At 51.5% G+C, this 57,671-nt stretch carries 44 protein-coding genes (1 of these 44 running past the window's edge); 36 read left to right on the top strand and 8 right to left on the bottom strand.

What is annotated here, in order from left to right; translation table 11 throughout:
- The 14 genes from OHJ21_RS30450 to argH all read left to right on the top strand — a co-directional run.
- On the top strand, positions 1-386 hold a 386-nt coding region (locus OHJ21_RS30450), incomplete at its 5' end, for a fibronectin type III domain-containing protein (protein ID WP_486022081.1).
- 361 nt (positions 387-747) lie between these two features.
- Entirely contained in the window at positions 748-945 is a 198-nt protein-coding gene (locus OHJ21_RS30455; protein WP_009594275.1) for a cold shock domain-containing protein, read from the top strand.
- A gap of 198 nt (positions 946-1,143) precedes the next feature.
- Positions 1,144-1,707 (top strand): ribosome hibernation-promoting factor, HPF/YfiA family, encoded by a 564-nt coding sequence (gene hpf, locus OHJ21_RS30460; protein ID WP_100540918.1) that lies wholly within the window; start codon positions 1,144-1,146, stop codon positions 1,705-1,707.
- Between the two features lie 715 nt (positions 1,708-2,422).
- Positions 2,423-4,936 carry a preprotein translocase subunit SecA gene (gene secA, locus OHJ21_RS30465; RefSeq protein WP_100540917.1) on the top strand — a complete coding sequence of 838 codons (2,514 nt, stop codon included), beginning with the start codon at positions 2,423-2,425 and terminating at the stop codon, positions 4,934-4,936.
- Positions 4,937-5,316: 380 nt separating this feature from the next.
- Positions 5,317-6,430, top strand: a protein-coding gene (prfB, locus tag OHJ21_RS30470) for a peptide chain release factor 2 (protein WP_486022084.1) whose coding sequence is annotated in 2 segments (ribosomal slippage) — positions 5,317-5,388 and positions 5,390-6,430 — 1,113 coding nt in all. Because the reading frame shifts where the segments join, the coding sequence is not laid out codon by codon here.
- A gap of 26 nt (positions 6,431-6,456) precedes the next feature.
- Positions 6,457-7,362 carry a YitT family protein gene (locus tag OHJ21_RS30475; RefSeq protein ID WP_100540915.1) on the top strand — a complete coding sequence of 302 codons (906 nt, stop codon included), beginning with the start codon at positions 6,457-6,459 and terminating at the stop codon, positions 7,360-7,362.
- Positions 7,363-7,638: 276 nt separating this feature from the next.
- Positions 7,639-8,208, top strand: coding sequence for a GNAT family N-acetyltransferase (locus tag OHJ21_RS30480; protein ID WP_486022086.1), 570 nt, complete (start codon positions 7,639-7,641; stop codon positions 8,206-8,208).
- A gap of 390 nt (positions 8,209-8,598) precedes the next feature.
- The gene (argC, locus tag OHJ21_RS30485; protein WP_326114728.1) at positions 8,599-9,654 is read left to right on the top strand and encodes an N-acetyl-gamma-glutamyl-phosphate reductase; all 1,056 of its coding nucleotides are present in this window, start codon (positions 8,599-8,601) and stop codon (positions 9,652-9,654) included.
- Between the two features lie 18 nt (positions 9,655-9,672).
- Positions 9,673-10,899, top strand: a complete 1,227-nt coding sequence (gene argJ, locus OHJ21_RS30490; RefSeq protein WP_486022088.1) for a bifunctional glutamate N-acetyltransferase/amino-acid acetyltransferase ArgJ — start codon at positions 9,673-9,675, stop codon at positions 10,897-10,899.
- Positions 10,900-10,930: 31 nt separating this feature from the next.
- Positions 10,931-11,767, top strand: a complete 837-nt coding sequence (gene argB / locus OHJ21_RS30495; RefSeq protein WP_394059633.1) for an acetylglutamate kinase — start codon at positions 10,931-10,933, stop codon at positions 11,765-11,767.
- 237 nt (positions 11,768-12,004) lie between these two features.
- Positions 12,005-13,225 carry an acetylornithine transaminase gene (gene argD / locus OHJ21_RS30500; protein WP_486022091.1) on the top strand — a complete coding sequence of 407 codons (1,221 nt, stop codon included), beginning with the start codon at positions 12,005-12,007 and terminating at the stop codon, positions 13,223-13,225.
- Between the two features lie 58 nt (positions 13,226-13,283).
- A complete protein-coding gene (gene argF, locus OHJ21_RS30505) occupies positions 13,284-14,240 on the top strand; it encodes an ornithine carbamoyltransferase (RefSeq protein WP_100540910.1) in 957 nt (318 codons plus the stop codon).
- A 107-nt stretch (positions 14,241-14,347) separates the two neighbouring features.
- Positions 14,348-15,580 (top strand): argininosuccinate synthase, encoded by a 1,233-nt coding sequence (locus OHJ21_RS30510; RefSeq protein ID WP_100540909.1) that lies wholly within the window; start codon positions 14,348-14,350, stop codon positions 15,578-15,580.
- Positions 15,581-15,711: 131 nt separating this feature from the next.
- Entirely contained in the window at positions 15,712-17,127 is a 1,416-nt protein-coding gene (gene argH / locus OHJ21_RS30515) for an argininosuccinate lyase (RefSeq protein WP_100540908.1), read from the top strand.
- 203 nt (positions 17,128-17,330) lie between these two features.
- Here argH and OHJ21_RS30520 read toward each other — a convergent pair whose 3' ends face one another.
- The gene (locus tag OHJ21_RS30520) at positions 17,331-18,104 is read right to left on the bottom strand and encodes an alpha/beta hydrolase (RefSeq protein WP_100540907.1); all 774 of its coding nucleotides are present in this window, start codon (positions 18,102-18,104) and stop codon (positions 17,331-17,333) included.
- 414 nt (positions 18,105-18,518) lie between these two features.
- Between OHJ21_RS30520 and OHJ21_RS30525 the strand changes: the two genes are divergently transcribed.
- Both OHJ21_RS30525 and OHJ21_RS30530 read left to right on the top strand, forming a co-directional pair.
- Positions 18,519-19,247, top strand: coding sequence for a polymer-forming cytoskeletal protein (locus tag OHJ21_RS30525; RefSeq protein WP_100540905.1), 729 nt, complete (start codon positions 18,519-18,521; stop codon positions 19,245-19,247).
- Positions 19,248-19,306: 59 nt separating this feature from the next.
- Positions 19,307-20,047, top strand: a complete 741-nt coding sequence (locus OHJ21_RS30530) for a hypothetical protein (protein ID WP_486022094.1) — start codon at positions 19,307-19,309, stop codon at positions 20,045-20,047.
- A gap of 74 nt (positions 20,048-20,121) precedes the next feature.
- On the opposite strand, the gene OHJ21_RS30535 is transcribed toward OHJ21_RS30530, so the two are convergent.
- Positions 20,122-21,558, bottom strand: coding sequence for a VanW family protein (locus OHJ21_RS30535; protein ID WP_486022095.1), 1,437 nt, complete (start codon positions 21,556-21,558; stop codon positions 20,122-20,124).
- A gap of 206 nt (positions 21,559-21,764) precedes the next feature.
- Between OHJ21_RS30535 and ftsE the strand changes: the two genes are divergently transcribed.
- The 5 genes from ftsE to OHJ21_RS30560 all read left to right on the top strand — a co-directional run bounded on the left by ftsE (position 21,765) and on the right by OHJ21_RS30560 (position 27,660).
- Positions 21,765-22,451 carry a cell division ATP-binding protein FtsE gene (gene ftsE, locus OHJ21_RS30540; protein ID WP_071219774.1) on the top strand — a complete coding sequence of 229 codons (687 nt, stop codon included), beginning with the start codon at positions 21,765-21,767 and terminating at the stop codon, positions 22,449-22,451.
- Positions 22,441-23,349: a permease-like cell division protein FtsX gene (ftsX, locus tag OHJ21_RS30545; RefSeq protein ID WP_100540903.1), complete on the top strand. Its 909-nt coding sequence runs from the start codon at positions 22,441-22,443 to the stop codon at positions 23,347-23,349. Before ftsE ends, ftsX begins: the two co-directional genes overlap by 11 nt.
- Positions 23,350-23,376: 27 nt before the next feature.
- A complete protein-coding gene (locus tag OHJ21_RS30550) occupies positions 23,377-24,645 on the top strand; it encodes a murein hydrolase activator EnvC family protein (RefSeq protein WP_394059640.1) in 1,269 nt (422 codons plus the stop codon).
- Positions 24,646-24,776: 131 nt separating this feature from the next.
- Positions 24,777-26,246 (top strand): S41 family peptidase, encoded by a 1,470-nt coding sequence (locus tag OHJ21_RS30555; RefSeq protein WP_100540901.1) that lies wholly within the window; start codon positions 24,777-24,779, stop codon positions 26,244-26,246.
- A 91-nt stretch (positions 26,247-26,337) separates the two neighbouring features.
- Positions 26,338-27,660 carry a PDZ domain-containing protein gene (locus tag OHJ21_RS30560; RefSeq protein WP_486022098.1) on the top strand — a complete coding sequence of 441 codons (1,323 nt, stop codon included), beginning with the start codon at positions 26,338-26,340 and terminating at the stop codon, positions 27,658-27,660.
- 80 nt (positions 27,661-27,740) lie between these two features.
- Here the strand turns inward: OHJ21_RS30560 and OHJ21_RS30565 are convergent, their stop codons facing one another.
- Positions 27,741-28,391 (bottom strand): response regulator, encoded by a 651-nt coding sequence (locus OHJ21_RS30565; protein WP_100540899.1) that lies wholly within the window; start codon positions 28,389-28,391, stop codon positions 27,741-27,743.
- Positions 28,392-28,444: 53 nt separating this feature from the next.
- A complete protein-coding gene (locus OHJ21_RS30570) occupies positions 28,445-29,605 on the bottom strand; it encodes a sensor histidine kinase (RefSeq protein WP_486022100.1) in 1,161 nt (386 codons plus the stop codon).
- Positions 29,606-29,781: 176 nt separating this feature from the next.
- Between OHJ21_RS30570 and OHJ21_RS30575 the strand changes: the two genes are divergently transcribed.
- Genes OHJ21_RS30575 through OHJ21_RS30585 form a run of 3 tightly spaced genes read left to right on the top strand, consistent with a single transcriptional unit; the run spans position 29,782 to position 33,125 of the window.
- Positions 29,782-30,741, top strand: a complete 960-nt coding sequence (locus tag OHJ21_RS30575) for an ABC transporter ATP-binding protein (RefSeq protein WP_486022102.1) — start codon at positions 29,782-29,784, stop codon at positions 30,739-30,741.
- A 46-nt stretch (positions 30,742-30,787) separates the two neighbouring features.
- Positions 30,788-31,969, top strand: coding sequence for an ABC transporter permease (locus OHJ21_RS30580; RefSeq protein ID WP_486022104.1), 1,182 nt, complete (start codon positions 30,788-30,790; stop codon positions 31,967-31,969).
- Positions 31,962-33,125 carry an ABC transporter permease gene (locus OHJ21_RS30585; RefSeq protein ID WP_100540896.1) on the top strand — a complete coding sequence of 388 codons (1,164 nt, stop codon included), beginning with the start codon at positions 31,962-31,964 and terminating at the stop codon, positions 33,123-33,125. Before OHJ21_RS30580 ends, OHJ21_RS30585 begins: the two co-directional genes overlap by 8 nt.
- 201 nt (positions 33,126-33,326) lie before the next feature.
- Here OHJ21_RS30585 and OHJ21_RS30590 read toward each other — a convergent pair whose 3' ends face one another.
- Together OHJ21_RS30590 and OHJ21_RS30595 are read right to left on the bottom strand one after the other, a co-directional pair.
- Positions 33,327-34,142: a flagellar motor protein MotB gene (locus OHJ21_RS30590; RefSeq protein ID WP_326120405.1), complete on the bottom strand. Its 816-nt coding sequence runs from the start codon at positions 34,140-34,142 to the stop codon at positions 33,327-33,329.
- Entirely contained in the window at positions 34,126-34,920 is a 795-nt protein-coding gene (locus OHJ21_RS30595; protein ID WP_100540894.1) for a flagellar motor protein, read from the bottom strand. Before OHJ21_RS30595 ends, OHJ21_RS30590 begins: the two co-directional genes overlap by 17 nt.
- A 303-nt stretch (positions 34,921-35,223) precedes the next feature.
- Here OHJ21_RS30595 and uvrB point away from each other — a divergent pair, with 303 nt between their 5' ends.
- The 7 genes from uvrB to OHJ21_RS30630 all read left to right on the top strand — a co-directional run bounded on the left by uvrB (position 35,224) and on the right by OHJ21_RS30630 (position 47,862).
- On the top strand, positions 35,224-37,215 hold the full coding sequence (gene uvrB / locus OHJ21_RS30600; protein ID WP_100540893.1) for an excinuclease ABC subunit UvrB: 1,992 nt from the start codon (positions 35,224-35,226) through the stop codon (positions 37,213-37,215).
- A 102-nt stretch (positions 37,216-37,317) separates the two neighbouring features.
- Positions 37,318-40,185 (top strand): excinuclease ABC subunit UvrA, encoded by a 2,868-nt coding sequence (gene uvrA, locus OHJ21_RS30605; protein ID WP_194539885.1) that lies wholly within the window; start codon positions 37,318-37,320, stop codon positions 40,183-40,185.
- A 260-nt stretch (positions 40,186-40,445) separates the two neighbouring features.
- Positions 40,446-41,942 carry an S-layer homology domain-containing protein gene (locus tag OHJ21_RS30610; protein ID WP_486022108.1) on the top strand — a complete coding sequence of 499 codons (1,497 nt, stop codon included), beginning with the start codon at positions 40,446-40,448 and terminating at the stop codon, positions 41,940-41,942.
- A gap of 254 nt (positions 41,943-42,196) precedes the next feature.
- The gene (locus tag OHJ21_RS30615; protein ID WP_071219760.1) at positions 42,197-42,406 is read left to right on the top strand and encodes a hypothetical protein; all 210 of its coding nucleotides are present in this window, start codon (positions 42,197-42,199) and stop codon (positions 42,404-42,406) included.
- Between the two features lie 246 nt (positions 42,407-42,652).
- A complete protein-coding gene (locus OHJ21_RS30620; RefSeq protein ID WP_486022110.1) occupies positions 42,653-43,729 on the top strand; it encodes a S1C family serine protease in 1,077 nt (358 codons plus the stop codon).
- On the top strand, positions 43,729-45,657 hold the full coding sequence (locus tag OHJ21_RS30625; RefSeq protein WP_486022112.1) for a copper amine oxidase N-terminal domain-containing protein: 1,929 nt from the start codon (positions 43,729-43,731) through the stop codon (positions 45,655-45,657). The genes OHJ21_RS30620 and OHJ21_RS30625 overlap by 1 nt, the downstream gene beginning before the upstream one ends.
- A gap of 246 nt (positions 45,658-45,903) precedes the next feature.
- On the top strand, positions 45,904-47,862 hold the full coding sequence (locus tag OHJ21_RS30630) for a GTP-binding protein (protein WP_486022114.1): 1,959 nt from the start codon (positions 45,904-45,906) through the stop codon (positions 47,860-47,862).
- A gap of 339 nt (positions 47,863-48,201) precedes the next feature.
- Here the strand turns inward: OHJ21_RS30630 and OHJ21_RS30635 are convergent, their stop codons facing one another.
- Positions 48,202-49,410 carry an MFS transporter gene (locus OHJ21_RS30635; RefSeq protein ID WP_127594778.1) on the bottom strand — a complete coding sequence of 403 codons (1,209 nt, stop codon included), beginning with the start codon at positions 49,408-49,410 and terminating at the stop codon, positions 48,202-48,204.
- Positions 49,411-50,020: 610 nt separating this feature from the next.
- Between OHJ21_RS30635 and OHJ21_RS30640 the strand changes: the two genes are divergently transcribed.
- From OHJ21_RS30640 to galU, 5 genes are all read left to right on the top strand, one after another.
- Positions 50,021-51,118, top strand: a complete 1,098-nt coding sequence (locus tag OHJ21_RS30640; protein ID WP_100540886.1) for a DNA alkylation repair protein — start codon at positions 50,021-50,023, stop codon at positions 51,116-51,118.
- Positions 51,119-51,752: 634 nt separating this feature from the next.
- Positions 51,753-54,266 carry a U32 family peptidase gene (locus OHJ21_RS30645; RefSeq protein ID WP_100540885.1) on the top strand — a complete coding sequence of 838 codons (2,514 nt, stop codon included), beginning with the start codon at positions 51,753-51,755 and terminating at the stop codon, positions 54,264-54,266.
- A gap of 221 nt (positions 54,267-54,487) precedes the next feature.
- Positions 54,488-55,525, top strand: a complete 1,038-nt coding sequence (locus tag OHJ21_RS30650; protein WP_100540884.1) for an acyltransferase family protein — start codon at positions 54,488-54,490, stop codon at positions 55,523-55,525.
- Between the two features lie 403 nt (positions 55,526-55,928).
- Entirely contained in the window at positions 55,929-56,069 is a 141-nt protein-coding gene (locus OHJ21_RS30655) for a hypothetical protein (RefSeq protein ID WP_165789774.1), read from the top strand.
- Positions 56,070-56,139: 70 nt separating this feature from the next.
- A complete protein-coding gene (gene galU / locus OHJ21_RS30660; protein WP_100540883.1) occupies positions 56,140-57,012 on the top strand; it encodes a UTP--glucose-1-phosphate uridylyltransferase GalU in 873 nt (290 codons plus the stop codon).
- A gap of 76 nt (positions 57,013-57,088) precedes the next feature.
- Here galU and OHJ21_RS30665 read toward each other — a convergent pair whose 3' ends face one another.
- Positions 57,089-57,671, bottom strand: the final stretch of a protein-coding gene (locus OHJ21_RS30665; RefSeq protein WP_486022118.1) for an O-antigen ligase family protein. The gene runs 1,877 nt beyond the window's last position; 583 of the gene's 2,460 nt are visible here — the last part of the coding sequence; its start codon lies beyond the right edge, outside the window; it ends in the stop codon at positions 57,089-57,091.

The following is a 57,671-nucleotide window of genomic DNA, read 5'->3' on the forward strand; positions in this document are numbered from 1 at the left end:
ACGGAACGATTGTGACGTCACCAACAACGGCGACAGCTACACTGAGTTCCCTTCAACCGGATCAAGATTATACCATTCGTGTTCGTGGGAAGAATGCAGGTGGGGATGGCGTCTGGAGTGATCCGTTTACTTTTAGGACTACTTTAAGTGCCCCAACTATTACTGTTACTTCTGGAGTTGGCGAGAATACGATCACCTGGAGTGCAATAGGAAATGCAAGCGAGTACGAACTTGATATCAATGGTCATTCTTTTTATGTTGGTGATCAACAAACGTATATTCATACAGGTCTAGTAAAAGGTGTTAGACAGACCTATCGTATTCGTGCGATTAATGGGGTTAATTTAGGTGATTGGTCCAGTTACGTAACAAAAGCGGCTTTGTAACCTTTAAGACCCAATTTAGTAGAGAAGGATCTTCATCATCTCGAATATGAGGATCCTTTCTCTTCTATTAAAGCTCTGATATATAGAAATGCGTTCGTTTTATAGAAAAAACAAAAAATAGCCTTTGCAAAATTCTGTGGTTCACCCCCTTCCTCACCGGGTAAATAACCCTAAACCTATTTTGTCCGCAAACTATTTTCGCCCGCCAACTCAGGCCTGAAGCCAAGTCGACATTTTTCCGGTTTTTTTGCAAAAGAAAACCTTTTCCTTGGTAATTGACACTGGATAAGTCGGGTGCTATAGTCGGAAATGTGGACAATTAGTGTCACACTTTATTTGACAATGAAGGGAATGTTAGTGCATGCAAGGTAAAGTGAAATGGTTCAACGCAGAGAAAGGTTATGGCTTCATCGAGACTGAGGACGGCGGCGACGTATTCGTACATTTCTCCGCGATCCAATCCGAGGGCTTCAAGACTCTGGAAGAAGGACAATCCGTAGAATTCGAGATCGTTGAAGGCGCTCGTGGCCCGCAAGCAGCTAACGTAATCAAATTATAATCATCCCGGCACAGCCGACCTACATAAACGGTATAGATGGTTAACAATTCGAGATTCGCTAGCCCAAGACTCCGGTTCGTCCGGAGTCTTTTTTCTGTGCGCAATCCCCTTGAATATATTGTGCTAAAATTCACAATTCTGACTTTTTACATAGCCTTAACAAAATGCTATAATGAAGGTGCAAAGGAGGAGTGCCCAATGCAATTCACTATCCGAGGTCAACAAATTGAAGTGACCGATGCTTTGAAAGACTATGTTGACAAGAAACTCAGCAGGCTAGATAAGTATTTTGATGCACCCCCCACCTCCGAAGGATATGTCACACTAAATGTCATTCGAGGATTGCACACAGTGGAAGTAACCATTCCGCTCACAGGCGTGGTACTGCGTGCGGAAGACCGAAGCGACGATATGTACGCTTCCATTGACGCTGTTGTGGACAAGTTGGAACGTCAGATTCGCAAGCACAAAACCAAGCTGAACCGTAAGATCAAGCAAGAGGGCGGATTGAAGACGCTCATTGCGGCGAACGGAGCAGCAACCAGTCAGATGGAGGCAGAGCAAGTCGAGTATGACGAGGACAATTACGAAGTTGTCCGTACGAAACGTTTTACCATGAAGCCAATGGACGTGGAAGAAGCGATCCTGCAGATGAACATGGTAGGCCATAATTTCTTTGTATTTTCCAACATTGACACACAAGAAGTAAATGTCGTTTACAAGCGTGATGACGGCAAGTACGGATTGATCGAGCGGGACTAAGCTTTAGTAATATTCCAAGCGGAATGCAGAAGCAGCTGGACCTGATTCGAATTTTAAAACGGTAAATGAAATTGAAATGTAAGATGAGCCTTCATCCGTGTAAGCGGGTGGGGCTCTTTATTTGGATATATACGTTTTCGACGCGGTAGGCATCGTAAAGACGCTGGCATTTGATGGTAAGCCCATCGAAGTGTGCTGAATAGTGCAACCATTATTTTAATGACATGGCTCATAGGGGACTTCGGGAACGTTTCTTAAACAGCTTCAGGTACAACGTCTTGAGGACTTCCTATATAAGAAGATTAACGTTCGGTTAGCCACGATTCAGCGATAGTTCCGGGGCGAAGTTCTTTATTATTTTCGGACAATGAGACATGATTATTTGGCACCCATTTAGATGTAGAGTTTCATTCGCGAAATGAATATACTTCCATTGATTATGACTGGGTAAATGCTCCACGCAACTTTTTTGAGCCTTTCCGCGTCTCATAGAGTAAGGCTTCGCGTAACAGACACCTCTTGTAATAGCACATATTGTTGCGGCATCCCTTACAAACTGTTACAATTTATGCAAACCCTCATTTTATGGGACGGGCTTTTTAGCCTGCATGAAATGGGACCATCATAAGGAATCAATGAATCGATTTCATCATTTAACCCTTTGGCATTTAATGAAGTTGATTCTATCACTTGTTTTGCACGAAAGGGGTTAACCATGCTAGGACTTGTCAAAAAGATTTTCGGCGACACCAACGAGCGTGATGTCAAACGTCTCATGAAGACGGTCGATGTAATCAACAAACTGGAACCGGATTTTGAGAAGCTCTCCGATGAGCAGCTGCAAGCCAAAACCGAAGAGTTCCGTGCGCGGATCGAGAAGGGGGAGACGCTGGAGGAATTGCTGCCTGAAGCGTTTGCGACCGTTCGTGAGGCTTCCAGACGGACACTTGGCAAGCGTCACTATGACGTGCAGTTAATCGGGGGTATGGCCCTCCACGAAGGCAGAATTGCAGAGATGAAGACCGGAGAAGGTAAGACCCTTGTAGGTACGCTGCCGGTTTACTTAAATGCCCTGCTTGGCAAAGGTGTTCACGTGGTAACCGTCAATGATTATTTGGCACAGCGTGACAGCCAAGAGATGGCGCAAATATATAACTTCCTGGGAATGACGGTCGGGGTTAACCTGAGCGGTATGGAACACCCGGATAAACAGCAGGCGTATGCTTGCGATATTACGTACGGGACGAACAATGAGTTCGGCTTTGATTATCTGCGGGACAACATGGTCCTCTACAAAGAGCAGATGGTTCAGCGTCCGCTTTATTTCTGTATCATTGACGAAGTGGACTCCATCCTGGTTGACGAAGCGCGTACGCCGCTCATCATTTCGGGACAAGCTCAGAAATCGACCGAGCTGTATTTTGCAGCTGACCGCTTCGTGAAGCGTCTTACTCCGGAAGAGGATTATACGGTAGACATTAAGGTCAAATCCGTGGCCTTAACCGAAAAAGGCGTGGCGCTAGCGGAGCGTTCCTTCGGGATCGACAACCTGTATGACCATAACCACGTAACCTTGAACCACCACATTGTACAAGCGCTGAAAGCGAACGTCATCATGCGCCGCGATGTGGATTATGTCGTTACCGATGACGAAGTGGTCATCGTTGACGAATTTACGGGTCGTCTGATGGCTGGACGCCGCTATAGCGACGGTCTCCACCAGGCGATCGAAGCGAAGGAAGGCATTGAGGTTCAGAACGAGAGCATGACTCTTGCAACGATTACCTTCCAGAACTACTTCCGGATGTATCGCAAGCTGGCGGGCATGACCGGTACGGCGAAGACGGAGGAAGAAGAATTCAAGAAGATTTACGGTCTTGAAGTGCTGCAAATTCCTACGAACAAACCGAATCAGCGTATTGACATGCCGGATGTGGTTTACAAGAGCGAAGAAGGCAAGTTTAAGGCGGTAGTAGCCGAGATCGTTGAGCGCCATAAAAAGAACCAACCGATTCTGGTGGGTACGGTGTCCATCGAGAACTCCGAGCGATTGTCTGAAATGCTGAAGCGCAAAGGCGTCCAGCATAAAGTTCTGAACGCGAAGTATCATGCGGAGGAAGCGGAAATCATCTCGCGCGCCGGACAGCCGGGATCGGTAACGATCGCGACGAACATGGCGGGACGCGGTACGGATATTTTGCTTGGTGAAGGCGTACAGGATATTGGCGGACTTCACATTATCGGTACGGAGCGTCACGAATCACGCCGGATCGATAACCAGCTGCGCGGCCGTGCCGGTCGTCAGGGTGACCCGGGATCAACTCAGTTCTATCTGTCCCTTGGCGATGAGCTGATGAAACGTTTTGGTACGGACAACGTGCTGAATATGATGGAGCGTCTTGGATTTGAAGAAGATCAGCCGATCGAGAGCAAAATGATTACCCGTGCGGTTGAATCCGCGCAGAAGCGGGTAGAAGGCAACAACTTCGATATGCGTAAAGTCGTTCTTCAATACGATGACGTCATGAACCAGCAGCGTGAGATCATCTACAAGCAGCGCCGTGAGATTTTGGAGTCCCAAGACATTAAGCAAATCGTTGTAGAGATGATCAAGCCGGTCATTGATCGTGTGGTGCAGGCTCACTGCAGCGATGACATTCCGGAGAACTGGGAACTGCAGGAAGTGGCAGACTACGTGAACAGCAAACTGCTGGACGAGGGTGCCGTTACCCGCGAAGATCTGTGGGGTAAAGAAGCCGAAGAGCTTACGGAGTACATCTTCGATCGCGTCATGAAGAAGTACGAAGAGCGTGAGCAAGCCATCGGCGAAGAAATGGTACGCGAGTTCGAAAAAGTTATCGTCCTGCGTGCGGTGGACAGCAAGTGGATGGATCATATTGATGCAATGGATCAGCTGCGTCAAGGTATCCACCTCCGCGCTTACGGCGGTACCGATCCGCTTCGCGAATACCAATTCGAAGGCTTCGAGATGTTTAATGCCATGATCGCGACGATCCAGGAAGAAGTTGCGACCTACATCATGAAGGCCCAAATCGCGACGAATCAGGAGCGCCAAGCGGTTGTGGACGAGAATAAAGTCTCCACGAACAGCAGCAGCGAACCTGCAGAGAAGCGTCCGGTCCAAGTGGCTGAACAGATCGGCCGGAACGACGCATGCCCTTGCGGCAGCGGCAAGAAGTATAAGCACTGCCATGGACAGAACGCTTAAGCGATCCAGCCTAATGGTGATGAATATAAGAAAAGCATCCATTGACGTGCCTTTTTAGAGTAAGACCGCGTTTAGAGGATATTTTTCTTGCGATGATCGAATTTGTTCAGCATCACAACAAACTTCGATAATCCTTATATAGCCCGTCCAGGTTATGGGCGACTTTTCAACTCCCTTAAGAGCGGCAGATGAACCGGGTGATTGTGGTCTATTCCACCGTGATCCGAATTCACTGCTGCGCTTAAGGGAGTTTATCTGAATAAACAGCGAAACATGTTGTGAAGCGATGTGACGTGGATTTTCTCCTAAAATGGAACGTTTTCCATGCTGGAGAGGGTATACTGAAATTATTACGTGTAGATAAGAAAGGACGAGGAAACATGATCGATCCAAGTGTGAAGCAGGACCTGCGTGAAATCAGCAAGAAACTAACCAATCTTAGGGGGTCTCTTTGACTTAAGTTTAAAGCAGGAGATGATTGAGAACTTTGAAGAGAAGATGGCAGCCCCGGATTTCTGGGACGACAATGAGAAAGCTCAGGCGCTTATTACCGAGATGAATGCCGTGAAGTCATCCGTGGATCAATATCAGAAGCTGCAAGCGGATTACGATGATGCCGTCGTGATGATTGAGCTGGCGGATGAAGAAGGCGATGACTCGCTTGCAGGAGAAATCGGAGAGACCATCAAGGATCTGGTTGGGCGTGTGGAAGAGTTTGAACTCCAACTGCTGTTGAACCAGCCTTACGATAAAATGAATGCCATCCTTGAGCTGCATCCGGGCGCGGGAGGTACCGAGTCGCAGGACTGGGGCCAAATGCTGCATCGCATGTACACGCGCTGGGCGGAGAAACGCGGCTTTAAGGTGGAGACGCTGGATTACTTGCCTGGGGATGAAGCGGGAATCAAGAGCGTGACGCTGCTCATTAAGGGCTACAATGCATATGGGTATTTGAAGGCTGAAAAAGGGGTGCATCGCCTGGTTCGGATCTCTCCGTTCGATTCTTCGGGCCGTCGCCATACCTCATTTGTGTCCTGTGACGTCGTTCCGGAGATTAACGATGAGATTGAACTGGACATCCGCACGGAGGACCTGAAGATTGATACGTACCGTGCGAGCGGTGCCGGTGGTCAGCATATCAATACGACGGACTCGGCCGTACGGATCACTCACTTGCCAACGGGTGTGGTCGTAACCTGTCAGAATGAACGGTCCCAGATCAAGAACCGTGAGCGTGCAATGACCATGCTTCGTTCCAAGCTCTATGAGCGCAAGATCGAAGAGCAGCAGAAGGAATTGGCGGAAATCCGCGGCGAGCAGTCCGACATCGCATGGGGCAGCCAGATCCGTTCGTATGTATTCCATCCGTACAGCATGGTGAAAGACCATCGTACACAGGTGGAGACCGGCAATATAGGAGCCGTCATGGACGGGGATCTGGATGCTTTTATCGATGGATACTTGCGCAGTCAGATCAAGCAGAAAGTCGAGTAGGACGTTGAGGAGAGATTTGAAGAACTATGGCGCAATCCGCTGGTAATCCATCGATTAACAAAAGAAAAAGAGAACCCCTGATTCCGATCAACGGTCCGCTTCGGCAAACGGTGGACGCCGTTTTTATTATCATCGGCTCCTTTATTATGGCGCTGTCATTTAATCTGTTTTTCCTGCCCAACCACATCGCCTCAGGCGGCGTGTCCGGATTGTCTGTTCTTGCGCAAGCGTGGCTCGGGATTGAACCGGCCTTCACACAGTGGGCGCTGAATATCCCTTTGTTTGTGCTTGGCTTTTGGCTGCTTGGACGCGATTACGGCATCCGTTCCCTGCTGGGAAGCGTGATTCTGCCGCTGTTCGTCTTTTTGACCAAGGACTGGCCGATTCCAACCTCCAATCCGCTCCTGGCTTCCATTTATGGCGGGATCGGCGTCGGTATCGGGATGGGGCTTGTCTATCGCGGCAGGGGATCAACCGGTGGATTGACCATCGTGGCCCAGCTCCTGCAAAAATACAGCGGGCTCAGCTTCTCCCTCTGTGTCGTGCTCTTGGATGCGATTGTGATCTCTTCGGCAGCCCTTGTGCTGTCGCTGGAGCAGGCGTTGTACGCACTCATTGGATTGTACGTGACAGGCAAAGTGATTGATGCGATTGAGCTGGGCTTTAGCTTCACGAAGGTAGCTTACATTATATCCGATCATACGGAGCCGATCACCAAGGCGATTCTCGAGGATCTCGACCGTGGACTAACCAAGCTGACTGCAGAGGGAGGCTATACGGGCGAACACCGGACGGTTCTGATGGTTGTCGTCGGGCAGAGTGAAATTCCCCGTCTGAAAACGGTGGTACAATCGGTGGACCCGAATGCGTTTGTCATCATTAGCAATGCCCATGAGGTATTGGGTGAAGGTTTCCGTAATATCAAGGCGTAACCCAATAAAAGCGGTGTCGAGAGGTTCTCGGCACTTGAAGAGACGGTGTATATCACCGTCTCTTTTTTTGTGGAACTGTAGAATCGATAAGGTTTCAGCGAAGCTAACCATTCGATAATCGCAAGCAAAACGTCCTCTAAACGCGGTCTGTCATCTGTGAAGTGCGTCGATCGTCGACTTTTAAGTAGGGGGCTGATCGATGACCTTGAATTTTTCTTTATTTTTCTAGTAAAGAGCATATAATGGTATCTAATATTGTTCAGGGGGTAGGAGATTATGGAAATCGAACAGATCTACGCTAATTTGCCGGTATTGGAAACCGAGCGTCTGCGGCTTCGCAGAATATCGATGCAGGATGCGGAACATATGAATGCCTATGCCTCTGATGAGGAGGTTGCCAAGTACGTAACATGGGATACCCACCGCTCCATCAACGACAGCAAGAAATTCATCCAGTTTATACTGGTCCAGTATGCCAAGCATGATATTGCCCCTTGGGGGATCGAGCTGAAGGAGAACGGGCGTCTGGTCGGGACGGTGGATTTTGTATGGTGGAAGCCCGAACAGCAGAGTGCCGAGATCGGTTATGTACTCGCGCGGGATTGTTGGGGACAAGGGCTCATGACGGAAACGGCCTCCGCTTTACTGAAACTCGGATTTGGCGAAATGGATCTTGTGCGCATCCAAGCTCGTTGCATAGAAGGGAACATCGGCTCTCAGCGTGTCATGGAGAAGATCGGTATGACTTATGAGGGAACATTGAGGAAGGGGATCAAGATCAAAGGTCAGCATTGGGACCTTAAATTATATTCCATTCTAAAAGAAGAATTTGAATCCGCTTATTAGCCATTGGATGAACATGGAATTCTCATGCATTTGGGACCAAATTTGAATAATCCATTGTATTTATATAAATACGGTCGTATAATAATACATATTTATGAGACGGATAAAGTCAATGAATACCTATGACGAAAGCGTCGTTTTAACGCAGGAGACAGAAGACTTCTTAAACAAGATTTATACAAGCTTGATTGCCTTACGATGGAAAGCCATATCAAGAGCATCAACAGTCACTTGATTTCTATATCTTATCACATCAAGGGCAGAGTTCAGGAGTCAAGGTGAATCGATCGGAAGTAGTTAAACGGATGAGCATGGCGTAGAGATGAAGGATGGATGAATGGGACCTTGCATAAGGTCCTTCAACTGTTCCTTGGGGAGAGGGATGAGGATATGACGGACACAAACACAGTAAGAGTTGCTATTGTTGGATCTACCGGCTACGGTGGCGTGGAACTGATCCGCTTGCTGCAAGCACACCCGCGTGTTGAGATTACATCGGTAATCTCTTCATCGACTGCAGGCGTACCGATATCGGACGGTTTTCCGCATTTGACGAATATCATGACGCGGAACCTGGATGATGTCAATCCAGCGGAAATCGCTAAGGTGGCAGACTTGGTGTTCGCGGCTACGCCTTCGGGCGTCAGTGCCAAGCTGGTGCCGGAGCTGTTGGATGCAGGCCTGAAGGTCATAGATCTTTCGGGGGATTTTCGTTTGAAGGACGGAGCTGTTTATGAACAGTGGTATAAACACACGGCTCCGAGTGCGGAACTGTTGGAAAAGGCCGTATACGGTCTATGCGAAGTGTTTGGCGAAGAGGTCCGTGATGTAGATTTCATCTCCAATCCGGGCTGTTATCCGACAGCAACGCTGCTCGGGCTCATTCCGGCAATCAGCGCGGGATGGATTGATGCCTCTTCCCTTATTATCGATGCCAAATCCGGCGTGTCCGGTGCAGGACGGGGAACGAGCCTGACGACGCATTATGCCGAGATCAACGAGAACTTCAAAGCCTATAAGGTGAATAAACACCAGCATATTCCCGAGGTTGAGCAGGTATTGACTCAGGTCGCGGGCGAACCGATCACGGTTACCTTTACGACCCATCTGGTTCCGATGACGCGGGGAATCATGAGCACCATGTATGCCACGTTGAATGGTCCTTACACGGAAGAGGATTTCATCGAACTGTATCGCCAGTATTTCAAGAACCGCCGGTTTGTGAGAATCCGCGACTTGGGCGTATGGCCTGCGACAAAAGAAGTCAGCGGGTCCAACTACTGCGATATCGGATTTGCGGTGGATGCACGTACGAATAGAGTGACCATTATATCGGTCATTGATAATGTGGTGAAGGGTGCAGCCGGTCAGGCGATTCAGAACCTGAATTTGATGATGGGATGGGAGGAGAGCCTCGGACTTACGTTTACGCCAATTTATCCGTAAGCGGCTGGGGATACAAACATGGGAGAAAATATCTTTTCGATTATCGATGGGGGCAGTATCGTAACGCCGCAAGGCTTCAAGGCTGCCGGACTTCACTGTGGACTTAAGAAAACCGACCGTAACGACCTGGGCGTCATTGTATGTGATGTGTCTGCCGTGGCGGCTGCTGTATATACAACGAACCTGTTCCAAGCGGCACCGTTGAAGGTGACGCGTGAAAGCCTGCAGGACGGCAAGCTTCGCGCGATCGTCGTCAACAGCGGGAATGCCAACGCCTGTACGGGCAAGCAGGGTGAAGAGGATGCTTACACGATGCGTGCCAATACGGCTGCGCAAATCGGTCTGGAAGAGAACGATGTGGCCGTCGCCTCAACCGGAGTCATCGGGGAATTGCTGAAGATGGACCGCGTTTCCTCAGGTATCGCCGGCCTGCCTGCAAGGCTCAGCGGAGAAAGCGAAGGGGCTGAAAGCTTCAGCCAAGCAATTTTGACAACCGATCTCGTGAAAAAAGAAGCCTGCGTCACGGTACAAGTTAACGGTACGAAGGTGACCATCGCCGGGACGGCCAAGGGGTCGGGGATGATTCATCCGAACATGGCGACCATGCTCGGATTTATGACGACGGACGCGGTCATTGGTCAGGAAGCACTGCAGCTGCTGCTGCGCCAAACGACCAACCTGACCTTTAATATGATTACGGTAGACGGCGATACAAGCACGAACGACATGCTGGTTGCGATGGCCAGCGGCCTGGCGGGACACGACATGCTTTCGCCGGAGCATCCGGATTGGGATGCATTCGCAGCCGGCTTCCATTATGTATGCCAGCAGCTGGCAAAGGCGATCGCTCGTGACGGAGAGGGAGCTTCCCGCCTGATCGAGGTTCGCGTAGACGGTGCCGAAAGCGACGATGACGCGCAAGCGATCGCCAAGACAATCATTGGCTCCAGCCTGGTCAAATCCGCCGTATTCGGCGCAGATGCCAACTGGGGACGCATTATTGCGGCTGTCGGCCGTGCGGGCCGTCCGGTTAATCCGGAGACGGTCGATATTGCCATCGGCCCGATTTCGGTGCTGGAGCAGTCAAGACCCGTTGCGTTTGACGAGGATGCGGCTCTGATTTACCTTCAGGGCGACACCGTGGATATTGACGTGAAGCTGCATATCGGTAATGGGTCGGCTACGGCCTGGGGCTGTGATTTAACTTATGACTATGTCCGCATTAATGCGGCTTATCGTACGTAGATAAATATTCAGTGGGACGGAGGAGACGGATATGAAGAGCACGATCGATCAGAAGGATACGTTGCCGGTTAAAACATCAGGTGCGGATACGTTCGTGATGAAATGCGGCGGCAGCACGCTCGCTGCGCTTCCTGACAGCTTCTTCGAGGATTTGAAGGATCTGCAGCAAAAGGGAGTCAACCCCGTTATCGTGCATGGCGGCGGACCCGCCATCTCCGGCAACCTGGAGAAACTCGGCATCGAGACCGAGTTTGTAAACGGGCTGCGCAAGACAACGGAGGATGTGCTGGACGTCGTGGAGATGGTACTTGCGGGCACCATCAATAAACAGATTGTACGACGGATTCAAAGCGTGGGCGGCGCTGCTATCGGCTTGTCCGGCTCGGACGGCGGACTGATCGAGGCCAAACCGGTGACGAACCACGCGGAGGTTGGTTGGGTCGGCGATGTGACGTTGGTGAAGTCGTCGATTCTGAACGGTGTGCTGGAGATGGGCTACATGCCTGTGGTAGCACCGATCGGGGTGGATCCGTCCGGTCAGCGCTACAACATCAATGCCGATACGGCAGCTGGTGCCGTGGCCTCCCATCTGGGGGTACACCGGATGATCGTGGTCACCGACGTGCCCGGGATCATGAAGGGATCGGGCGGCGAGAAGCGGGTGCTTCCAACCGTGACGGTGCAGGAGATCGAGGACATGATCGGGACAGGTGAAATCTACGGCGGCATGATACCGAAGGTCAGAGCGGCCATCAGCTGCATTCACGGCAAAGTGAGCGAGGTTGTCATCGTGGACGGAAGCGAACCGAATGTACTGAGCCGGGTGCTTGGAGGCGAAGTGCTGGGAACGCGCATCGTGCGGATGTAGATTTAGATTTGAGTTTGTACGAATAGAGCGGCTTCAACGGAGAAGGTGGAATTGTTCTGGAGAAGCAACGCGGTCGCCTTTGCCCCCGGATTTTAACCGTTGCAACCATTTCAATAAAAATTTGGGGGCAACAGCGATCGGAAGAACAATCCACATGCGAAGTGGTGTCAGGGGTGTCAGAGTTCAGGAATATTCATGAATCTGTTTTGTCTATATGCAAAGGAGTGTGTGAAGGTCATGGGAAAAGAAACAGCAGTAGGCGGTATCAAAGCAGCTAATGAAAGCTCATTGTTCCAGACGTACGCCAGATATCCAATCGCCCTGGTCAAAGGGGAGGGCAGCTGGTTATGGGACGATCAAGGCAACAAATATCTTGATTTTATGGCCGGTCTGGCGGTAACGAACCTCGGCCATGCTCCGGTAAAGGTGAAAGAGAAGCTGAAGGCCCAACTGGATGAATTGTGGCATGTCTCGAACCTGTTCCACATTCCGGGTCAGGAAAAAGCAGCCGAGCTGCTGACAGCCAACACCTGCGCGGATGCGGTCTTCTTCTGTAACAGCGGGGCAGAAGCGAACGAAGCCGCCATTAAGCTGGCGCGCCGCTACCATCAGAAGGTGAAGGGAACGGGACGGTACGAGGTCATTACGTTTACCCAGTCCTTCCATGGACGGACGCTGGCTACGCTGACGGCAACCGGCCAGGATAAGGTAAAGGAAGGCTTTCTTCCGCTTCCGGCAGGCTTCAAAAGCGTTCCACTGCATGACCTTCCGGCACTGGAAGCGGCCATTAACGACAACACCGCCGCCATCATGATCGAAATGGTGCAGGCGGAGGGCGGCGTGCATCCGGTGGAGCCGGAGTTCCTGCAAGCCGTTACCGAGCTGTGCAAGAAGAACGGATTGCTGCTGATCGTGGACGAGGTGCAAACAGGCATGGGCCGGACCGGCAAGCTGTTTGCGCACGAGCATTACGGCATTGAGCCGGATATTTTCACCGTGGCCAAAGGACTCGGCTCCGGGTTCCCGGTCGGCGCGATGCTGGGTAAAGCTTACCTATGCGAAGCCTTTACGGCAGGAAGCCATGCAACGACGTTTGGCGGCACACCGATTGCAAGCTCCGTCATCCAGGCCACCATTGAGACGATGCTGGAGGACAACGTGCCGCAGCGCGCGGCCGAAGCCGGAGAATATTTGATGACGAAGCTGAATGAGAGTCTAGGCGGCCATCCTTTTGTGAAGGCGATCCGGGGGAAAGGCCTGCTGATCGGCATCGAATGCGTTGAACCGGTTGGCGAGCTGGTACTGAAGGGACAGAGCCGCGGGCTGCTGTTCGTAACAGCAGGACCGAATGTGATCCGGCTGCTTCCGAATCTGTACGTTACCAAACAAGAGATCGACCAGGCGGTATCGATCGTTACGGAACTTATACATGAGCATACGGCGGTTAGCCAAGCATAGAAGAATCGTACAGCAGCATTTTGGACAATAACAGCATGGTTAAGGAGGACTGAAGGATATGGCCGCAAGCGGACAAGTGAAGGAACTAAGCCTGAAAGGGCGGGATATGATCGAGCTGGACGAATACTCTACGGAAGAGATTCAGTTCTTGCTCGATTCGGCAATCGAGATTAAACGCAAGCAGAAGAACGGCGAAGTCTATCAGCCGCTGAAAGGCAAGACGATCGGATTGATTTTTGAGAAGTCGTCCACACGGACGCGGGTGTCGTTCGAGGCTGGGATGTTCCAGCTGGGCGGACATGCACTCTTTTTAAGCAAAAACGATATTCAGCTTGGACGCGGCGAGCCGATCAGCGATACGGCACAGGTGATGTCCCGTTATCTGGACGGCCTGATGATTCGTACCTTCGGGCACGACAACGTGGTCAATTTGGCGAAATATGCCTCCATTCCGGTTATCAACGGCCTGAGCGACATGGCGCATCCATGTCAGGTGCTGGCTGATCTGCAGACCGTGCTGGAGCACAAAGGCAAGCTGAAAGGTCTCAAGATGGCCTTTATCGGCGATGGCAACAACATGGCGCATTCGCTCCTGATCGGGGGTGCCAAGATGGGCATGCATGTGGCCGTGGCCAGTCCGAAGGGCTATGAAGCGGATGCCAGCATCGTGAAGCTGAGCGAGGAGATCGCGGCGCAAACAGGCGGCAAAATCACGATCACCCAAGACCCGCTCGAAGCCGCGAAGGATGCGGACGTGATCTATACGGATGTATGGGCAAGCATGGGCTTTGAAGAGGAGCAGGCTCAGCGGGAAGCCGCTTTTGCGGACTACCAGGTGAATGAGGAGCTGGTGAAGGCGGCGAAGCCGGATTACTTGTTCTTGCATTGCCTTCCAGCCCACCGCGGCGAAGAGGTTAGCGAAGGCGTGATCGACGGTGCCAACTCCGTCATTTTTGATCAGGCTGAGAACCGTCTACATGCCCAGAAGGCTTTGATGGTTGCTTTGATGGCGTAAGGCCATTCATTGCAGAGCGAACATTCTCTATGAAAATGCGTCAATGGACGTTTTCTTTAGTATAATGAAGGACAGGGTTGTTAGTAACAAAGAGAGGGAGTTTAACCATGGCAAAACAAAAAATCGTACTGGCGTATTCCGGCGGTCTGGATACGTCCGTCATTCTGAAGTGGCTGAAAGAAACTTACGATGCGGAGATTATTGCCTTCACGGCCGATATCGGCCAGAAGGAAGAGCTGGACGGACTTGAGGAAAAAGCGCTGGCGACCGGCGCCTCCAAAGTATACATCGACGATCTGCGCGACGAATTTGCAAATGATTTCATATATCCGATGTTCCAGGCGGGTGCCATGTACGAAGGGCAGTACCTGCTCGGCACAAGCATCGCGCGTCCGTTGATCGCGAAACGCATGGTGGATATCGCTCGTGCCGAAGGCGCGACGGCGATTGCGCACGGCGCTACCGGTAAAGGAAACGACCAGGTTCGTTTTGAGCTGGGCGTAGCCGGCTTGGCACCGGACATTGAAGTGATCGCGCCTTGGCGCATCGAGGAGTTCCGCAACTCCTTCCCGGGACGCGCAGAGATGATTGCCTATGCTGAAGCGCACGGCATTCCGGTAACGGCATCGGCAGCCAAATCCTACTCCATGGACCGCAACCTGCTCCATATCAGTTATGAGAGCGGCGTGCTGGAAGATCCTTGGTTCGATGCAAGCGCGGAGGACAGCAAGGATATGTACCTGCTCAGCGTATCCCCTGAGGATGCACCGGATGAGGCTGAGTACCTCGAGCTTACGTTTGAGCAAGGGAATGTCGTTGCGCTGAACGGCGAATCGATGAGCCCGCTGCAAGTGATGGAGAAGCTGAACGAGCTGGGCGGCAAGCACGGCATCGGTCGCGTGGATATGGTGGAGAACCGTTTCGTTGGCATGAAGAGCCGCGGTGTCTATGAGACTCCGGGCGGAACCATCCTGTTCACCGCTCATCGCAAAATGGAATCTATTACGATGGACCGTGAAGTGATGAACCTGCGCGATAGCCTGATTACCCGTTACAGCACATTGGTTTATAACGGTTTCTGGTTTGCGCCGGAGCGTCTGGCACTGCAGGCGCTTGTAACCGAGAGCCAGAAAAACGTATCCGGTACGGTGCGCGTGAAGCTGTACAAGGGCAACATTATCGGTGCAGGCGTGAAGAGTCCGGTTAGTCTGTACAACCCGGATATCGCTACAATGGAAGCCGATCCAACGCAAGCTTATGATCAGGGCGATGCGACCGGTTTTATCCGCTTGAACGCACTGCGTTTGAAAGTGGCAACCGGCGTGAACCAGAATCAATAAGTTTACAATAATGAACAGGCTGAAGGCCGTTTTCTTGCTAGGGAGCTCCGCCGATTCTCGCGTAACCGGGATGAACGGGACTTCTTAAGCGGGAAGCGGCCCTCTGCCTTAAACAGAGAGGGGCAAGTGTTGTGAGCAAGTTATGGGGAGGGCGCTTTACGAAGCAGACCAACGCATTGGTAGAGGAATATACGGCATCCATCGGTTTTGATAAGCAGCTGGCTGAGGAGGATATCCAGGGAAGCCTTGCGCATGTGTCCATGCTGGGCAAATGCGGCATCGTGCCGGCCGAAGACGTGGAGACGATCAAGGCTGGCTTGAACAAGGTGCTGGAGCGCATCCGTGAGGGCAGCATCGAGTTCTCCGTTTCGGATGAGGATATTCATATGAACATCGAGAAGAATCTGATCGAGGAAATCGGACCTGTCGGCGGCAAGCTCCACACAGGCCGCAGCCGTAACGATCAAGTGGCTACGGACATGCACTTGTATCTGCGCAACCGCGTCGTGGCGTTGACCGGCATGCTGCATGAGCTGCAAACCGCGTTGATTGGGCAAGCGAAGGATAACCTGGACACGATTATTCCGGGGTATACGCATCTGCAGCGTGCACAGCCGATTCTGTTCGCGCATCATTTGATGGCTTACGTGTCCATGTTCCAGCGGGATATCGACCGTCTGATCGACAGCTATAAGCGCATTAACGTGTTGCCGCTCGGGGCAGGCGCGCTTGCGGGTACAACGTTCCCGATCGACCGTCATTTCGTGGCAGAGCAGCTTGGGTTTGATGGTGTTTACGAGAACAGTCTGGATGCGGTCAGCGACCGCGACTTCATCCTGGAATTCCTCTCGGATGCTTCCATTATCATGATGCACTTGTCCCGTCTGAGCGAGGAGCTGGTGCTCTGGAGCAGCACGGAGTTCAACTTCGTTGAGCTGGACGATGCGTTCTGCACAGGCAGCAGTATTATGCCGCAGAAGAAGAATCCGGATGTGCCTGAGCTGGTCCGCGGCAAAACCGGACGGGTATACGGTAATCTGATGGGCCTGCTCACCGTGCTGAAGTCCCTGCCGCTTGCTTATAACAAGGACATGCAGGAAGATAAAGAGGGCATGTTCGATACAGTGGCTACGTTGGAAGGCGCATTACAGCTGTTTGCACCGATGATCGCCACGATGAAGGTCAACAAAGGCCGCATGCGCGAAGCGGTGAACACCGACTTCTCCAACGCAACCGACATCGCGGACTTCCTGGTTGGCAAAGGCCTTCCTTTCCGCCAGGCGCACGAAGTGATTGGCAAGACCGTATTGTACTGCATTCAAAACAACAAGTATTTACTGGATTTGACGCTGGATGAATTCAAGCAGTTCTCGGAGCTGTTCGACGACTCCATTTATGGTGTGCTTCAACCGGAGACGGTGGTCAATGCGCGTAACGTTTACGGCGGTACGGCAACCGAACAAGTGAAGGCGGCCATTGATCGCAGCGTGCAGACCCTTCAGACCACGGAAGAATGGCTGGGTCTCCGCCAAGGGAATGTTGAGTAACGGCAAAGAATACTTGGCGTGATAAAAATAGAGGTGGATCGGCAAACGTTACATTTGCTGATCCACCTTTTGTTGTGTAACGATGAGATACGTTGGATGAGGGATTACCTAAAGTCCTCTCACGAAGAGAAGTACACCCAGTACACCCCAAGGAACCGCGAATGAACCGCAGGCACGTTCATGGCGTTCATATGATGGGTTCATTAGGCTTTCAACGGAAGCCATTTCAGCACATCCTGAATGTGGGTATCCCAGTATCCCCAATCGTGGCCGCCCGGGCCTTCCTGATACGTGAGGTCCAGGGAGGTTGCTTCGCAGGCTTTGCGGAACGCTTGATTGTCTTCATAGAGGAAGTCTTCGGTTCCGCAGCATTGATACAGCAGCGGCTTCGGTCCCTCCGAGCGGTCCACTTCCTGAAGCAGCCAGAGCAGGTCGTTGTCGGTGCCGGTAATGTCCCGATCTCCGTAGACTAAACGATGCTCAAACAAAGCCTCGTTCCTATTAACATGACCCGCCATGTCGAGCGCACCCGACAGGCTGGCAGCGGCGGCAAAGGCTTCGGGACAGCGAAGGGCCAGCTTGAACGCCCCGTACCCGCCCATGGACAACCCGGCGACGAAGTTATCTTCTCTCGCGTGGGATAACGGGAAGAAGGAACGGGCGATGGCCGGCAGCTCTTGGCTGATAAAGGTCCAGTATTTTCCGCCGTATTCCATGTCCGTATAGAAGCTGCGATGCACTTGCGGCATAACGACGGCAATGCCCATCTCGGCCACATAACGTTCGATGGAGGTTCTTCGCAGCCAGATGGAATCGTCGTCGGACAGGCCGTGCAGGAGGAAGAGCGTCGGATGCAAACCGCTTTTGGCATGATTGGTCATGCCGATTTGTGAAGAGGTTTGCTGAGGGAGAATGACGGTCATGGATGTGCTGAGACCGAGCACCTCCGAGTAAAAGTGACATTGCATTAGAGCCATGGATTATGTATCCCCTTTCATTTTTTGAAAATGAGAGATCAAAATGACGAGCCTACTAGGATCATATCACAATCGTTCTCCTTTGCTCCAAGCAAATCTAAAGCCATCGTTTCGACGAGAACAGATTTTAAGTCTGCTGCGTTTGGGTACTATGCTAATCCTCCAGAATATAAAGGCGGCTCCGGATGGAATTGAAACGGATGGGATGGATAAGCGCATAAAACGCCTCGGTCTTCAGACCGAGGCGAGGTTCAGCCATCGGGCTGTTCTATGATGGGCTGCGTTGTGTTATGTTAGAGGGAGATTATGGTTCCATCTGGTGGAGGATTCAAAAGCATAAATTTAGAAGTGTAGCAAGTGTTCAGTTAAGATATAGCATGATGATCATATTTGTGAATCTGGAGGAGTATGTGCATGATACCACATGACGATAAACTGTCTGATCTGAAGATTACGGGAACCGGAAGCTCAAGCGGCGGCCAATACGGCAAGGTGCGAATCGATGGTGCCGGGCAGGTGAACGGAGATCTGGATTGCCGGGAATTAACAGGCAACGGAACGATGAGTTTGAACGGCGACGTCGCTGCCAACACGATTCGCGTGAACGGTTCGGGAACCATTAAGGGAACGGTGGACGCGGAGGAGCTGCATGTAGCCGGCAGCCTGAGTGTGAAGAGAGGCGTGCGCAGCCGGTCCATTTTTATCGGAGGGCATTGCAGCATTCACGGCGATTCCGAATCGAAGAGGCTTGATGTAACCGGAAACCTGAGAAGCCATGGTGACGTGCGGAGTGAAACGGCCACGTTTCATGGGGGCTTCAAGATCGATGGCCGCCTGCATGTAGGAACAGCGGATATTCGGCTGTTGGGCCGCTGCCTTGCGCAGGAAATCGTCGGAGACCGGATCACGATCCGCAAAAAAGGAAAGCGGCTCTGGGAGATGCTGTCCTTGCCATTACGGGGAACGCGGCTGGAGGCACGCATTATTGAAGGTGATGTCCTGGATCTAGAGTATGTCGAAGCCGATATCGTTCGCGGCAACCGGGTGATCCTCGGCCCAGGGTGCGAGATTCGGCAAGTGGAATACCGGGATGAATTGACGCAGCATCCGGAAGCCCAGGTCAGGGCATCGCGGCGGTTTTAAGGGCGACATCGGGCCAAACATCCGGGCATAGGCCGAATAGATGGCAAGGAGGCAGCGATATGGTGCATAACGGAACAGCCTTAGAAAGACCCGGTGTTTCCATAACGGGTGACGGTGTCGTTGGCGGCGGTATTGTCGGCAAGCTTCGGATAAACGGTGAAGGCGTCATTCATGGCGACACGGATTGCCATCTGCTAAGCTGCAACGGGAGCGCCGTCGTGAACGGAAGCCTGCTCGGAAGGCAGGCTAGAGTGAACGGCCATGTGAAGGTGTCACATCATGTCCAGATGGAGCACGTCCGGGTGAATGGAAGCTTGGATGCCGGCGGAAGTGCTAGGATCAGCCGCATCGGAATCAATGGCGGTTTGAGCATGGGAGCCGATCTGTTTGCGGTCAAAGGCGTCGTGAACGGTACCCTGGATGTTGGCGGCAGCCTGGAAGCCGAAGAGATGACGATTCGCGGCATACTACGCGTGAGTGGGTCCGTGAAAGCTCGGGAATTGACGCTGAGGCTCGTTATGCAAACCTCGCGCGTCAACGAACTCCGAAGCCGCACGGTCTTCGCCGCACCAACGTTGCTGGCCAAATGGTTCCGTTCCTCCCGGATCGGATATCTGAACGCCGAGCTGATTGAAGGCGAGGATATCACGCTGGAGAATACGAGAGCGGCCATGGTCAGGGGCAGGAAAGTCCATATCGGAAAGGGCTGCTCCATCGGCCGGGTGGAGTATACCGAGACGTTCAGCGCAGATGCCATGGCAGAAGTCCGAACCTATTATAAAATAGATACATTACATTAAAATAACAGCAAGGCAAACAGCCCGGATTCGCGGTTCTATTCGCGAATCCGGGCTGTTCCACGTGATCTGCAGGTTCATGGCGCGCTGATCCCGTCCTCAACCACTTCCTCTTTCGGCGTTTCATTCGTATCCGGCAGCGGGACCTCATTCGTCGGATTAATGGCAACGATGCTGTTCTGGGGACGGTAGGTATCTTTAGATATTTTCACATTCTCCACGACCTTCCCGCTCACTTTCTTGGTTCGGTAGGTTTCTACCACATAACCTGGTTTCCCGTTCTGAACCACCTGCTTGAGTCCGGGCGGCAGCGAGTTATTGTGAATGATTTTCTCTGGTGACGGCAAGGTTTCAATGGTGGTGGACACAAGCTCATATTCGGTATTGTCCGGGAAAGTCCCGAACATCTTTAGCGTTAAATTACCGTGCGATACCTCCGATAAAATAAGCAGATGCTTGCCTGTATTGTTTCGGAAGCGGAAGTTTATCGCACCTTCGGCAAAGGTGGCATCCTGCCCCTTGGGCAGGTAACTGACCGGAAGGGAATGATTGCGCCGTTCAGTGATCTCCAGCCCGATGAGCAGAGCGGCATGGTAGACCGTGCTGGATACCTGGCAGATGCCGCCACCGATACCGGGAACCAGCTTGCCGTTCACGATAACGGGAGCTTCTTCAAAGCCGTATTCTTTCTTTGCCGTATCAATAATATGAGCATAATTGAATTCATCCCCGGGCTTCAGAATCATGCCGTCTACGGCTTTGGCAGCGGCGGTCACGTTATGAACGCGTCCAGGACCGCTGGATCCGAGACTGGTGGAAAATTCGACGATTTTGCGCTCAATCCCCTCATCCTGCAGCGATTTTACGGTAACGGGGGGCTTTTGACGGATGAGAGGGAGCTGAACCGTAATGATCTCATCCGGATTCAGCTCGGTGAAGTGAGACTCATTCGGAAGCGCAGCGCTAAACCCTTCATAGAATGCCGGCCAATCGATGCGGTATGCCGTTTTCTCCGGGGTATACCGGACAACATCATCTTCGGATATGCTCCTTACCGCATTGACGGGTTCCCCAAAGCGTTCCTTTTGCCAGTCTTCGCTCAGCCGCTCTTTTAACACATCGCGGTCCCAGTCCGTGGATATATGCCACTCCAGCTGAAAGTTACGCCGATAAAGAACCTGATCCCATAATGATCCTTCGGACAGCTTGGCGATAGCTTCCCGAAAATCGGCTGCGTTGAATTGAACGCCGGCTTCCCGGAGAGTGAAGCTTTCCGTGTGTCCCTTGAGAGCGTCCGATTGCAGCTCCACCTTCAACGCTGTCATCGCCTGCAGCCGTTGATCCAGCTCTGACAGCACCTCGTCTGCGGGTTTACCGCCTACCTGCCAACCGGCGAGAACGACTCCCTTCGGGAGTTCCTTCTGGTTCACGTACATCGTCAATAGACCGAAGCCGACCGAGAGGAGAAGACCGAAACTGATGACAATGATGAGACCAAGATGAATTTTTTTCATTCGAAACCACCTTCTTAACTTCGTATTGGCCGCAGTTCATGCACTTGTTCATGTATATGTCACGGTGGGCTTAAACTTTCGGGTACTCAAAAGGTAACAAATTTGTTACAATAGACGATGTCGTGAGGATTTTTCATGGATTTTAAAGGAATTCGATGGAAACTGTCGAAAGTATAATGGCTAATTAAGGATTGGGAAGTGATGAAGTGATCGAAATGCAGGACGTATGGAAGACTTATCCGAACGGCGCTCATGCGCTTCAAGGAGTTTCCGTCAAAATCAATCGAAATGAATTCGTCTATGTTGTCGGACCGTCAGGTGCGGGCAAATCGACGTTTATGAAACTTATCTATAGAGAAGAAGTACCTACCAAGGGGCAAATTTCCGTTAACGGATTTAATATCGGGAAGCTGAAGCAGCGCAAAATTCCCTATGTTCGCCGAAATATCGGGGTTATTTTTCAGGACTATCGTCTGCTGCCCAAGCTGACTGCTTACGAAAATGTAGCTTTTGCCATGGAGGTTATTGAAGCGCCGCAGCGTCTCATCAAGAGACGGGTCATGGAGGTGCTGGAGCTTGTAGGTCTGAAATCCAAGGCGAACCGCGAACCTTCCCAACTCTCCGGCGGTGAGCAGCAGCGGATCGCAATCGCCAGAGCGATTGTGAACAACCCCTCCGTCATTATTGCGGACGAGCCTACAGGTAACCTGGATCCGGAAACCTCGTGGGGCATCATGCAGCTGCTGGATGAAATCAATTTCAGGGGAACCACCATTGTCATGGCTACCCACAACAGGGATATCGTGAACACCATGCGTAAACGCGTTCTTGCGATTGAGCATGGACAGATCGTCCGTGATCAGCAGAGAGGAGATTACGGGTATGAATTTTAGAACCTTCTTGCGGCACTTGCGGGAAGGGGCGAAGAGCGTTTTCCGGAACGGATGGATGTCGGTCGCATCCGTTACTTCCATCGTGGTGTCTTTGTTTATACTGGGCGTTTTCATGCTATTAGTCATGAATGTGAACGCCTTAGCCGATAAAGCAGATAGCAATGTGCAAATCAATACGTACTTAAATCTCAATGTGGATGAGAAGCTGCGCGAAACCATCAAGGGTGAAATCGAGGCCATGCCGGAGGTCAGCGCCATCAAGTTCGTGTCCAAGGAAGAGGGCATGAAGGAGCTTGAGGAAAGCCTGGGCTCCGAATGGGTGGAAGGCTTCAGCGAAGCGGACCAGAATCCGCTTCCGGATGCATTCGAGGTTTCCGTTATTCAACCGACCACGGTCGGTTTTGTTGCCGACAAGATTACCGCACTGAACCAGAAATATGCGGAGGAGCCGATCCTGCGAGTCAAGTATGGTGAAGGCACGGTAGAAACCCTGTTCAAGATTACGAAGACGGTGCGGAATATCGGCTTTATTTTCGTAGCGGGACTCGGCTTGATGTCCATGTTCCTGATCTCGAACACCATTCGGGTTACGATTTTGGCCCGTCGCCGCGAGATCGGCATTATGAAGCTTGTCGGCGCGACCAACAACTTCATTCGCTGGCCGTTTTTCGTAGAAGGCGCCATGATCGGCCTGATGGGCTCCATTGTGACGGTCACACTGTTGTTTGTAGGCTACAATCGCCTGTACGCCGCATCGCAAACGGATTTGACGTTAGCGCAAAGTTTAATCCCGCTGGGTGATTTGTGGCTGCTGCTTGGCACCATTATAGTTGGGCTGGGCATCGTCATTGGCATCTGGGGCAGCACCATGTCGATACGTAAATTTTTGAAAGTATAAAACAAGGTAAAGGATGGGGAGCGAAACTTGAAAAAGATCGCCGCAGGAGTAGCAGCCTTATTACTGGCCACCGTTATGATCCAACCGACTGTCGGACAAGCCGAGAAGAAGACTTCAGCCGATGTAGATCGAGAACTGAGAGTGCTTCAGGAGCAGGTCAAGAAAGCACGGTCACAGAAGAACAAGGCAGCGGAAGATAAACAAGAAGCCCAGCATTACAAGAAGAAAACAACGAAGAATCTGAAATATGTGATGGAACAGATCAGCATCGTCAGCAATGAATTGACCAAAATCTCCATGAAGATCGAGGAGACAGAGGATCTGCTGAGAAAAACGACCAAGGAACTTGAAGCGGCGGAGGAGCGTATCGCCTCCCGCGAGAAGCTGTTGGAATCCCGGATTCGCCTCATCTATATGGATGGGCAAGTATCGTATCTGGATGTGCTGCTCTCCTCGACCAGCTTCAGCGATTTTATTGAGCGTGCGGATTCCCTGAAGACGATCGTTAACCAGGACCAGGATTTGCTGGTGGAGCATAAGCAGGACAAGCTGCTGGTCATCGACAAGAAGAAGGAGCTTGAAGGGCAGTATGCAACTGCCAAGGACCTGTATGGCCAAATGGAGGACCGCAAGAGCATCCTGAACGAGAAGGAACAGGAGAAGCGCGTTTTGCTGGCCCAATACGATCAGGAAATTGAGGATGCGGACATCTTGACTGAAGAGCAGGATAAAATGCTGGTTGCCCTGGCAAGCAAACGTTCGGATCTGCAGAAGGAAAAGAATAAGCTTGCCGCTGAGGAAGCTGCACGCAAAGCAGCGGCTGCCAAAGCGGCTGCCGCGAAAAGAGCCAAGGCGACCACCCTCGGTGGTAGCAAAGGTGGCGGCGGATATACAGGTAACGGCGGACCGTTTGCAATACCGGTCTCCGGGGCAAGACTGTCCTCCGGTTATGGGCCACGGGTTCATCCGGTAACGGGTGAAGTCGGCAAGATGCATACAGGCCAGGATTTCGCCGTTCCGCAGGGAACGGAGATCCGCGCAGCGGAGAGCGGCACGGTCATTTTGGCCGAGTGGTGGAGCGGTTACGGAAACTGTGTTATTGTTGATCATGGGGGCGGCGTATGGACCTTGTATGGACATATCCGCAACGGCGGCATTAAAGTCAGCGAAGGCGACAAGGTGTCCAGAGGGCAGAAGATTGCCGAAGTAGGCTCCACGGGTCAGAGCACAGGACCGCATCTTCATTTTGAGGTTCGGGTCAATGGATCGCCGGTGAATCCTTCGCCTTATCTGTAACAGAATTTCATGACTTATACCATATAACCTTCAGACCGCTGTATAAATATTCCCGGCAAGCCAATCATATACTAGGTGGACGGGATTCCCCATGTGTGTAGCAGTTGAAACGTACAAAGGCGGTGAAGTACTTGCTGAAAAAACGAACGGCTGTCTTTCTGGTCATAGCTGCCATGCTGTGCGGCGTGCTGTTAACGATGGCCTTGACCCAGCTGCCCGCTCCTAGCCAGACCGGAGACGGTGAGGGGCTGCTGGCCAGTATAGCGAACAGGAATGGACTGGAGCAGTCTGAAGCGAAAAAACTGGGGACAGCGATTGACCTCATCGAGAGCAATTATTACAAGGATATCGATCGGTCGAAACTGATCGACGGCGCCATCAACGGGATGATGGAAGCGCTGGAAGATCCATATTCCAACTATATGGGAAAAGAAACGGCAGCCCAGTTTGAAGAGAGCATTGAGGGCTCCTTCTCGGGGATTGGCGCAGAGGTGTCCTCTGTAGACGGCAGTGTGGTCGTTGTATCCCCGATCAAGGGATCTCCTGCGGATAAAGCCGGCATTCGGGCAAAGGACACCATCCTTTCCGTCAATGGCGAATCCTTGCAGGGCCTTGAACTGAACGCGGCCGTCAACAAGATTCGCGGTCCGAAGGGCTCCAAGGCCGTTCTTCAGATTAAGCGTGCAGGCTCCGAGCAGCCGATCGAGTATGTTATCGTTCGTGATGACGTCGATCTGGAAACCGTATCGGCACGGATGGAGAAGGGCGGAATCGGCGTTATTGAGATCTCCCAATTCTCGCTGAATACAGGCGAACGCTTTAAGGAGGAACTCGAGAAACTGGAAAGCCAAGGCATGAAGGGACTGCTGATCGACGTCCGGAACAATCCAGGCGGCGTGCTGTCCGTTGTCATTGACATTGCAGAGCAGTTCGTACCTAAAGGCGAGTTGATCGTTCAGGTAGAGGATAAGGATAAGAAGCGTGAGAAGCATCCTTCCAATGGTGAGGCGAAATCCTATCCGATTACGGTGCTGATGAACAAGGGCAGCGCCAGCGCTTCCGAAATTTTGGCAGGCGCACTGCAGCAATCGGCGGGAGCTACCCTGATGGGTGAGCATTCCTTCGGTAAAGGAACCGTGCAAACGAGCTTTGATAAGCAGTTTGGCGATGGAAGCCTGCTGAAAGTAACGATTGCCAAATGGTTGACGCCAAACGGTACCTGGATCCATGAGAAGGGAATTGAGCCGGATATTAAGGTGTCACAGCCAGAATACTTTACCGTTGCACCGATCGATAAGAAGAAAACCTATACGTACGACACGAATAGCACAGATGTGAAGAACGCTCAGATCATGCTTGAAGCGGTTGGTTACAAGACAGGGCGTACGGACGGCTATTTCGACCGGAATACGGAGAAGGCGGTCAAGAGCTTCCAGAGCAAGCACAAGCTGAAAGCGGACGGTATCCTTAACGGCGCTACAGCCGAGGCATTGGAAGCCGCATTGATCGAGAAGATTCAGGATCCGAAAGAGGATAATCAAATGAATCGCGGAATTGCCGAGGTTCGGAAGGAAATCGCCGCTAAAGCGTCGAACAAGTAAGAAGGCTGAATGTTAGCCTTCTTTTTTCTTTTGAGATATCAGAAAGTATACATTTCGAAGCATCTTGAAGCGAAAGGAGCGTGGCAAGCTGTTGGAGACATTGAAACAACTGCTTATGTATGGGATAGATGCAGGCATACAACTGCTGACGCAGCCCTTTTACTATATTTCAATTTTGTTTGTCATGCTGTTTTACCGAAGGCAGGTGTTGGTGGAGCGTAAGCTGTTCCATGTGAAGCTGCATTCCTGGGGATTGCAGACATGGCGAACGTTTCTGGGCGGGCTGCTGGCAGGAATCGGCGTATCGATCGTGGTGTCCTTCCTGGGCATATCCTTAAGCCTGGAAGCCATTATATGCATATGGGTGACTTCCCTGATCCTGATGTTGTTTCATATCCGGTACTTATGCTTTGCCTATTCCATCGGTCTTCTCGGGATCATTCAGGTTGTATTAGGCTGGTTTCCGAATTGGCAGCCGGAAGGCTGGATTGGTCACGTAACAACAACGATCGTTGGATTGGACATCCCTGCGCTGCTGGCGTTATCCGCCGTTCTGCATTTTGCCGAAGCCTTGCTTGTCAGAATACAGGGTTCGGGTTTTGCTACACCGCTGTTCCTTGAGGGAAAGCGTGGCAAGCTGGTTGGCGGTTATCACATGCAGAGCTTCTGGCCCTTACCTTTGTTCTTGCTTGTTCCGGCAGTAAGTGGAGGCAGCGTGCTGCCATGGACGCCATTCTTCGGTGGGGATGCCTGGAGTACCGGCTTTACCATGATGGCACTCCCGGTCGTGATCGGCTTCGGGGAAATGACGCAGAGCATGCTCCCGCAGGAGAAGGCAGGGATCACATCGAAGCGGCTCATATTCTACGGAGCCATTGTGCTGGCGTTGAGCCTGCTGGCCGAGTGGTGGGCACCACTCACGATCGTGGCTGCATTAGCGGCATTATTGCTGCATGAAGGCTTGGTGTGGTACAGCCGTTACGAAGAGCAGCAGCGCAGTCCGATCTTTGTGCATCCGATTCGGGGACTACGCGTCCTCGCGGTGCTTCCGAATAGTCCGGCAAGCGAACTTGGCATTCTGGCAGGAGAGACGATCCTTAAGGTGAACGGTAAACTGATTCACAGTAAGGAACAGCTGCATAGCGCGCTTCGTCAGAATTCGGCCTTCTGTAAGCTGGAGGTTCAGAACCATCAAGGGGAGAGTAAATTCCTGCAGCGTGCGATCTACGCAGGGGATCATCATCAATTGGGAGCTATCGTGGCACCCGACCCGAGGGATGGCATAGCGGTGGGGTTAAAACCTGTAAGCTTGATCACCCTACTGGCGAATAAACTACATATTCGCAGCAAGCGGGGTTCTTCCGGCAGCACGACGACCGGCGGTTCCGAAGAGGCAGGTTTCCATTCATCATGATATTGGAAGCGGGTCTTTGTCCTATATGGACAAAGACCCGCTTTTTTGATTGCATAAGCGATGAAATGCTGTATATGGAGCTAGCCCTGCACTTTTTTTAGATAGAAAATGGCGATTTGCGTTCGGTCCCGAAGATTCAGCTTCCCAAGGATTTCGGTGACATAGTTTTTGACCGTACCTTCACTTAAATAAAGCTGTCCGGCAATTTCCTTATTGGATAGACCCTCCGCAATAAGGACAACGACCTTCTTCTCTGCAGGGGTCAGCCCGAATTGTTCAAGCTCAGCAGATTTGGGGACGGGCTGCGCCGTTGGACGAAGCAGGCCAGTCAGCTTGCGGGCGATGTCGGGATGAATCAGCATGTTTCCATCATGCACTGTTTTGATCCCCTGGATGATGCGGTCCGGCGGAATGTTCTTCAGCAGATAGCCGCTGGCCCCGTTCTGCAGAGCTTCCACGATATAATCATCATCATCGAAGGTGGTCAGCATAAGCACTCGTACATCCGAATATCGTTCACGAATTCGTCGCGTTCCCTCAACGCCGTCACATACCGGCATGCGAATGTCCATGAGCACGACGTCAACAGAAAGTCCGCCCTCCAGCATAGCCAGCGCTTCTTCGCCGTGCTCCGCGACAGCCGATACTTCGATATCCGGGTCCATCCCCACCAGTAATTTCAAGCTTTCCCGAATGAACGGATCATCATCTACAATTAAAACGGATATCATGGATGGCCACGACCTTTTCTATAAAATAAGATACAACATCTTGTCTTGTTAAATTACATAATCTCACGCTTCTGGTAGACAGGCAGCCGGGTGATGACGGTAAAAGGTACGGTTCTCCGTACCTCCAGCGTCCCACCCACCACTTGGGTTCGTTCGAGCATGCTGCTCATTCCGATTCCTTGACGGTCCCGTGCAGCTTCGTGGCCAATCGGCTCCCGAACCGTACCATCGTTGGAAACCTCCATCCTGACGTCCTGGTCTCCGTAATGCAGAATGATTTGGATCCGTTTAGCCTCGCCATGGCGGATGGCGTTCGTGATCGCTTCACGGGCATTTTTGTATAGCACCACCTGTTGACTGGGATAGAGCGGATAGGGGATGCCCTGCAATAAAAGTTCGGTCTCGATCCCGGTCTGTCTGCCTGTCTCCTCCAGCAGCCGATCGAGGGAATAGTCGTCCGTGATCCGCCGGGCGGGATTCATCTGTTTCACAGCCGTTCGCATCTGCTCCATGCTCTCTCCCAGCTGGTCACGGATTTGACGGAGCATATCCATACCGCGCACGGAATCATGCGGAACGGTAAGAAGGGCTGCTTCCATCATCATTTTAACGCGAATCAGGCGGTGGCCGATGTCGTCATGAAGCTGGCGGGAGATGCGGTTACGCTCCTCGGCCTGGGCCGCACTCTCTACCTGATGGGCGAATTGCAGCAATTGTCTGCCTGCCTCGTCCTGCTGGAAATGCAGTCTTTTCAGCTCGTCGTATAACTGAATATGATCCGCTTCTTTCTGATTCATTTCATGGATGTGGTTGAATGTTACCGCCATGAACAGAAACAGCAGATTGGCTGTCGTCAGCAGCAGCGCATCGTAATCGGTAATGGCCATGTTGAGCAGCACAAGGTGACCGAACGCCAGCCATAGCCTGCCTGGCCGCTCGAACAAGGGCAAATAGACGCATAGGGTGGAGATGGACAGGAACACCATCATGAAGCCGAATTGATGGCATAGCCACAGAGATAGTAGAATTTCCAGCAGAGCGGCTGCCTTCAGATAAGCAGGCGATGGCAAAAAGCGGCTTAGCACCGTAATCGCCAGAAACAGCAATATGTACACCATATATGCCCCGTAATCATCGAGCTGCTGCAAAAAGATGTCCGCGGCGGCCGGAAGGAGAATGAAGCCATACCTTAGATAGGTGAGTGGGGATGTCACGTGCGATCAAACCCTTTTCCATAGTGAAATCAAACCGTTCAAACGATTGGCTTCATTATATCACAAGGATGTTTTCGGCAAGGAGATGACTTTCGTCACCCTATAAAGTGACTTCTTCTACCTTAAAAAGCCGGCCATTCCGGATAGAATGAAATCAACAAATGGATACGAGAGATATGAGAAATGGAGTGGTGAATATGGCAGTCTTTCTGCAGATGAAGGATGTCGTGAAACGATATGGAAACAAACTGTCGGTGGATCATATGAACCTGGAAGTGAACGAAGGGGAAATCTTTGGGCTTCTAGGACCGAACGGGGCCGGCAAAAGCACGTCCATCAGTATGATCTGCGGCCTTCTTCCCAAGGATCAGGGCAGCATCAAGTTGGACGGTATCTCAATTGAAGAGCAGCCGCTGGAAGTGAAGCGGAGAATCGGGTTGGTGCCGCAGGATCTGGCACTATATGAAGAAATGTCGGCTTGGGACAATGTCGCTTTTTTTGCGAAATTGTACGGACTCCGCGGCCATCTGCTGAAGGAACGGGTGGAAGAGGCGCTGGAGTTTGTCGGCTTGCAGGATCGGGCGAAGGAAAAGCCGTCCACTTTCTCCGGGGGGATGAAACGAAGACTGAATATTGCATGCTCGATCACGCACCGTCCGAAGCTGATCATTATGGATGAGCCTACGGTAGGGATTGATCCGCAGTCCCGGAATCATATTCTGGAATCCGTGAAGACGCTGAACCGCATGGGATCTACGGTTATTTATACAAGCCATTACATGGAGGAAGTTGCTGCGATCAGTGATCGGGTGGCGATTATGGATCAAGGTCATGTTATCGCCTGGGGGACGCAGCAGGAGCTTCGGGCACGCGTGGCGCATGAGGAAAAAATCATTCTTACTGCTGATGGGATCACACCCGACCTGGTGGAGGAGCTGACCATTCACCCGCGTGTTCGGCGCGTCACCCAGAATGATAACGAGATCGAAGTATATGTACCGTCGGCTCAGGATGAGCTGCAGGATATTTTGTTCATCTGCAGTAAACATCATACGATTCTCCGCTCCCTGCAGTGCGAGGAGCCGGGGCTTGAAACGCTGTTTCTCAGCCTAACCGGGCGAACGCTTCGCGATTGATCATAACGGCACGTGCAGAGGAATCCATGGAGGAGGAATACCGAAAATGAATACGATGATTATCGCCTGGTTTGAGCTGAAGCGAATGGCGACCAGCCGAACGGTGCTGATCAACCAGTTTTTGCTGCCGCTCATTCTTATTTTTATATTGGGAAACGCGCTCTCGGGCTGGTTCGGCAACGATCAGGAATTTAAACAGCCATCGGTCAGAGTGGGATTTGTGTTGGATGCTGCGGAAGGAGGCCAGCTGCCGGGGAGCATTCAGGCTCTAACAGGCTCGCCGGAAATCCAGGAGATTCTCGTTCAAGAGATGGCAGCCAGCCGTGAGGAGGTTGAAGGGAAGCTGCGCAGGGGCGAGGTCGATTACGCGGTAGTGATTCCCGCTTCCTTAGATGAACGGATGGGTCAGGGAGCGGACGTGAAGCTTGAATTGCTGCCCGGAAGAGACCGTAATCTCAACCTGGTAGCAGACACGATCTTTAAGACCTTTATCGCAGATGCCAATCACAAACAGGCGGAGGTTATCGTCATGGGCGGAGATCAAGTTCTTGCGGCTCAAGCGGCAGCGCCTGTGGAAACCTCGTCTGGCCCGAACGTAACGATTGGGAAACTGAGCGAGAAAGGAGCCACGTATTCAGCAGCCCAATATTACGCTGCCTCCATGCTGATTATGTTTCTTTTGTATTCGGGTCTGATGGCAAGCAGCAGTCTGCTGGGAGAGCGGGAAAGCCGGACCCTGTATCGCCTGCAAAGCGCACCCGTCACCCCCGGAACCGTATTTGCCGGTAAAATTATCGGCTGCAGCCTGATCACGCTTGTACAGGCAGCAGCCATTGTGCTGGGTTCCATGTGGCTGTACGGCGTGAAATGGGGCCCTCACCCCTTGCTGCTCATCGTGGTCTGCGCATTAATCACATTATCGTCCATGACCATTGCCACGTTCATCACCCTAGTCTCCTCAACGGCGGCAGGAGCCAGAGGGCTGATGCAGGCGATCATTATCGCCATGACATTTGTGAGCGGGGGATTCATGCCGCTTCCCGTGGAATTTTTCCAGAAGATCGCTTCCTTCACCGTCAATCATTGGGCCATGCAGAGCATGCTGCGGATGATGCTGAACAGCGACGTGCATTTGATTGTCACTTGTCTCGGCATGCTGGCGGCCATTACCGCAGCCCTGTCGGCTGCAGCCATGATTACGTACAGAAAGGTGGGATACCATGCATAGCTTAACCATAGCCTGGCATATGGTAAGGCGCACACTGGGGCGCAAAAGAGGCTGGATCGTCTATCTGCTGGTTCCTTGCGTGGTCGTTACCTTGACGGTGTTTCTCTTGGGGCAGACCACGGCTGCGAGCATTCTGGTCTCCTATGTGAATGAAGATGATGGCCCGGCAGGTCAGTATCTGATGAATGAGCTGGAGCGCAGCGGCCAATACGTACTCAAGGAGTCCGAGTCCGAGAATACGCTGAGAGAAGACCTGGTGGAGAATAAAAGCACCGTAGGCGTTTATATACCGGAGGGTTTCAGCGACGGATTGATTGTAGGGCAGCGGCCGACGGTTCAGGTATACGAAGTTTCAACCTCAGAGGCTTCGGTGATGATACGAATGACGGCGGACTCTGCAGTTACGCGTCTGAGCGGAACGGCTGCTTTGATTCGGGAAACCTCGGAGCCGGATGTTGACCGAATGCTGATGCTGCAAGAAGTGCTCAAGCAATCCGCGCTGAATCGGGTGGATACGGAGGTCACGGATTTGAATTTGTACGCCAAGCCGGGACTCTCGAACGTGACGGGTTTTACCCTGATGTTCATGATGACCCTCATCTCCAGCGTGGTGTCGATGATGATCGATGACCGGAGGCAGCGAACGCTGTCCCGCATGTATACGGCACCTGTTCGTGCCTACCAGATCGCTTTAGGCAATTTTCTGGGCAGTTTGGTGGTCGGCTCGCTGCAGGTGATCATCGTGCTCGTTCTCAGCCGGTATGTGCTCCGTTACGATTACGGAGTTCCGTTACTGCTGCATTTCCTTATTCTGATGGCCTTCATGCTGGTATCGTTAGGCGTGGCAAGCACGGTCGCCGGGTTGATCCGGAACGGGCAGAATGCGGCCATGATCAATTCCATGATCGTCACGCCGACCTGTATGCTGGGCGGGTGCTTCTGGCCGCTTGCCATCATGCCGGAGTTCATGCAGAAAATCGCCAACTTCATCCCGCAAAAATGGGCCATTGAGGCGGTGGAAATCGCGGCAACGGGCGGTACGTTATCCGATATCGCACTGCCGCTGGCCGTTCTCGGCCTGATGGCGGTCATTCTGCTCGCCGTCGGCTCTGCTATCCTGCGACCAAGCGAGAGCGGAGTTGGGCACGGCGCATAAAACGAGTATGTTGGAACCTCGTGGCTCTCAGGAGAACGTTGTAGTGATTGAATCTTTTTTTAAAAGCGAAAGCGCCCGGCCAGACCTGAATGCATGTAGATTCAGTCTGCCGGGCGCTTATTTAATATAGGTGGCGATGGGTTAAGCATTTTCTTCAAAGGCAAAGCATGGGAGCGAGTTTGTCCGATGGAGGCTATCTCCCTACTCCTTAAGCTGCCGCAGCACCGTAATTTCAACCCGCCGATTTTTCTGCTTGCCTTCGGCAGTCGCATTATCCGCGGCTGGTCTTGTATCGGCATAGCCTGCGTATTGGAAGCCTTCCGGGTCCAGCTTGCTGTTATCGAGGAAGAACCGCAGCACTGACATCGCCCGGGCACCGGAGAGCTCCCAGTTGTCTTTGTAACTGGAGTAGCGGCCGATCGGCACATTGTCCGTATGCCCCTCGATGCTCACCGTGGTGTTTAAATCGCCGAACAGACTGGCTAATTTGCCCAGAACCGGAGCGGCCCCGGGTTTAAGCTCGGCCTTGCCGACATCGAACAGGAAGCGGTCGCTTAGCGTAATGGCAATCCCTTGCGGCTCGTCCGCGATGAAGATATCCTCTTCGAGCTGGTTGTCCTTCACGTATTGCTGAATGAGTCCCATAAAGTTTGCCAGCTCCTCCTCCTGGGCACGGAAAGCGAGTTCTCGCTCGGTTAGCGGTTCCGCAGCTGTATCCTTGCCTTCGCCCTCCTCATCGGCTGCAGGCTTCGGCGGAGGATTCTTATGCTTCTCCGTATCGGCTGTACCGGTGAGGCCTGAACCCATCTCCAGTATGCTGTCTCCGCTCTGGAAGGTGGCCTGCAGGGATTGGGTGACGAGTTTGTATTTTTCCGTATCGAGCCGGCTCATGGCATACATCACAACAAAAAAAATCAGGAGCAGCGTAATCAAGTCGGCATAGGTGATCATCCAGCGGTCCCGCTGGTCGCCTTCAGCCTGCTTGCGCTGACGGCGCCGTCTATTCGGCTGTCTCATGCGCGATCCCCCTTGAGGACGGAATGTCCGTGGTGCCGGCGGAAGCGAAGGAGGCTAGCTTTTTACGAACCAACAGCGGGTGCTCTCCGTTCTGAACAGCCATAATTCCTTCGAGCAGCAGCTCCATATTTGCAATTTCTTCTTCGGAACGTGCTTTAATCTTGGTCGCAATGGGCAAAAAGATAATATTGGCACTTGCGACACCGTATAAAGTGGCGGTGAACGCGACCGCGATCGAAGGTCCGAGACCCGTAGGGTCTTGCAGACTGCCCAGCACGTGGATCAAGCCCATGACGGTACCGATGATTCCCATGGTAGGAGCATATCCCCCGGCGGACTCGAAAATCTTGGCATACCCTTCGTGCTTCTGCTCGGCGGCATTGATATCAAGCTCCAGGATTTGGCGCACCATTTCCGGGTCGTTGCCGTCCACGACCATCTGCATGCCTTCCCGCAGGAATGGATCCCCGTGTTCGGCCGAGATGCGCTCGAGCGCCAGCACCCCGTCTCTTCTGGCCGTTACCGACATATCGACAATGGCGTCAATCAGCTCGTCCGTTGAACGATTGCTGCGGCCGAAGGCCAGCTTGAGGGCAGCCGGGATGGTGCGGAGCCGGGTAGCCGGGAAACTGACGATGACGGCGGCGATGGTGCCGCCGAATACGATAAGCGCAGCCGCTCCTTGCAGCAGGCCGCTCAGATGCCCGCCTTCCCATAAAAACCCTCCGATCAACGCGGCCAAACCGGCGAGAATGCCAAGAATTATCGTAATATCCATAACGCTGTATCATCTCCTTAAGGAAGTTAATTGTAGATCATGGGTTTGCTTGAAGCTAGTCCGACATGGAATTTGAAGGCTGCCGAACCCTAGAAGGTGTGGCCCGGAACATTCGCGCTGGAACTTATTGAAATTTTAATTAAACTGTTTGCATCAAAAAAACGTAAAGGGTATAATGAGACGGGAACAAATATTCTTATTCCTTACGTAGACACCACTAATTTCCCATAGTATATCATCGGGAAGTTTCGACATATCTTTTAGCATGAATTTCATTTTAGAGTATGAGGGTGATGAAGGGCAATGAGCGATTTAGTTGTCAGTACCAAATCCTTTGAGATCCAGTCTGAATTCCAGCCGCAGGGCGATCAGCCCACGGCTATTGATGCGTTGGTCGAAGGACTCCGCCAAGGGAAAAAACATCAGACGCTGCTAGGTGCAACAGGAACGGGGAAGACGTTTACGATCGCGCAGACAATCGCCAAAGTAAACCGTCCCACACTCGTCATTGCGCATAACAAGACGCTGGCTGCACAGCTGGCCAGTGAGTTTAAGGAATTCTTCCCGAACAACTCAGTGGATTATTTCGTGAGTTATTACGATTACTATCAGCCGGAAGCGTATATCCCTTCCTCCGATACGTATATCGAGAAGGACTCCAGCATTAATGAAGAGATTGATAAGCTCCGCCACTCTGCAACGAGTTCGCTGTTTGAACGGCGCGATGTCATCATTGTGGCAAGCGTATCTTGCATATATGGCTTGGGTTCGCCGCATGAGTACGGCGAAATGCTGCTTTCGCTCCGGGTAGGCATGGAGAAGCCGCGGAATGAGATTTTGTCGCGATTGGTTGATATCCAGTATCAGCGGAACGATATCAACTTCGTTCGCGGTACCTTCCGCGTCCGCGGGGATGTCATCGAGATATTCCCAGCCTCGAAGGGGGAACAGGCCGTTCGCGTCGAGCTGTTTGGCGACGAGATCGAGCGGATCACGGAGATCGACGTCTTGACGGGCGAGCTGGTTGGAGAACGCGAGCATATCGCCATTTTCCCGGCGTCTCACTTCGTTACCCGTGAAGAGACGATGCGGGTAGCAATCGTGAATATCGAACGCGAATTGGAAGAACGCCTTGAGCTGCTGCGCTCGGAAGGCAAGCTGCTGGAAGCGCAGCGCCTGGAGCAGCGTACCCGTTACGACATCGAGATGATGAAGGAAGTCGGATTCTGCTCCGGCATCGAGAACTATTCCGGCCCTCTGACCTTCAGGGAGCCTGGTGCTACGCCATATACGCTCCTTGACTACTTCCCGGACGATATGCTGTTTGTCATTGATGAATCACACGTGACGCTCCCGCAAATCCGCGCGATGTACAACGGTGACCGGGCACGGAAAACGGTGCTGGTCGATCACGGCTTCCGCCTGCCGTCCGCGCTGGATAACCGGCCGCTGAAGTTCGAGGAATTCGAGGAGAAGGTCAATCAGATCATCTACGTGTCGGCTACGCCTGGTCCGTATGAGATGGAGCACTGCGATACGATGGTTGAACAGATCATCCGGCCGACAGGCCTGCTTGATCCGATCATTGATGTGCGCCCAACAGAAGGGCAGATCGATGACTTGATTAGCGAGATCCATGACCGGGTGGAACGTGACGAGCGTGTGCTCGTGACGACCCTGACGAAGAAAATGTCAGAGGATCTGACCGATTATCTGAAGGAAATTGGAATCAAGGTTCGTTACATGCACTCCGATATCAAGACGCTGGAACGGATGCAGATTCTGCGCGATCTGCGGCTTGGTACATTCCACGTGCTGGTGGGTATTAACCTTCTACGGGAGGGTCTTGATCTGCCGGAGGTTTCCTTGGTAGCGATTCTGGATGCGGACAAGGAAGGCTTCCTCCGTTCGGATCGCTCGCTCATTCAGACGATCGGCCGGGCAGCCCGGAACTCGGAAGGTAAAGTTATCATGTACGGCGATAAGATCACCGATTCGATGGATCGGGCGATCAAGGAAACTGAGCGCCGCCGCAGCATCCAGGTTGCTTACAACGAGAAGCACGGCATAACGCCGCAAACGATCCGCAAGAAGATCCGCGATGTCATCGAAGCAACCAAGGTTGCGGAGGGCAAGGCGGATTATCTAGTGGGCGAAGGACAGAAGATGTCGAAGAAAGATCGCCAGAAACTGATCCAGCGTCTCGAGGCCGAAATGAAGGAAGCAGCGAAGAATTTGCAATTCGAGCGTGCGGCCGAGCTTCGTGATGCGCTGCTGGAGCTGCAAGCTGAATAAATTTGGAGAGATGAATGACAGGGGGGACGGCCTAAGTGGTCGTTCTCTTTGTGAAAATATAAGCACCACATGCATGCCATATGGAGTAGGAGATGATATCGTTTGGCAAGTGAAAATATTGTGATCAAAGGCGCACGTGCACACAATCTGAAAAATATCGACGTCACGATACCGCGTGACAAGTTCGTCGTTCTTACGGGGCTTAGCGGCTCGGGTAAATCCTCTCTCGCATTCGATACGATTTATGCCGAGGGTCAGCGCCGTTACGTGGAATCCTTGTCCGCTTATGCACGCCAGTTCCTCGGACAAATGGAGAAGCCGGATGTCGATTCCATTGAAGGCCTATCGCCGGCGATATCGATTGACCAGAAAACCACGAGCCGAAATCCGCGCTCTACGGTAGGTACCGTAACGGAAATCTATGATTATCTCCGTCTGCTGTTTGCCCGGGTAGGACACCCGCACTGTCCGGAGCATGGCGTCGAGATTACGTCCCAGACGGTCGAGCAAATGGTAGACCGCATCATGCAGTATCCCGAGAAGACGAGACTGCAAATTCTCGCGCCGGTCATTTCCGGGCGCAAGGGCGAGCATAAGAACCTGTTTGCCGATATTGCGAAGCAGGGCTTCGTTCGGGTGCGCGTCGATGGAGAGCTGCGCGATCTGTCGGAAAGCATTGAGCTGGAGAAGAACAAAAAGCATACGATCGAGGTGGTTGTGGACCGGATCGTAGTTAAGGAAGATATCGAAGCACGTCTGGCCGATTCGATCGAGACGGCACTGAACCTGTCAGGCGGTCAGCTCCTGGTTGATATTATGGGTCAGGAGGAGCTGCGGTTCAGCTCCAATTTTGCTTGCCCGATCTGCGGCTTCAGCATGGAAGAGCTGACCCCGAGGATGTTCTCCTTCAATACCCCTTTCGGTGCTTGTCCGGATTGCGACGGTCTGGGCGTCGAAATGATCGTGGATCCGGAGCTGCTTGTACCGGATACGAGCAAGAGCGTGGAGGAAGGTGCCTTCGCTGCATGGAGCGGGGGCACGTCGACTTATTATCCGCAGTTTCTGAAATCGGTCTGCGCGCATTTCGGCATTCCGCTGGACAAGCCGGTCAGTACCTTTAGTCAGGAACAGATGAATAAACTGTTGTACGGTACGGGCAATGAGAAGGTTCACTTCCGTTATGAGAATGACTTCGGTCAGCGCAAGGAAGCGCATGTGACCTTCGAGGGCATCATTCCGAACCTGGAACGTCGCTACCGCGATACCAATTCCGAGGGGATTCGCGAATACATCGAAGGTTATATGAGCAGCAAGCCATGCGATGTTTGTAAAGGTCATCGTCTTCGGAAGGAAAGCCTGGCCGTTACAATCAATGATCGCAACATGGCTTATGTGACCAGCCTGTCGATCGGAGAATCCCTGAAATTCTTCGATCACCTGGAGCTTAGCGAGAAAGAAAAACAGATTGCCAATCTCATTCTGAAGGAAATTCACAGCCGTTTGGGCTTCCTTGTCAATGTGGGTCTGGATTACCTGACGCTCAGTCGTTCGGCGGGAACGCTGTCGGGTGGGGAAGCGCAGCGGATCCGGCTAGCCACGCAGATCGGCTCCAGCCTGATGGGCGTGCTGTACATTCTGGACGAGCCCAGCATCGGGCTGCATCAGCGGGATAATGACCGCCTGATTTCGACGCTGGAGCATATGCGGAATCTGGGCAATACGCTGATTGTGGTCGAGCATGACGAGGACACCATGATGGCTGCGGACTATATCATCGATATCGGTCCCGGCGCTGGCATTCATGGCGGCCAGGTCATCGCGGAGGGAACCCCGAAGGAGATTATGAACGACCCTAATTCTCTGACGGGCCAGTACCTGAGCGGCCGCAAGTTCATTCCGGTCAGCAGCAAGCGGCGCAAGACCGACGGACGCTGGCTCGAGATTAAAGGCGCGAAAGAGAACAATCTGAAGAATATCAACGTGAAAATTCCGATTGGTGTCTTTACGGCGGTAACCGGGGTGTCTGGGTCAGGGAAATCGACACTGGTTAACGAGATCCTCTACAAGACACTCGCTCGTGATTTGAACAGGGCCAAAGTACGTCCGGGGCAATACCGTGAGATGAAAGGTCTGGAGCATATCGAGAAGGTCATTGACATCGACCAGTCACCGATTGGTCGTACGCCTCGCTCCAACCCGGCGACCTACACGGGCGTCTTCGACGACATCCGGGATATCTATTCCCAGACGAATGAAGCGAAGATTCGCGGATACAAGAAGGGCCGCTTCAGCTTCAACGTGAAGGGCGGACGCTGCGAGGCTTGCCGCGGGGACGGTATCATCAAAATTGAGATGCACTTCCTGCCGGATATCTACGTGCCTTGTGAAGTATGTAAGGGCAAACGCTACAACCGCGAAACGCTGGAAGTCAAATATAAAGGCAAGAATATCGCTGAAGTACTGGAGATGACCGTTGAGAATGCAACGGACTTCTTCCAGAACATTCCAAAGATACACCGGAAGATGCAGACGCTGATGGATGTCGGTCTGGGTTATATTACGTTGGGCCAACCTGCCACCACATTGTCCGGTGGTGAAGCGCAGCGGGTGAAGCTGGCTTCCGAGCTGTACCGCCGCAGCACAGGCAAAACGATGTATATTCTGGATGAACCGACCACCGGCCTGCATGTGGACGATATCGACCGTCTGCTCGTTGTGCTTCACCGTCTGGTGGAATCCGGGGAGTCCGTCCTTGTCATCGAGCACAATCTCGATGTCATTAAGACCGCGGACTATCTGATCGACCTGGGTCCTGAGGGAGGCAGCGGCGGCGGTACTATCATCGCTACCGGAACGCCTGAGGATTTGGTGAAGGTGCCGGAGTCTTATACAGGGAAGTACCTGAAGCCAATCCTGGAACGCGATACAAAGCGAACCAAGGAATTGAACAAGGTGGAAGCGGCACGTTAATAGCTGCTCCCTTGCTTCTGCAAGGGAGACCGGATGAATGGACAGTATCTTAAACGAATCTGTTCCATGCTGGAAGTGAACTGTGAAGCACACAGCTTATAACATTTCATATTTCAGCAGATGAATAAGGTTAGTGTAATAACGGAGTCCCCGGTTTTATAACGGGGGCTCTTTTTTTCTAATTTCATTTCATCCTTCAATATCTTCGCATTCCAGGATATGGTATGATCTTGATGATTGCGACAAAATGGAGGGATTGTATGAAGAGGATCACCTGTTCCGTTCTGATAGCTCTGGCAGCAAGTGCTTTATACATAAACTCATCCGATAGCGTTCAAGCAAAAGAGGGTGTACCCGTTTCAGATATGGGGCTCTTCGATGCGCAGGAAGCCATTCTCCGGTTAACCGAAGGAGGACCCCATCCCGGTGACGGTGGTAGGGATCTCCATCCGAAAGCGGCCATCAGCCGACAGGATTTTGTCATATTGATTGTGAATGCTCTAAACCTGAACACGGCTGAGCTTCCGGAAGTCGCTACCTTCAAGGATGTACCTAATAATCACTATGCCTTCTCCGCAATCGAAGCTGCGGTTCATGCAGGGCTGGTGAAGGGGATAGGAAATGGAAGATTTGGACCTGGACAGTTGCTGACACGTCAGGATGTGGCTGTGCTGTATCAAAGAGCTCTGCAAGGGACTACCGATCAGGAAACCTCGGACGGGGAAGCCACGCAGCTGGAGCTAGAGTTACATGAAGGCTCCTTCAGCCATTATGCTGAGGATGCTATCGTACTGGCCATGGAGTTAGGTCTCTTTCAGGGATCCGCAGCCGATGTTCTGAATCCCAAGGGTACCGTTACCCGGGAAGAGGCGGCTTTGGCTACAGCGAAGTGGTTGAAAGCCGTGGAGCACATCAGCTCGGATACTGCGGAGGTAGAGACACCACCAGAAACTTCCCGCCCGGTAATCCAAGGTGTCGTAACCTCATCTTCGGGATCATCATCCACAACTCCTGCCGTTCCCGGGTCAGCACAGTCCCATGCGGGGACAGAGACCTTGGCATCTCAGCCGGATTTGCCGATAACGGCACCAATCGCTCCGAAGGATTTGAAATTCCAATATGAGAAGGGTCAGATTCAATTAACCTGGACAGAGCAACAAGGGGAAACTTACAATATTTATTTCAGCGAGAAGTCCGGAACGGGTTATACGTTATTGGCTGACGGAGCGAATGTGAAGTCAGGCGCTTACGTAACATCCGATGTGCGTTTTCAGGAGACCGCCTACTATGTGGTTGAGGCTGTGAACAGCGTCGGCAAGAGTGGCTATTCTAACGAAGTTTCGAGCCGCCCGAATAAAATATCCGATCTTCAGGCCATCCTACATGAGGAAGATGAATCCATTGGTTTAACCTGGTCAGATGCGCAGGAAGGCATAAACTATCATGTATACTACATAGGACCTGACGGAGTACTGTATCGTTTGAATGATGAACCTTTAGTGAGCCGTTCCTATCTTATTCCGAACCGCAATATGTTGGCAGGTCCGTCCGGCCGATATGCGATCCATGTAGTAGCTGTGAACGAACTGAATGTAAGCAGTGAACCGTCCAATGAGGTTGTGCTGGATGTCAAAAAGGAACCTGAGGATCGGATTACGATCACGGATCCTTCCGTGGCATGGCCAAGTGAGGACTTGGAGAAGGAAACGGCAATAGAGCAGGAATCGATTCCTGAGGAGTATGAGGAACAGGAGTGAACGTTTCTCGATCCTGTCCGGAGTCACTTCGATATACGAAGCAGCCTATGCCTGACTCCCTAACGCAAGCTTGATCCCGCCTTTGCCGTGATGAAAGTCATGCTAATATCTGAAAATTTGGTTAAAAATGAGAAATTTCTATGACTTTTTTTCATTTTTAGGGGCGGAGGGCTTGCATCTGGACGGGCACATGGATAACATAGAAGAAGATATGTAAATTTGCCCGAGAAGAAACCCACGAGGAGGTACGTTTCATGATCCTTGCAGCAGCATCGGATGCGAGCGCGACGTTTAAGACATTTGATATTTTCATGATCCTGTTTACGATTCTGATCTTTGTTGGTGTGGTTCGCTTGTTAATGGCCCGCCAAAAAAATAAATTCGCAATCGCTTTCGGTCTCGTCAGCTTATTTGTGTTCTTGTACTCTGACTATGCCATGATTACAGGATGGTTTAACAATTAGGTTGGCCTAGGTACCTTATTTAAAGCGGCTTCATATGACGAATGTAATGAAATACATACAAACAAGACGCCCGTCTGCTGTTGGCAGTATGGAGGCGTCTTTTTGTTTCTTCGGGGAAAAGTTACATGCTCCGCAGGAAAAACGTAAAAGAAATAGGTCTAGAAGCAATGGCTACAAATGGAAAAACATGATAAATTGAGGAGTACAAGTTGGGTTGAGGATGGAACCGGGGGAGGAACAAACGAATTGAAGAATTTACAATGGCAAAAACGATCGGCGGCTGCGCTGCTGGGGGCCATCATTCTGGCAGGAAGCGGCGATGTGCTTATGCATACAGACATTGCGGCTGCAGCAAGCGCTAAGCCCAAGAATACATATGAACAAAATGCGGTGCCGCAGGTGATCAGCCGGATGTCGCCGTCGGTTGTCGGCATTATCGGGAAGGCAGCACAAGGAAGCGGCGAAGTGGATGACAGATATAATCTGGCGCACGGTACGGGTGTGATCTGGAAGTCAGACGGCTGGATCGTGACGAACGCTCATGTGGTGGACGGGCTAACCGGAATCACGGTCGTAACCTCAGACGGTAAATCCTATAAAGCCAAGGGCGTATACAGCGACCCTATGAGTGATATTGCGTTGGTCAAAATTAATGCCAAGTCTCTGAAGCCGGCCAAATTTGCCGCATCCGCGCAAAATGCGCTGGTTGGAGAAACGGTGGTCGCCATTGGTACGCCAATCTCTTTCTCGTTACGAAACTCGGCATCCGTGGGTGTGGTAAGCGGCTTAAACCGGAGCGTAGACGGCTCTTATCGCCTGATTCAAACTGATACCGCTATTAACCCGGGCAACAGCGGAGGGCCGCTCGTCAATCTGAAAGGCGAGGTCATTGGCATCAACAGCAAGAAGTTTGCCGCCGTTGGCATTGAAAATATGGGCTTTTCCATCCCAGCGGAAACGGTCCATTATATTGTGGATCATTTATTGGAATACGGCGAGGTTCGAAGAGCCGGCCTCGGATTGGAGCTGGAAGAAAGCTGGTCCGCCATCGTGGGTCTGCCTTCGGACGACCCATTGACCGTTACGAAGGTGCTGTCCGAGCAAGCCCGGAAAGCTGGAATCCAAGAGGATGACGTGTTATATGCAATTAACGGAAAACGAATCTATTCCGTCGTTGATATCAACGAACGGTTAAAGCCCTTCATCCCAGGCCAGCAGGTTCAGCTGCTGATGCAGCGAGATGGAGATATTGTGAATGTAAAACTGACGCTCAGCCAGGATGGTAACGAAGCTGCTTCGTCAGGCGTTGGGGAGGCAGAATAATGGTGAAGAGAGAAAGAACGGAATCAAGCCGACGTTTGCGGCAGATGACAGCCGGAACCTTATCGGCTTTAATGCTATTTACGTCGTTGTCACTCCCCGTATGGGGAGATGACGGTGTGCCGGAGAAGCGTATACTGACCGTTCAAAGCGGCAGCAGCACAGCTTCGGTCAATGGCACCTCATATACGATTGCCAAGCCGCAGCTGAAGCAGGGCGTATTGATGGTACCGCTGGGCGTGTTTAAAAAAGCTTTTGGCAGCGAGATCAAGCTGGAGGGCGAGAACCGGGTTCGACTGCTGCAAGGACCGCATACGGTTGTGCTCGTTATCGGCAACAAAACCGCATGGATTGACGGGAAAAAGGTACAGCTGCCGGTAGAACCGACGATGGTGTCCGGAACGCTGATGGTACCGCTGCGTCCGGTTGCGGGGGGGATTGGCGCCAAGGTAAGCTCCTCCCAAGGCAAGCTGTCCATCAGCCTCATGGTCACGGATAAGGAAGAGAAGCATGACGAGGGCGAGATTAACAATACGACCGGGAAGACCCGAATCGGAAATAGCTATTATGAATGGAGTATGAATTATCCTTCCTGGATGATCGTTGGGAGAGGAACCGACGACGAGAGCGGTGCTGCTTTCAATGATGCGACGGGCCGCTATTATCTTGAGGTTCATGCCTCCTCTCAGAAAGTAAAGCTGAGTCCTGACGATCTGTTAGAACGGCTCCTGAAAGAACTGAGCGATTCTGGAGATGTTGTGCTTCACCAAGAGACGGTCGCAAGCGGACCGTATGCCAGAGTCATTTCCCGCGATGTCGACGGCGTCCTATGGGAAGGCAGGCAGTATTATGCCAATGATCGCGTCTATGAGCTGTATTTTGCCGATGCCGAAGCGGTTCACTATAAGGATATGGACAAACACGCGAGCTTGCTGGGTTCTTTCAAAACGACCTATCAGGCGGGAGACAAATCATTAAAAGACGTCTCCTCTATCGTAGGTGGACTCCGTGAAGCAGGAAATGAAGAATACGGCATATGGTTTGGCATTCCTGCAGGCTGGGAAATCAACAACAAGGATATGTTATACGGCAGCGAAGGGGAAGGTTATCTGTCCGTCTCGGTGACATCCGCTCCTACAGGGGTTGATGGCACGCTCACAGCTTGGGGGCAGCGGCTTAAAGACTGGCTGTCGGAATCCTTTGTCCCAGATTCTTATGAATACGTCGGACTTACTCCTGTCGAGATATCCGGTGTCAAAGGGCAGATTCAAGAGGTTCGGTACAACTTCGGAGATAAATGGGTGACGGAATATGAAGTGATGATCCAGAAGAACGGCTACCGCTATTATCTGGAGTATGCGGTACCGGATGGCCAGGAACGATCGGCTTCCAACTGGAAGAAGGTGCTGGAATCGATCGAAATCGATTATGATGTGGTACCGGAGAACTTCGGCCGCATTGGCGATGAAGGCTATCTGACCGATAAAACCAAGATGAGAAGCAAAAACTCCGAAACGTACCGCTATCATATCGATATTCCAAAGTACTGGGAGCCGCTGAATGATCAGTTCGAGCAGGGAACGGTGGAATATGGATTTGCCGGAGGCGGGTTTGAAATTCTTGCTCAAAAGGATACATCCGCAGAATTCATCGTCAGCAACCTGAAGCGTTATTATAATGAAGCCAGCTCGGCTTCAGGGACGACGGTGAAATTGCTTGGCGTGGATAACATTACGTTTGCCGGTGTGCCTGCCGTGTCGTTCAAGGTGCATCAGGTGAAGAACGGCGTTGGTTTTACGACTCAGGAAATCGTGTTTAAAAGCGGAGATATCGCGTACACGATTACGACGACGTTGAATGATGCCAATGCAACGAAAATGCAGCAAGACGCCTTGGCGCGTGCGCTGTCCTCGTTTGAGCTGGTGAAATAATCCACAGAATGGAATTATGAGCTCAGATCACATGGACTAGAGTGAATTTTCGATAATACCGATAGCTGTCCTGCTGCACACATGGGGTGCGGATGGGCAGCTATTGTGGTTTAGATAGCGGAATGGTTCACCCTCGTTCGAAAAATATAGAACATACGTACGTTTATGCGATCTGATATGTTAAAATTAAATCGTGAGAGCAATGGATATGTAATTAAACCGGCTTGCAGAAGAGGGAATAAGCGGATGAAAAAAACGATAGGCATGTTCGCCCATGTGGATGCAGGCAAAACCACGTTGGCGGAGCAGTTGTTATATATGACCGATACGATTCAGGAGCGGGGCCGCGTGGATCATCAGAGCGCTTTTCTTGATCGGCATGACATTGAAAAGGAACGGGGCATCACCGTATTTGCCGATCAGGCCACCATGCATTTTAACGGCTCCACTTATTATTTAATCGATACGCCGGGTCACGTCGACTTCTCGCCGGAGATGGAGCGTGCCATTCAGGTCATGGACGCCGCAGTTGTTGTCATTAGCGCCGTGGAAGGTGTCGAAGGGCATACGGAGACGGTGTGGCAGTTATTGCGTAAGCATGGCGTCCCTACGTTCTTGTTTATTAATAAAATCGACCGGGAAGGCGCGGATGTGGCGCGTGTGTTTGCAGAGATTCAGAGCGAGCTTTCCGCAGACGTCTGTATGATCACGGAGGAGGATGTACTGCACGAAGGCGTGATGCAGTCCTCGCTCATGGAGGCTATCGCGGAGCGGGACGAGAAGCTGCTGGAGCTCTATATGGAACAGGGAGTTGAGGTCTCACGGTGGCTGGATACGATGACAGCGATGCTAAAGAGAGGACAGCTATTCCCCTGCTTCAGCGGATCAGCTCTGCAAAACGTGGGCGTGTCCCATTTCTTGCATCAGCTGGATCTGCTGACGGTTACGGACTATGACCCCAGCGTTGATTTTGCCGGAAGGGTATATAAGATTCGTCATGACGAACAGGGCACAAGACTGACGTATATCAAAGCCATGGGCGGAATGCTGCGGGTGCGCGATGAGATGGCTTATTTCTCCGGAACGGAGACGATCACGGAGAAGGTGACGCATATCCGTTTGATCAATGGAGGGCGCGTAACGAATGTCGATCAGGTGCAAGCGGGTGATCTGTTTGTAGTGACGGGTATTTCATCAGCTGCGGCAGGCGACGGGCTCGGGACACTGAGTGGTGGCCGGACCGTTTATGAGCTTGTACCGACACTGAAGTCGAAGGTGCAATTCGAGTCCTCCATTCATCCCAAGGATATGCTGCGCGAATTCCGTCTGCTGGATGCGGAGGATCCTTCCCTGTCTGTCCAGTGGGATGAGCACGCTCAGGCGATTCATATCCATGTGATGGGTATCATTCAGCTTGAAGTACTGGAACGAATCGTGTTCGAGCGCTTTGGTTACCGGATCACCTTCGGTGAACCGGAGATTTTATATAAAGAGACCATAACAGAAGCCGTTGTGGGCTGTGGCCATTTTGAACCGCTGAAGCATTATGCGGAAGTGCACCTCCGGCTGGAGCCGGGATTGCGGAACAGCGGCATCGTGTTCGCCAATGCTTGCCATCCCGACGTGCTTCCGGTCAATTATCAGCATCTGGTTGCCCAGCATGTCGGTGAGAGGGATCATCACGGGCTGCTTACAGGCTCTCCCGTCACGGATATCAAGATTACCCTGCTGAAGGGACGGGCGCACAACAAGCATACGCACGGTGGGGATTTTAGGGAAGCCACCTACCGTGCATTACGCCAAGGGCTGGAGAAGACAGTCAATATGCTGCTGGAGCCTTACTATCACTTCAAGGTGAAGGTCGATGCCGAGTATATCGGACGGCTGATGTCGGATTTGACCATGGCGAAGGCAAGCTTTGAGCCGCCGGAAACGGTCGGAAACAAGGTGACGGTCACGGGATCGGCTCCCGTATCGACCATGATGAATTACAGCATGGAATTAGCCGCCTACACCAAGGGAAGAGGTACGATCTCCCTGGTTTACGGCGGATATGGACGGTGCCATAACGAGGCCGAGGTCATTGAACGTAAAGGATACGATAAAAATGCGGACCCGGAGTACAGCTCCTCTTCGATATTCTGTGCGAAGGGCAGCGGTTACGCGGTGCCTTGGGATGAAGCGGATAATCATATGCATGTGTAAAGTGGCGGAGGAGAATAGGTATGCAGGCAAGATGTGCGCGCTAGTGGAATATTCGCCGATTTCATATTGCTCGTGACAAGTGAATGGTGCAGCAATGAATTGAATGATATGTAGCGAGGCAGAATGCTGCTGTGAAAGGCAATCATGCGTAACGAAGCCGTTATTAGCAGGATTAAATATCAATGACATTAATTATGTAATGGAGTATATAGACAATCGAGCGATTATGAGTTAACGATGTTGGGCTATATAAGCCCACCCGATGATTCAATACAAATCGGTAATGAAATACGCACGCGAGATCTGAAATCATCCCGCGTGCGTAAAAGTAAAAAGACTTTATGAAGAGAGGGAGCCTTTTTCTACAGGCTGCCGGCGCGATGGCCGCATCGTCCAATAAGTAATGGCAGTTGTAATCAGCATTAACACACCGGTCATCAAGAATACAGAATGGATGTTAAAGATGCCGCTGATCATGCCGCCCGCGAGAGGTCCGGCCATCCCGCCGATTTGGTTGGCGGTTTGGTTGAGGCTGAACGCACGCCCGCGGAATTCGCTTGGCGTATGTTTGACGACAAGGCCGTTGAGCGCCGGGAATACGGCACAGAAAAACGCGCCGTAAGCAAAGCGGATGGCCGAGAATGCCCAAATGTTGCTGAACAGGATCTGGGCGAGCGATCCGATTCCGCCGGCGAGCAGACCGATCAGCAGCACCTTTTGGAACCCGATTTTATCGGATAAGCGTCCCCAGCGGGCCGCAAACAGGATGCTGGCAATCCCGACGATGGAGAACACAAAGCCGGCAATCATCGAGGTATGCGATGAAGAGCCGCCGATCTGAGCGATATACAGCGGCAATACCGGCTCGATCGTCATGACGGAAAACTGCGTCAGCACCGTAAGCATGAGCACGGTCATCAGTGCCTTGTTATGTCCGGCAACCTTAAAGGTGTTTATGACGGAGACGCGCTCTTTGCTGGGCACGAATTTCTCTTCTTTGACCCAGAATATGACAAGCAGCGTGGCTGCGAAGCACAGCATCCCTGCCAATCCGAATGCCATTCGGTTGCTGAACAGGGAGGCCAGGGTGCCTCCGATCATCGGGCCCATAATGCCGCCGGTTGCGGTTGCCGTGGACATCATGGAGAGGGCGTAGCCAACTTTTTTCTCAGGGGTGTTGGTGCCTACAATGGCGATTGCGCCCGGAATAAAACCGGAGAGAAGGCCCTGCAGCAGGCGGAGAACCAATACCTGATACTCATTCGTGACGAATGCCATCAGAATATAGATGACAAAGAGCACCAGCCCCGCGCGGATTATCATCGGTTTGCGTCCATATTTATCGCCGACGGCTCCCCAGAAGGGAGAGGACAAGGCGCCCGCAAAAAAAGCGGAACTGAACAGCAGTCCCGACCACATTTCCGTATGCTTCGTAACGCCGAGCTCAATCAGAAAAAGCGGGAGAAATGGTATGACCATCGAGAAGCTTGATGAAACGATAAATGAGCCGAACCATAGTATCCATAAATTCTTTTTCCAACTTTCCATGTCTTCTTCATCTCCTGATGTGCGATTTGTTGTAATCCTTCGAGCTTCGCCTCCTGTCTTTTAAATGGGGTAATGATGTATGTATTACATTTTTAGAGATAACCAAGAGCATAAACTTCGAGACTTGAGTCCTTGTTCGCCGAGAAGCTGCAGGAGTTCCTGCAGGAGAATCCGTCGGTTTACCGTCGGATCTTGGAGAAGGCACTGCGATTATCTCGAAAGGAAAGCTTCCTCTACATGCGGTCTGTCATCTTTGAACGTGCGTCGATAGAGGTTTTTCTTTCGAGATAAGAAAATTGTTAATGGACCAATCCATTTATGTATCGTATGGCGACCCCCCAGGGGAGGCCGGGTTCGGATAAAGCAAAACGCCCCACTAATTTGGCAAACTGGAATTAACCAGACTGCCGCACTAAAGCGAAAGGCGTGCAACTTCATCCTACACCACATGTTTTGGATTGGGAAGAGGCGGGGCACAGGGTTAGAGCGGTCGACGGCACTTTTGGAGATGGGTTGGAACCGCCGGGTTATCGCATAAATAAAGGGCTTTCAGGATTCCATAAGACGTGGATACAATATCGTAAAAATTATTTTTTTAGGGAGATCTTATATGAGAGAAACGCTGAAGGATCTATATTCAAATACGTTGTTCCAGCAAGTGACCGACCGGTTGAAAGAGGTTTATCCGGCATTCGATTCGAACCGGTTCATGGAGCTGATTCATAATGAAGCCTGGGGTCAGGAGGAGTTCAAGCAGCGCATCCGTCATATTACGCTGGCTTTAACGGACACGCTGCCTGCTTCTTACCCGGAAGCCATTGGGATCCTGACGCAGGTAGCCCCGCATTTTAGAGGCGTGGAATATGTCTTCTTTCCGGATTATGTAGAGGTTAATGGGATGGAGGATCTGGAGACATCGATGGAGGCTTTGGCGGTATTCACGCATTCTTCAACGGCAGAGTTTGCGGTTCGGCCTTTCATCAACCAGGATCAGGAACGGATGCTGGCTCAGATGATGACTTGGGCACAGTCCGATGATGAGCATCTGCGCCGATTAGCGAGTGAAGGCTGCAGACCGCGTCTGCCTTGGGCGCCGCAGCTGCCGGCTCTGATTAAAGATCCGCGCCCGGCGCTGCCGATCCTGGAGCAGTTGAAAGAGGATCCTTCCTTATATGTTAGAAAAAGCGTCGCCAATCACTTGAACGATATCTCCAAGGATCACCCGGAGCTTGTGCTGGAGATCGCCGCCAAATGGTATGGCAAGCATCCGCTAACGGATTGGATCGTACGGCATGCGCTGCGTTCGCTACTGCGGAAGGGAGATATCCGGGCGCTGGCTATTTTCGGATACGAGGAGCTTGAGAAGCTGGAAGGACTGGAGGTGCGCGAGCTGCGCATCAAACGATCCGTCATAGCGATGGGAGACGATTTGGAGTTCGCTTTTCAAGTGGTCAACGAAACCGGCTATCCGATGGCGCTCCGCATCGATTACGAGATCGATTATATGAAGGCAAGCGGTAAGCTTGCGCCGAAACGCTATAAATGCTCGGACAAGATCTATGCACCGGGAAGCTGGAAGGTGGAGAAGAAGCAATCGTTTAAACCGATCTCCACCCGCCGTTTCTACTCCGGCGATCACCGTCTTCACATTGTTGTGAACGGCAAGCGTTTGGCCAGCATGGATTTTGTGCTGGAGGGCGCGGAGTAAGGGGAGGGCATGTGGTCAGGATGTGCATTGGCAAAACTAGGTGCAGGACGTGCACTCGGAAACCTGGGGTGAAGGATTCCTGGACCGCTTGACGGTTCGAGGCGATTCCGATCTAAAGTTTTGTACATCGTGTGCATTGCTTCCTGTGCGCACGGTGCGTAGTCCGGGGCATGCTTGGATGGCTGTCAACCGTTGAGATGTTAAGGAGGCTCTGACTACAGGATTCGGAGATCGTAATGCAATTTCCCTGGTAAGGAAAGGGAAAGCAATCTCCTTAGGCAAAGAAAAGAGTTAAGAGCACTAGCCCCGCATGGTGATCATGCACCAGTAGCAGCCGCAGAGGATAATGTGAGGCAGGCCTTCCAATGGGAGGGCTTGTTTTTGTTTTTGTAAATAACCGAGTGCCATGCGGATTATGGCAACACTATCAAATGTGTGGAAATCAAGTTAGCAGGTAGAAGAGAAGCCGGACTTTTGGTACACTAGATAAGTTGAAAAGCTTTCAAAGTATTTACAAACAATTGATATAGATGTCGGATGCCCTGTTCTATGAACATAGAGTATGGCTTGCAGGTTTCAATGGAAGAATAGTAGTACACAGCACGCCGGCTTGGACCGGTCTGGGAGGATATAGATGGACACGAAAGCACTACGAAGAGAAGACGTGGAGCTGCTGGCGCCGGCAGGGGATTGGGATTGCATGCGGGCCGCGGTGGCGAACGGGGCGGACGCGATCTTTTTTGGGGTCGAAAAATTTAATGCTCGCGCACGGGCGAACAATTTCCGGATGGACGAGCTGTCCGAAATTATGGCCTTCTTGCACAGTTATGGGGTTAAGGGGTTCCTGACCTTCAATATTTTGGTGTTCGAGAACGAGCTGGAGGATGCCAAGGAGCTGATCGATGCGTGCGTGGATGCAGGCGTCGACGCGGTGATCGTGCAGGATCTGGGCCTGGTGAAAATGATTCGCGAGATTTCCCCGGATTTCCCGATCCACGGCTCAACGCAGATGACGATTACGTCGCCGGAGGCCGTTGAATTCACGAAGCCGTTTAACATGGAACGCGTCGTGCTCGGGCGCGAGAACAATCTGAAGCAAATCCAGAAGATCGGGGAGCAGGCGAAGCTGCCGATGGAAGTATTCGTGCATGGTGCACTATGCGTATCCTACTCGGGCCAGTGCCTGACTTCCGAAATGTGGGGCGGCCGCTCCGCCAACCGCGGAGAGTGCGCGCAGGCCTGTCGTCTGCCGTACGATCTGATCGTGGATGGCGAGCAGAAGCCGATGGGCGACGTTGCCTACTTGCTCTCGCCTAAAGATCTAGCCGCGATCGATCTGATGCCGGAGCTGATTGAAGCAGGCGTGACCTCGTTCAAGATTGAGGGCCGGTTAAAGAGTCCGGAATACGTGGCCAACGTGGTGAGCAAGTACCGGAAGGCGATCGACCGGTATTTTGACGGCGAGGATGCTAGACCGAGCAAGGAAGAGGTGCGCGAGCTGCAGCAGAGCTTCTCCCGCGGCTTCACGCATGGCTTCCTGGATGGAACGAACAATAAAAAGCTGGTTGAAGGCACGTTCCCGAAAAGCCGCGGCGTGTACCTCGGCCGGGTGGAACAGATTCTGCGCGACGGCGTCGTCTGCAAGCTGGATGCGCCGCTGAAGCGCGGGGACGGTATCGTGTTTGATGCCGGGGATCCAACGAAAAAAGAAGAAGGCGGACGCGTCTACGACGTCCGGCGCAAAGGCGTCAAGCTGGAGGGCGAGGCGCAAGAAGGCTGGATCGTCGATATCGTTCCCGGCCGGAGCGACGTGGACCTGCGCAAGCTGCACGTCGGCGACCGGATCTGGAAGACGAACGATCCCGCGCTGGATAAGCGCCTCCGTCAGACGTACGAGACGGAGAAGCCGTACCGGGTATTCCCGGTACATGTACGCGTCAGTGGCCGTCCCGGACAGCTGCTGTCGACCTGGTGGACCGATGTGCAGAAAGGCACGACGGTCCAGGTGGATTCGGAGCTGGAACTGGAGATTGCCCAGAAGCGGCCGCTCAGCCAGGAGATCCTGGAGGAGCAGCTTGGCCGCCTGGGCGGAACGGTGTTCCAGCTCGAGGCACTCGACGTCGACCTGTACGGCGACGTCATCGTGCCGATTCGCGAGCTCAACAGCATCCGCCGCCGTGCGGTGGAGCTGCTCGCCGGCGAGCGGCCGAAGCCGCCCGTGTACGTGAAACGGGCGGTGTCGGTGTATGGCGATGCGGCTGTGCCCGCAGCGCCCGTGGCCCGCGGTGAGGCGAAGCTCACCGCGCTGTGCCGCAGCCTGCCGCAGGTTGAGGCTGCGCTTGCGGCCGGCGTCGAGATGATCTACGCCGACTTCGAGTTCATCAAGCAGTTCCCGGCAGCGGTGGAAGCCGTGCGTGCAGCCAGCAAGCAGATTGCGCTGGCAACGCCGCGCATCCACATGCCGGGCGAGAACGGCTACCACAACAACATCCTGCGCCTCCAGCCGGACGCCGTGCTGGTGCGCAACACCGGTGCGCTGTATTTCTACCTGCGCCACCGGATGGAGAACCCGGGGGCGAAGCATCCCCGGCTGATCGGCGACTTCTCCCTGAACATTGCCAACCACAAGGCGGCTGACCTGTTTGTCGAAGCCGGATGCGACGCCGTCACGCCTTCCTATGACCTGAACATCCAGCAGATGGTGGATCTTCTCGGGAAGGCCGACACATCCAAGATGGAGATCGTCATTCATCAGCATCTGCCGATGTTCCATACGGAGCACTGCGTGTACTGTACGTTCCTCAGCGAAGGAACGGACTTTACGAACTGTGGTCGTCCTTGTGAAGAGAGCCGCGTGTCCCTGCAGGACCGGATCGGCATGTCCCACCCGGTACGGGTAGACGAAGGCTGCCGTAATACCGTGTACAACGCCATCGAGCAATCCGGAGCCGAGTACCTGGCAAACTTCATGGAGCTGGGCGTATCCAGCTACCGTGTGGAGTTCCTCGAGGAAACACCGGAGCAAGTCCACGAGGTCATCGATCTCTACAACCGCGCCTTGCGCGGCGAGATCAGCGGCACCCAGGTGTGGAAAAAGCTGAAGGCGACCAACCAGCTTGGAGTTACGCGGGGGCAGTTGGTGAAGTAAGGAACGGATTGTATACAACATGTCTGACCTTTGAAAGGGTCAGGCATGTTTTTTGTATTTTTGAATAGGATGAGAGGGGCTTTTAATAGGATTTTTGTAAATGGTGGTTTTCTAAGTGTCGTAATTAATTTTCTAATCGTGTGTAAACATCGTAAATAGAGGAAAGATCATGAACTATGTCGAAAAATAGAATATTAAACTTTTAAAGGAGCTAATTTTTTGTGAAAGAAAGAGATGTTTTTTTTGACAATCTAAAATTCATACTTATATTAATGGTAGTGATGGGTCATTTGTTTCAACCATTCAATGGAGGGATAACGATTGGCCCAATATTTAAATTCCTTTATTCGGTTCATATGCCGTTATTTATTTTTATAGCAGGATATTTTTCTAAAAATATCGATAACAAAAACTATAATAAAAAGGTCATAATCAATTTTGTGATTCCTTATTTAATATTTGAAACCATCTATACTATTTTTGATTACTTCATTTTTGAGCAAGAAAAGCTCGAGTTTACTTATTTCTATCCTTATTGGATCATGTGGTTTATGTTCAGTATGATTATTTGGAAAATAGTTACTCCTTATTTAATTAAAATAAAATTTATTTTTTTGGTATGTGTCGTTATTTCCCTATTAGCAGGTTACGCTAAGGATGTGGAATACTATGCAAGCATTTCTCGTATATTGTATTTCTTCCCGTTTTTTCTTTTAGGTTTTTACTCTAAAAGAGAATGGATAAACAAATTAGATCAGCCACGAATAAAAATAGGAGCTGTGATTCTGCTTTTAATATGCTTTTTTCTACTGTTAATGGTAAATGATTCGATTCATGTTAAATGGTTTTTTGGTACACTACCTTATCAATCTTTGGGATATGAAGACTGGTATTCAGGAGTATATAGACTCATAGGTTATCTATTCTCTGTTGTTGTTGGAACTTGTATCCTAACATTAACGCCAACAAAGAAACTGCCTATTATATCAAACTTAGGTAAAAATACATTGTATGTTTTTATTCTTCACGGATTTATTATTAAATATCTTGAACACATTGAATATTATAGAAATTTCACAAGTACAATAGGTAAGCTAATACTCATTGGAATTGGTCTTATGATAACGATTTTTCTATCTACTAATTTGGTAAGGCGTTGCACGAGTTGGATAATCGAACCAAACTTAAGTTTTGTTTTTACAGAGGGTAATAACAACAGTGTGGAGGAGAAGCATAAAAAAACTTTCACTACATTGTAATATAATAACGGAGTTAATACATAAAAAGAGCAAACCAGGTCGTTTTTGCCCTTACCGATGACATAAATCAATTTGTAAAATCCATGAAGATCAAGGACAGTTAATCCACGTTCCTGATATCAGGTGGATTGTCTTTTTATACCTACCTTACGCGCCCTAAAAAGTGAACAACCGGGTATATTTCTAAACAAGTTCCAGAATCTTGGGTATGTGGTAACGGAAAGAGGTGTGTAAGTTTACTGGTTCGTCCTGACAGAAAAACGGTGGCAACAATGAACGATTATGGTTCTGCACAGTTCTTACTTACACCAGCGGATGGGAAAATGAAAGTAAGGCCTGGGGGAACCTACCAGGTGCCTATCCTTCGTCTTTCTATACATACCGAAAGGGAAGCATTTTTAAGATGGAGTACGACCATTACTGGGGTAATCTTTTCTATCTGACGCTTCCCGAAGGGGTGGTGACCATTATGCTCTCCGACTACCAGGAGACATTCTTGGCCTTTTCGCTGAAGCCGCTTGCCTTTGACAAAAACCGATTTTAATCGATGGGTTGGCCGGACTCATGATACAATGTCATCAATATGGGAGACTTACGGGATTGGAGAAGATAAAATGAACATTCGTAAAGCGATCATACCGGCCGCTGGACTTGGTACGCGGTTCCTGCCAGCCACGAAAGCGATGCCGAAGGAGATGCTTCCCATTGTGGACAAGCCGACCATACAATACATCATCGAGGAAGCGGTCGCTTCCGGCATTGAGGACATTATTATTGTGACGGGTAAGGGGAAGAGGGCGATTGAGGATCATTTTGATTCTTCATTTGAGCTGGAACATAACCTAGCTGAGAAAGGGAAATGGAACCTCCTCGAAGAAGTGCGCAAGCCCTCCAACATGGCAGATATCCATTATATCCGTCAAAAGGAGCCTAAGGGGCTGGGTCATGCCATTTGGTGCGCGCGCAAATTCATCGGGGATGAGCCGTTTGCCGTGCTGCTAGGCGACGATATCGTGGAGTCGGAGATCCCTTGCCTAAAACAGATGATGAAAGTCTACGACACCTACCAATCTGCCATTGTAGGCGTTCAGCCGGTATCCTGGGATGAAGTGGACCGTTACGGGATTGTAGATGGACTTCAGAAATCAGAACGAATCTATGAAACGTTGAGGTTGGTAGAGAAACCGTTCCGTGCCGAGGCGCCTTCTAACCTGGCCATCATGGGCCGCTATATTTTGCCGCCGGAAATCTTCGACCTGCTAGAGAATCAGGAGGTTGGAAAGAACGGGGAAATTCAACTGACAGATGCGATCTCCACCTTAGCTCATCGGAGCCCCATCTATGCGTATCATTTTGATGGGATGCGTCATGATGTCGGCGAGAAGTTGGGATTTATTGAAACCAGCATTCATTATGCATTGCAACGGGAAGATTTGAAAGATGATTTGATTGCATATTTAAGCGGGGTTTTGGGGAAAGTTCGGTAAAAGCGATTTTATACACATAAGAAAAAAAGGGGGCAGTTGGGTAGAAGATTTCTACCACGAACTGCCTCCTTTTTAGTTAAAATTGAAGATTAGCAAGTTGTTGAACATTGTCCTTCGCATTCGGATCAACTTGGGTTAGTCTCCCCATAAGGGCATCATCACTCAAGTTTTGTTTTTGTAATGCTGCCAGATACCAACGTACAATCTCCTGTTGGCTTGTCTGCGAGAGATCTTCTTGTATGCCGAGCTTAAGAGCTTCTGATGCTTGCTTCGGCTGATTCATCATGAAGTGCATTTTTCCTGTATGGAGGATCATGTCGGGTGTGTTTTCGAAAGGGTTACCTTGTAGTTGGCCTTCAGGTAATGTAGCTAAATGCTTGATACCTTCTTGTACTTTAACAAAGGCTGATGTTGCCGAATTAAAGTACTTTTCTTTTCCGGCAGTGTCCCCTTCCCCTAAGGCTTTCATTCCCAGGTCATACCCTTTATTTATTATCTGCTCGTACCAATTGATATCCCATTTAAACTTGTAGGCATTATTGATAAGAATTTCATAAGCTTGTTCAGGCTGTTTGTTCATTTCATAACTCTTAACTAATTGATTCAGCATAGATTTGTTATGAGGCTCATCTTCAAGAACTTGATTTAAGAGATTAGTA

It is taken from the genome of Virgibacillus sp. LDC1, from assembly GCF_025792345.1.
GTDB lineage: Bacteria > Bacillota > Bacilli > Paenibacillales > Paenibacillaceae > Paenibacillus_AQ > Paenibacillus_AQ lautus.

Bases quoted from the DNA above. Each gene is read 5' to 3' on its own strand.
- argF (WP_100540910.1), top strand. From the start codon at position 13,284: ATGGCCGCAAGCGGACAAGTGAAGGAACTAAGCCTGAAAGGGCGGGAT.
- OHJ21_RS30625 (WP_486022112.1), top strand. From the start codon at position 43,729: ATGGTGAAGAGAGAAAGAACGGAATCAAGCCGACGTTTGCGGCAGATG.
- uvrB (WP_100540893.1), top strand. From the start codon at position 35,224: ATGAGCGATTTAGTTGTCAGTACCAAATCCTTTGAGATCCAGTCTGAA.
- OHJ21_RS30565 (WP_100540899.1), bottom strand. From the start codon at position 28,391: ATGATATCCGTTTTAATTGTAGATGATGATCCGTTCATTCGGGAAAGC.
- OHJ21_RS30530 (WP_486022094.1), top strand. From the start codon at position 19,307: ATGGTGCATAACGGAACAGCCTTAGAAAGACCCGGTGTTTCCATAACG.
- argD (WP_486022091.1), top strand. From the start codon at position 12,005: ATGGGAAAAGAAACAGCAGTAGGCGGTATCAAAGCAGCTAATGAAAGC.
- OHJ21_RS30535 (WP_486022095.1), bottom strand. From the start codon at position 21,558: ATGAAAAAAATTCATCTTGGTCTCATCATTGTCATCAGTTTCGGTCTT.
- OHJ21_RS30590 (WP_326120405.1), bottom strand. From the start codon at position 34,142: ATGAGACAGCCGAATAGACGGCGCCGTCAGCGCAAGCAGGCTGAAGGC.
- galU (WP_100540883.1), top strand. From the start codon at position 56,140: ATGAACATTCGTAAAGCGATCATACCGGCCGCTGGACTTGGTACGCGG.
- OHJ21_RS30525 (WP_100540905.1), top strand. From the start codon at position 18,519: ATGATACCACATGACGATAAACTGTCTGATCTGAAGATTACGGGAACC.
- OHJ21_RS30475 (WP_100540915.1), top strand. From the start codon at position 6,457: ATGGCGCAATCCGCTGGTAATCCATCGATTAACAAAAGAAAAAGAGAA.
- OHJ21_RS30510 (WP_100540909.1), top strand. From the start codon at position 14,348: ATGGCAAAACAAAAAATCGTACTGGCGTATTCCGGCGGTCTGGATACG.
- argJ (WP_486022088.1), top strand. From the start codon at position 9,673: ATGGGAGAAAATATCTTTTCGATTATCGATGGGGGCAGTATCGTAACG.
- ftsX (WP_100540903.1), top strand. From the start codon at position 22,441: ATGAATTTTAGAACCTTCTTGCGGCACTTGCGGGAAGGGGCGAAGAGC.
- argB (WP_394059633.1), top strand. From the start codon at position 10,931: ATGAAGAGCACGATCGATCAGAAGGATACGTTGCCGGTTAAAACATCA.
- OHJ21_RS30580 (WP_486022104.1), top strand. From the start codon at position 30,788: ATGAATACGATGATTATCGCCTGGTTTGAGCTGAAGCGAATGGCGACC.
- OHJ21_RS30585 (WP_100540896.1), top strand. From the start codon at position 31,962: ATGCATAGCTTAACCATAGCCTGGCATATGGTAAGGCGCACACTGGGG.
- OHJ21_RS30520 (WP_100540907.1), bottom strand. From the start codon at position 18,104: ATGGCTCTAATGCAATGTCACTTTTACTCGGAGGTGCTCGGTCTCAGC.
- argC (WP_326114728.1), top strand. From the start codon at position 8,599: ATGACGGACACAAACACAGTAAGAGTTGCTATTGTTGGATCTACCGGC.
- OHJ21_RS30610 (WP_486022108.1), top strand. From the start codon at position 40,446: ATGAAGAGGATCACCTGTTCCGTTCTGATAGCTCTGGCAGCAAGTGCT.
- OHJ21_RS30630 (WP_486022114.1), top strand. From the start codon at position 45,904: ATGAAAAAAACGATAGGCATGTTCGCCCATGTGGATGCAGGCAAAACC.
- OHJ21_RS30655 (WP_165789774.1), top strand. From the start codon at position 55,929: ATGGAGTACGACCATTACTGGGGTAATCTTTTCTATCTGACGCTTCCC.
- OHJ21_RS30455 (WP_009594275.1), top strand. From the start codon at position 748: ATGCAAGGTAAAGTGAAATGGTTCAACGCAGAGAAAGGTTATGGCTTC.
- OHJ21_RS30595 (WP_100540894.1), bottom strand. From the start codon at position 34,920: ATGGATATTACGATAATTCTTGGCATTCTCGCCGGTTTGGCCGCGTTG.
- OHJ21_RS30645 (WP_100540885.1), top strand. From the start codon at position 51,753: ATGGACACGAAAGCACTACGAAGAGAAGACGTGGAGCTGCTGGCGCCG.
- secA (WP_100540917.1), top strand. From the start codon at position 2,423: ATGCTAGGACTTGTCAAAAAGATTTTCGGCGACACCAACGAGCGTGAT.
- OHJ21_RS30480 (WP_486022086.1), top strand. From the start codon at position 7,639: ATGGAAATCGAACAGATCTACGCTAATTTGCCGGTATTGGAAACCGAG.
- OHJ21_RS30575 (WP_486022102.1), top strand. From the start codon at position 29,782: ATGAGAAATGGAGTGGTGAATATGGCAGTCTTTCTGCAGATGAAGGAT.
- hpf (WP_100540918.1), top strand. From the start codon at position 1,144: ATGCAATTCACTATCCGAGGTCAACAAATTGAAGTGACCGATGCTTTG.
- OHJ21_RS30640 (WP_100540886.1), top strand. From the start codon at position 50,021: ATGAGAGAAACGCTGAAGGATCTATATTCAAATACGTTGTTCCAGCAA.
- OHJ21_RS30635 (WP_127594778.1), bottom strand. From the start codon at position 49,410: ATGGAAAGTTGGAAAAAGAATTTATGGATACTATGGTTCGGCTCATTT.
- OHJ21_RS30615 (WP_071219760.1), top strand. From the start codon at position 42,197: ATGATCCTTGCAGCAGCATCGGATGCGAGCGCGACGTTTAAGACATTT.